The organism is Picosynechococcus sp. PCC 11901 (assembly GCF_005577135.1).
In the GTDB taxonomy this organism is placed as follows: Bacteria; Cyanobacteriota; Cyanobacteriia; order Cyanobacteriales; family MRBY01; genus MRBY01.
Window position 1 is genome coordinate 1 of record NZ_CP040358.1, and the last position, 56150, is coordinate 56150.

Genomic DNA, 56150 nt, shown 5'->3' on the forward strand with positions numbered 1-56150 from the left:
GTTGAATTAGTCGTTGAAATCTTAGCTAATGCTTGGTTTCCCCATACTTATTTTAAATTATCCTTTGGAACCCAAGATAAAATCACTGAAAAGCTTGATTCTCTGGATTTGGTGATTAGCGAACCTATTTTAAAATTTAATGATCCAGATAAAAAGCTACTCAGAAAAACCATCCAAAATCAGACCTATGATGATTTGATTGGCTATTTGTTGAAATATGTTCCATTTCGCCTGATTCGTCCATTTTTTACCGCAGAAACTAAAGGTTTAAAAGATACTGAAGTCAACCAAGCCGTTTTAGATCTGGCAAATAATCCAGAAAATCAGAATCCTTTATATAGCTTTGATGCCGACTTAGTGAAAGATTGTAAGGGCTTGATGTTCTCTCAAGAATGGGCGGAATACATCGAGGAGAATTTTGCAGTGGTGAAGGGTTGGGCCTCTTGGGAATGGTTGCAGTATATGCAATCGAGGAACCCCACAACGCCGAATATTATGAATAAGCTTTTCATGCCCCAACAGCGTGGGTCGCTCTCTAAGCAAACAAGATTTTGGAAGTCTGTTTTCGAGCATCAATCAATAAAATGTATTTATTCTGGTCAAGTTCTTGATCCAAATCAAATATCTTTAGATCACTATTTACCTTGGTCTTTTGTTGCCCATGATCAACTTTGGAATTTAGTTCCTGTCACTCAATCAGTTAATTCTTCAAAGTCTAACAACTTGCCATCAGATAAATATTTTCCTGAGTTTGTCCGCCTACAGCATTTAGCATTAATCACTAACCACGAGTATTTATCAAAGCAAGTATGGAATAAAGCTATTGATCCATATATTGCCGATTTGAATATGTCTAATGATGATGTATTAGATCAGGAAAAGCTTTTTAATGCTTATGACTCGACAATTAAGCCTTTGATAACATTGGCAGAAAAGCAAGGATTTTCTAGTAATTGGGTTTATGTTCCGTGATTTACCTCGACTATCACGCCAAACCCCGGTTGATCCTAGAGTTGCCGAAACAGTCATGGCAGCGATGATGACCCAATTTGGCAATGCCAGCAGTGTGGATCATGTCGTAGGCGATCGCAGTCGAGAAGCCGTAGCCCAAGCCAAACAAGAGATTGCGGATCTGGTTAATTGCCGACCCAAGGAAATCATCTTCACCTCGGCGCAACGGAGAGCATTAATCTCGCCATCCAAGGCACGGTCTTACACCACGAAAAAAAGACAAAATTCCCTGCATTGCCATTTCTGCCGTTGAACATAAAGCTGTTCTCGACACCTGTCATGCCCTAGAAAAACAGGGACGCATTGAACTGATCAGTCTGCCCGTTGATGCCCAAGCAAACCTCAATCTCAATGACATTGAAAGGGTTTGTCGTCAAGGTTTAGACCTGCTCTGTATCATGGCAGCCAATAACGAAGTTGGAACCATTTACCCCATCGAACTCATCGGGGCGATCGCCAAACGATATTCTGTACCTTTTTTCTGTGATGCATCCCAAGCCATAGGCAAAATTCCCATGAACTTTGCTGATTGGGGCATTACTTTGTTAGCCATGTCTGGTCATAAACTCTACGCCCCTCAAGGCATCGGTGCACTCATCCGCAAAACCGATCACCCCCTTGAACTCATTCTGTTTGGTGGAGGACAGCAGCAAGGATTACGCCCCGGCACATTGAATCTCCCTGGGATTGTCGACTTGGAGAAGCTTGCCATTTACGACAGTTAGAAATGGAAGCAGACGAAAAGGCGATCGCCGCCAAACGAGATTATCTCCAAACCCAACTCATCCAAGCTATTCCTGAAATTGTTGTTAATGGTAACCAGCACCAACGTCTTGCCGGAAACTTGCATCTCTCTCTTCCAGGGATTCCCAATAGCACCATCATTGCCCGTATCCGTCAGCAGTTAGCTATATCAACCGGATCAGCCTGTTCCAGTGGCACAGTCACCCCATCCCATGTTTTGAGAGCAATGAATCTATCAAATGACTTTATTGATGGAGCCTTACGTCTTGGACTTGGTAAATTTACAACCAAGCAAGAAATTGACAAAGCTGCTGAGATTTTAATTGAGGTGATTAAAACCACAAACAATGTTGGCGATGGCCTAATCAATTATCCTTTTCTTTCTGTCGTTGCCGTTGTCGAGAGCGAATCCGAGACCTGACAATCTTCTGTTGATAAGCGTCAGCATCCTGCCGCCATTGCAACCGAGAACCCTTAAACTCAACACCCGTTTCCCGTAATACCTTCTGCCAACCTGACCAAAGCTGAATCTCTGACCAATTCTCCAGTAAGCCCCAATCCTCCTCCTGTTGTGAGAGCTTCGCAAACTTTTCATAGCGCGGATAATCTTGACCCACTAAGCGATCTTTACGTTGCACCACCGGGGCAAAATCAGGGTCATATTCCTTATAGCGTACTTTCAGATCCTGTAACCCCAATCTGCATCGCCATCTGCCAACGCGGATGAGGATCATCATCAAAATCAGCACAGGAAATATAAGCAATTTTTGGCTCATGGAGATAAAATCGCACCAAACTCACATTTTCTAACGTCCCACCGTTCGACTCGCACATCCTCATAAAGCCTCAGTAACGGGTCAAGCTGTTCGAGGCACTGATATGCACCACCAATGCCTTATTCGAGCAAATACCGATTTTACTTTCCTGGGCAATATCCGCTAGGTTTTGCAAATCTCCCAAACTAAACAGCATCATGTCTGAAAGTAGACAGGCTTGCTTATACGTCCCAAACAAAACCTTGATATCGGTCTGTAGAGTAGGGTCTAAATGACTAAACTTGGGCCGCTTGGCAAATTTCGAGAGAGCTAGATAAATCTGAATATCAGACTTGCGCTGTTCGGCAATTCGCTGCCATTCTTCTGCATCCGTCGCCTGTTCAATCACCTTAAAGGCACGGATTAGGGTTCTAAACTCTGCACAGATAGCTGTTTCTTCTGGCAGTTCTCCTTTTTGGGTAAGCGCCCCCGTTCGGTGATGAAGGTCATCAGGGGCTGTAGGAGTGATTGATAATCCTCAAACCGTTTAACGGAAAGACGAATCCGAGGAGTTGTTGCCCGTGATCGAAAGCGCGAAGCCCGAAAGGTTTCTGCCTGGGCTTCATCCCGGAAGATAAAGTAAATGCCCAGGGCCACCGGGATGGCATCAACCCCCAACACTTGGTCAATGTAGAGCTTTAATTCTTCTTGTCATAATATTTCTGAAATGTATTGCGACTGGTGATTACACCATCACCATAGGCCACCTGACCATAGCCGCCATCGGCAATTAGTACCTGGGCGGAAACCACTAGGATTCTTTGGGTTAATAACCAGGCTTTCACCAATGCCTCCCGGCGTTCTGCGGGATTTTCAATCACATTGATCACATAGCCGAGATTGACGACATCTGCTGGACTTTTCTCGTTATCAGGCTTGTAAAAGGGATCCCAGCCCTGAGCCGAAAAGCCTTTCTCTGCAACAAACTTTAGGTCTTCTCCATGGCCACAGCCATAGTCAAAGAAAGTCATACCTCGGTAAGGAGGTTCGCTTCAAGGAGTGATCGCACCGGGCGGGACATCTGCCGCCGGATAATCGCCGCTTTGTGACGGTCAATTTTGGGGAATTGGCGTTCGGGATCCTTAATCTCAATCAGTCGATGGTCTTCGATGCGTACCCGAAAGTGTTGAAGCTTTTTCTCCCACTGGTGCTGATAACCAATATTACGGGAGTCAGCCAGTAAACCGAGTTTTCTTCGGCTTGGGTCAATTGAGCAAAAGTTGCATAGTGGGGATAAGTGGGATAAACAAAGGTTTCCTTTCTGTGCAAAATTGGGGATTGTCGCCATAGTTTCGGAGTTGATAATTCTCCAGTTCTAGGTTGACTTGAATGCTTTGGCGTAAAGCTGGATGAGGGTCTTCGTCAAAATCGGGATAGTCCAAATAGGAAACTTTCGGTTCGCTGGTATTGAACTTGATCAAGGCAAAGGAAAACTTGCCCTTGGGGTAATTTACGGGCGATCGCCTCGTAGTCTTGTAATTCAGGAGGTAAATGCTTGAGGGCAGAAATGTGGAGATAGAGGGCTGTAGGTAATTTTTTCCCGAAGGATAGCTGCTGCAACAGGGATTGAACCGTGGCGAAGTGAAAAGTCCCGCGAATCATGGCGCGCAAAATTGGATTACAGCATACTCATCATAGACGGTAGGCTTAATTTACCAGTAGTTCACGATACCAGATCCTCTGAAAAGCGTATGGGGCAATGATCCCCGGCGATAGAATGAATTTAAAAGTAGACAAAAAATAGCCTAAGCTTACGATAACTTGTAGCTGCTTTCAGTGAAACTTAGATATAGCAATAGTTTCAGCTATTTCAGTAAGCTTACGATAATCCGGCTTAAAGCACGCTTCACCGCCTAAAATTCTACATGCGATTATTCACTTAAACAATGCTTTTTTTCCATTAAGAGTAACGAGTAGGCGCACCGCAAAGCGGCTCTCTTTGAGATCGCCTATCACCATCATTTTTGTAAACCAAAATTCAGGCCACTCCACTGCTCTACTTCATGGACAGTGGTTTTACCCTGGCGAAAGTCAGTGCCGCTGGGGGTGTTCTGGGGAAAGAGATAGGCTTCGGTCTGGCCGTTGTATTGAATAATGCGCCAAAAGTAATCGGGGATATCGGTGGGTTCGTCGGCATTGATCAAGCTGAGAGGTTGGTTGTCATAGGCAGTGCCAACAATCACATAGACTTCGCCATAGTCCCGTACTAAATCCCGCTCATAGTCTTCTAATTCTTTCCAAGCGCCACGGTTTAGACTGGCTTTCTGAGGAGTAATGTTGCTGAGATAGTTCACTTGCTGCCAGTTCTTCCCTCGGAAACTTGCTAAGGGGCAAGGTGGCCTCGGTCATAGTTTCCCCATTTGTAGGCTCCGCGAAAGTCTTCGGGTTCGAGGTTTCTTCCCTGGCGATCGCCGGATCAGCTTCCCATTCCCGGTCTTGGTCAGAACTGCCTGTGATGGTGGCTCGGTCTAAACGGAAGGCAACCCAATCGGCAAACTTAGTATCATCATTGGAACTGAGGCAGTAGATATCCCTCACCACTAGGTCATTAGTGGCTGGCGTTCCGGTGGGTAAACCATTGGGGAGATGGATAGGGCAAGGGTTATTGCTGGCAATCGCCGCTTGGGGGGGAGCTGCACCCTGGGAGTCTGTCGTTTGGGATTGAGTTGGAGCAGAGTTTTGCGCCCCATTGGGTTCCGTGGGGGTTCGTAATTTTGTGCGCCAAAAAAGACTAGGCCGATGCCAATCAATAAAGGGATAGCTCGGATGGGATGCTTGATGATTGATTTGGCTAAGGCGATCGCCCACTTGATGTCTCTCATGGATGCTGCAATATTGACTCTCTCCATTATCTAGGGAGACTACCAAAAAAAAGGGGGCAAAGCCCCAGCAGAACAACTAGCGAGAAACAGGCACCGAAACAACCCAGACCGGGCCAGCAGAAGAACAGACCCCAGGGCGCACCCAGACCGGAACCCCGACCAAGCGGGAAGCCCGGAACCCGAACCGAGCCGCAGCACCAGGGGAAGCGAACTCAGCCCAGACCGAGCCAGAGAAAGCCCGGAACGAGCCGCGCACCGACCAACCGACACAACCGCAGGACAACGCCAAACCAGAAACCCGACGGAAGGGGACAAGAACACGAGAGCCAGAACGACCGACAGAAAAAGAACGACGAATCACGACAAAACCTCAGACGAAAAGAACAACAAAGGGGGACAAGCCCCAGAACGACGGCTCGACTGAGCTCGCCGAAGTCAACTAGACAAGAACACCGGAGCGACGCAGCCGACCGACCCGGGCCGACAACGCCCCACCAGAGAGCGGACGACCAGACCGAGAAAGCAGCAAGCAACAGGACGAGGGGACGACAGCCGCCCGCACCGCCAGGGAACAAGCAGGGCCGGAAACAACCACGGGCACCGAACGAGAAACACCAGAAGCCGAGCCAGCCGAACCGGAACGACCAAAGACAACGAGAAACAAGACAGAAACGAGAAACCAACAGAACAAAAACACGGGCAAAACCCCAAAAACAACAACGCGGCCACACCGCAAGAGGGTTTTCTGCCCCGCTGAGTAACCTGTGGCAATTCAGTAACGACCAGCGGAAAGCCCGGAGTGCGCGAGAAAAATGCACCCTGGCCGCGCGGAAAATAACCTTGTCAAATCACCAGTAACGATGCCTCTGGAAGTCGCATTAGGCCAGACCTCAATCAATATCAGCGCCGCAGCTCGGTATAGGCTTTGTAGCGGGTATTTGGCGGGGAAAATAGAAAACCTGTGTGGCCTCAATAACCTGTGGCGAGGCAGTGAACCTTTTGGGAATATTCAAGTTCGCCAGCATAAAGCCCCCTTGGGGCACGTGCCCTTCGCGGCGTAGAGCGATGCGTTTATAAACCGCGCTTTGCGCACGATATTTTAAGGACTAGGGGAAAAATGAAAAATCCTTGGGCTGTTGGATACCCAAGGAAGTCTGTCAGTGTTTTTGTTCTACTGGTTATCTTCGCAGATGTCGTTAATCGTCGCGGCTAATTTCTCTTTTTCTGCGGTTAGCTGGGCCAAACGATTTTGAAAGTTGAGATATTCGGCAGGGCTGCCCTGACCCCGTTGGAAGTAAATTTCAAAAAGTTGAAGGCGTTTTTGCTCGGCCATTAATTCTGCTTCTAGGTCGGCCAGTTGATCAAGGTCGGCTTGGATTTCAGCGGCGATCGCCTTTTTCCTCATCTCAGTTCTAATGTCAGCTTCGATTAGATTGAGGCGGCTGGCATCAGCTTGGGCTTCCGTGGTGCGGATTTGTAACTCAGCCCGTTGGCGATCGCCACCCCCAAAGAGATTTTGCAGGATGCCAATGGGGTTAGGAGTTAACCAAGTCGTCCAGCGGCGATCTCGTTGGTAGTCAACAGAAGCTTCAAGATTTTCAAGACGAGACACTTCTACATTTTTAGCTTGGGCAATCAGTTGTAGGTCGGGGTCATTCTCGATCTGGCACTGGGTCAGGGTCGCCAAGTCGTAGGGTAATTTCGGCGTTGATTGTGCCTCGCTCTGCTCCAGCCATCTGATGCGGCGGACAGTGCCAGCATAAGGGCTACGGACGGTAGAAACTTGAGCAAGGCGACTTTCCACATCGGCAAGCTTGGTATTGAGGTCACTGAGTTGGTAGGCACGGCTGCGCTGTTGGTTCTCGAACTCCTGAAGTTGTTGCTGGTAGGCGAGGGCGTTGGCATTGGCTCGTTCGATGCGTTCGGCGATCGCCAGGGAGGAGAGATATTCCTGGTGTTGCCGCTGGGCCTGGGCATCCTTGAGGGCGGCGATCGCCTTGTTGAGTTCTAATTCAGCGGTTTGTTGGTCAATCTTAAGGGTTTCGAGTTTGGCTTTCTCGTGGGTGACAAGCAAAGGCTCATTGAGCTGGGCAATTTCTTCAATGAGGGATTTCTGGTCGGCAACTGCTAATTTGGCTAATTCTAATTTGGTGGTGGCCTGGGCGATGTCGGCTTTGTGAGTTTCGTAACTCACCGGAGGTAGTTCCGGGTAATGGGAACAGCACGGGGGGCCAAAGGTGGTGTGACTTTAAGGGTTTCGAGGCGGGCGATCGCCAATTCTAATCGCTGTTTTTCTACCAGAAGGCGATCTCGATCCTTGGGCGATCGGCAATGACCTGGTTAATTCCCACGGTATCTCCTTCCTTTACTTTGAGGTCATCGAGTTCAGTGAGCTTGACCTTGAATGTATAGCGACTGGGGCTATTGACGATTTCTTCAGTGACCTCCAGCTCGTCATTCTGTTGTTGGGCAATCCCCCCAGGGGCAACAGAAAGACCCCGAAACTCATAAAAATCACTGCCACCGAAAACAGATAGCGGACGGGTTCACTGGGTTTGAGTTTTTGTACAAAATTCAAAATTTTTGTTATGAACGGGCTAAATAATTAGTTTAAATATACTATTTACTGTAGAATAGTTATAATCTGTTACTTTGTAGATCAGAATTGTCAATAAAAATCAACATAATGCCTCCTAAAAGTTAGCAACTCACCCTATGTAGTAGAACATTACCACAATTAGATTCTGGTTTCCCCGTATGAAGTATCTACTTCAATCAATGTCAATGTAGTAGTAATTCCTGGCGGTTGATATTAATGTAATAGATGATGGTCTAGTGATCAGTAACTCATTCCATTAGGTAATGACCATACTATTAATAGTGAAAGGTAAATTTCATCTATAGATTTTTTTACTATGGACTATAGGGGATCTCGAAAAATAGCTTGAAGCGAAGCAAGAATATGAGATCATAGATACCAAAGTATCGCCAAAGCAGTGTCTCAAGATGAGTCAATTAGGATTCTGGGATTGGGAAAAACGACATCAGTATTTGGAGGAGAAACAAGATATCCTCGTCAAGCTCAATGAATGGATTCCTTGGGAAGAATTTAGAGAGATTCTCAATCAGGTTCAACCAAAAAGAGAAAAAGTAAGGCGGGCAGGAAAGCAATAGATCCCGTACGAATGTTCAAATTGCTGATACTGCAAAGGCTCTACGGTATTAGTGATGAAGCTCTAGAATATCAAGTCAATGACAGGCTATCATTCATGAAGTTTGTCGGTTTGGGCATCGAAGATAAAGTACCAGATGCGACAACAGTCTGGCTATTTAGACAAAAGCTAGTAGAGCAAAAGCTAGCGGCAGCACTGTTTGAGAAATTTGAAGGCTATTTGCAAAAACAAGGATATCAAGCAGAAGAAGGACAAATAATTGATGCAACACTCATCCCAGTACCGAGACAGCGCAATCGTCGGGAAGAGAATGAAGTAGTGAAATCAGGCAAAATTCCCGACTGGAAAGATAAGCCCAGGAAAAAGCGACAGAAGGATTGTGATGCTCGCTGGACAAAGAAAAATCAGGAGAATCACTTTGGCTACAAGAACCACATCAATGTCGATGTGAAATATAAACTCATCAGAAAATATGCAGTGACAGCAGCTTCAGTGCATGACAGTCAAATGTTTGCGGCAGTCTTGGATGGCAGTAATAGAGGGGATGGCATCTGGGCAGACAGTGCTTACCAAATCCAAGTACGGGAAAGAGTATTAGCACTGATGGGTATGGACAGTCATATTCATGAGAAGGGGAACCGTAATCATCCCCTAAGTGAGACACAAAAAGCCAGAAATAAAGAACGCTCTCATGTCCGTTCGAGAGTGGAGCATATCTTTGGTACTTTTGTGACCTCTATGGGGGGCAAGATGGAAAGGGTGATTGGTCATGCTCGTATTGAGACACAAATTGCCCTGAAGAACTTAGCCTACAACTTCCGACGGTACGTCTACTTGCAGCAATCTTGTGCCTAAAATCAAAAAAAATGGAGGCAAATAGGGTGAATTGACAAATCATATGAGCAAATATTTTTGCTTTTATGCTGTGACTGATAGTTTTTCTCAAAGCCTATCCATTTTTTGAAAATTTCGAGGTTCCCTATAGATTATGAGATGTGAACGATGCAATTCTGAAAATGTTATTACACTAGTTAGTGGCACCCAATTTTGTCGAGACTGTCAAAATGTTAAAGATCAAAAGAAGGTAACACAAAAGTCTGGTCTTGGTGCTGCTGGATGGGTAATTGTCGCGTTAGTTTGATCCCTTTATTGATTGTTCCTTTAACTGCTAGCATATTCATTGAGGCACAAAAACAAGCTGATTATCAGCAACAATTACAAGAACAGAAAGAACAGCGAAGGCTAACTCAAAAGAGAGAGCAGCAACAAGCTTATATCAGGCAGCAACAGCAACTAGAACAACAGCGAAAGGAAGCTGAAGCGTATGCTGCCGCAGAGATTATTGCACGTATTAGATTGCAACAAGAGCAACAATTACAGCAACAACAACGATTACAGCAATCGCTGGATATGCAAACGGCAATGAAATCACTAAATCAAATGAATCAAGTGCAGTCTCAATTTTTTGCTGACCTTTATGGTCTGAATGACTTTGGATATTCTGGACATCTCGGATATACTATGACTCCTATACGTTCTCCATATTCTGGCCAATGTAATTGTCCATACGATACGTTTTATTACAATGGTCAACAAAGAATTTGCGGAGATAATTCCGCTTATGTTCGTACAGGTGGTAGGGAACCCGTTTGTTTTGTAGGTGAATGATAAAGGTCAGTATTTATGGTTTTTAAAATTTTATTTCGCTTCTTCACCTTATTCTTCTTGGGGTTATGCCGAGATACGTGCAGAAAAGTGTAAGTAGATTCTGTAAGCCTTGCTAAACAAGCATTTGAGCTGCATAGTAAAATTTTGATTTTTTGCTCATATAATCATACAAAGTTGCCTTAATCTTTTTAAGATATTTATCGAAAACAAATGCCTGAAACCCTTTTATAAAAAGCAACATAGGTCACTCAGTGAGGTTTAGAGTTTCATCTCATAATTCTACGGATTAGCTACTCGCACTTTTTCACATATATCTCGGCATGACCCCCACTTCGGTCTTTCGTAAGACAAAAAATACCTGAGCAGCATCATTGGGAAAAAGTAGGCGCTGGGGTAAATACTTTGAAGTCGAGCTGACCGACGATCCACTGGTCGGCCAGGGTAGGGACAACGGCTTTGATGTCGGCGTAGGTGAGGGCAAGTTGGGAACCGTAAACCCGCATGGTTTCGGGAATGGTACTGGGCAGCTCATCGGGAAAGTCGATGGTGATATTCCCGGAAACGAGGATTAGGCTGTTGGGGTGCTGCCTTTGGATTTCCCCCAGGGCATCGGCTAAGGGCTCGTCGTTGAAGTTGCGGCTAAAGGTTTCGGTGGTTTGTTCGTCCCTAATATCTAGGCGCACAAGGGTGGGGAGAATGTCGCCGTTCTCAGCGACTTTATAAATGCCTTGGCCGTCGGTGACGAGATAGCCATTATCCTCAGCGACGATGAAAAATTCTTGGTTGACGGGGCGGCGATCGCCTGCCAGACTCCTTATATATGGAGCCAAGTGGCATACTGGGCGGTTGGCATTGTAGGCTTTGATGCTGTGGTCTTTTAGGTTCAGGGTGCGACTAGCCACATCCCTAAATCCACCGTTATTTAGAAGGTTTAGATTTAAGAACAAAATTAGTACAGCAATTCCCAAGACCCAATATTCAGCCTTGCCCCCGGTCTTCATGCGCCGCTTGGGATTCATGCCGCAGACACACCACGCCTGCAAGGGATAAAACAACTGTACGCCCTGCTTGGTGAAGGTATCTGAGAAGATGGCGAGAAAGTGACCCAGGGGTAAGGCGATCGCCCAGGGGTCGGGACTTTAAGGAAATACCAAAGTGCTCCGGCGATCGCACTGAGGACGGCATTGAATAGAAGACAGTGGGTAATCGTCCGGTGGGGGTAACGGTCTTCAAGCCAGTGGGAAACAGGAAAAAAGACCTGACCCACCAGGCTATGGGAGCTGTCGAGGTCAGGAATTTGTGAGCCAATAATTGCCAAGCCTAGCACTACTGGGTCAGCGGTTTGCAAGAGTAGGGTGGTGCCACAAACGCCAATAATGGCATGGGTCACACTCATCATGATTCATTCCTCCCGTGTGGTGTAAGACAAAAAATACCCCCTCTGCCTATCGGCATCTCCCAGAGGGGAGAACACCCTCTAGCTCCCCTCTAGGGGAGAAGTTTATTGACCATACTTCCGCCTCGCGCCTCGAATTTTGCCGATCTGCCGGAGCATCACCCCCAGCACCAGGGCGATCCCACCGATGACATAGAGACCGCGATCGCCAGTGCCCAAACCAATGAATCGAACAATAGAAAAGGCCATCAGAGCAGAGATGATGATCGGACTAATGTCGAGATAGAGACTATGCTCCGGTTCTGGATTTAGGCCCAGCTTCTCATTCCTAACTGCTTTACGGGCTAACAAGGGATTCCGGCCAGCAACGGTTAATAGTTTGGCGATTTGGTGGTCACTGAGAGATAAGTCATTTTTTTCAGCTTCTTCCAGAATGACGCCTCGAATCGCCTCAATGGAGGGCCGCTCTAATTCCACCTCCAGCATTTGCAGGTAAATGTCCCGCTTAATCACTGCGGGCGATCGCCACGACAATCACCTTACCCATGCGCATGAGGGTTTCCAGCCAGTAACGGATAGAAGCATGTAGGCGCTTCGCCTCCGGGATAATCAGCAGGCTGCCCTTCTCAATTTCCTGGGCTAACTTTTCTTTGATTTCATCCGCCGTCAACTGGCGATCGCCTATTACCTCTCCCTCTTTGTTGTACTTGGGTTCAACGGTGTCCACCCGAAATTGTTTGGCCAGCTCCATGAGAAGGTCTTGGTGCTGCCCTGGTAAGCAACAATCGCCCATGGTTCAATGTCTACCGCAGCGGCGATCGCCTCCGGTAGACCCTCGAATAAACCCGCTTCCCCAGACAAGACAATGGTGGCCCTCCTGGATGATGGAGATGATTGGCTTAGGTTTTCTGGATTGACCCGCTGCGATATTTGGTAAGGATCTGGCTGGCGATTCGCGCGGGATTGGCTAAAGGGTCACGGATCGCCCTCCGGGTTGCTCAATCTTGCGGCGTAAATCTTCCGGTAGATCATCCTCCGTCATCTGCTCGACAAGGTGGGCCATCACCAATTCCGGCTGGAGAATCTGCTTCGCTTTCTTGGCCTGGGCAATGCGAATGAGAGCATCAAGATCGGACTCATCGAAAGGTCGAGGTTATCCATGGAGGTGGTTGAAATATTCAGAGATTATCTCCTCCTCATAGAGCACCGGAAACTCATCGCCGGAATCTGTTGAAAGTTCCCACCCTGGGCGACCGGAATATCTGGAATAGCTGATTTCTTCAACCGACTATCAGTAACAGCCTCATCAGAAGTGACTAGAATGTCATCATACTGCTGGTCTGGAATAGCACCGGAATTTGGAGGAGGTGGAGAATTAAATCAACTTTCCGGTTGAGATGCCAGCGATTTACAGAAGGAGAATCTTCTTTTTCGGTGGCATTGGGGCTATAGATTCCGGTTGGGATTCCGGTAAATCCTTAGTAGTTTCCGGCGTAGATTCCGATGGGCACTCAGAGATTCCTTGTAGGCTAAGAGAATGTCCAGTTCCGCCTGGGTAATGGTTGTCCGGCCATCACGACTTCCGTTGATTCCGTGCCTTGAGGTAGGCATAATATTGGGACTTTCCGATGCGAGTTTCCGCTGGGCTTGATTCCGTCGTACATGAAAATTTTTTTATTTTCTATAGATCCATAATATGGCCGCATTTTCCGGTGGACTTTCCGGTCAGAATTCCGGTAAACATTCCGGTGCTGATTCCGGCCATATTTAAGCATAACCGGAAACTAAAGCGTTGATCCCCTCCTAGTCAGACCGGAAGCTTAATAGCGACCGGAAAAATAATCATCAGCGGAATATTCACTTTCCGCGTGACCAATGGCGAAAGAGAGTGAGTTGAGAATTGCGGCGATTGCCTCATTGCATTTGAAAAAGATGGAGATATTTAGCACTGAGAAAAAAGCGGTAGTAAAGCCCCGGTAATATGCCTCATCAGCACCCAGCAATTTTTCCGTACAAAAGTAAGCATAAAGTACGATGTAATCATCAAGTCTGAAGGAACGAGAGATGAAAAATCGGTATCCTGAGAACTGGCCTGACATTGCCCTCAAAGTAAAACAAGCGGCCCGATGCGATGCCAGGAATGCGGCTTGAAGTGTATTGAACCGGGCAAAAAACTAAAGGACTGAGCCGTAGTGAATCGCTAAACATCGCCTCGCTGTCCACCACCAGAATTACAAACCCGAAGACAATCGCCCCGAAAACCTGATCGCCCTTTGTAGTGCCTGCCACTGCGCCAAGCATCAGGGAAGACGCGGTTCCATTACCATGGTCAACTAGAATGATTTCATAGGACGGCTGAGGACATTGGAAAAAGCCCTTACTCAAAATATTCCTTGGTGATGTCATAACCAGGCTGATTTCCCTGCTCAAGCATTGCCCTGGCTTCTGAATTGATTGGGAAACAGCATTGATCAGCTTCTCCACAAGACTCCGCACCATGAGGCCACTTTCACCACGAATCCAGTGTTGTGCTGTCTGGAGATAGGCAACAAGCACGAATATCTCAAAAGCACTTAGGGAAAGGGGATTTTAGAGTCGTGGTTGATTAGGGATTGAAGAATGTCGTTGTTGTTCATTTGTCTGCACGATTATTTTTTGTCTTACACCAAATCCGGAACCGGACGGACTTTGGCAATTGAGGCGGGAATTTTTGTCTTACACCAGATTATTCAAGTCTGCCTGTCTCAATAAAGTTCAAGATACGAACCACATTTTGATTGCTTGGATCAATTGATGTACCGCTGTGACTTGGTGAAACTTGATGCGTTTTGACCTCGTTAACCATCGTTGCTGATTCTCCTGCCACTCTCTCCATTGATAAAACCAGCGTAGTGATGGGATAATCGAGGCAATATCTTTGGATACCCGTTCCCTTGAATGATGGGATAGGTTTGCCACGGCGGGCTTCAGTGAAGGGACTAAACAGCCAGAGGCTTTCCCACTACTGCCCCGTGGTCTACCGCGTCTTTTGTTGGTGGTGCCAGTCAACGAAGTAGAGGCGATCGCCGCTTGGCTGGGTGACAGTTTTCCCGGCAAGTCTGCGGACATCGTTACGTCCTTTGAGGCCGCTGGGAACGAGGTAGGCAGTTGGGTGAAGCGTTGTCCGGTGATTGAGCTGAAGAGATTCCACGGAAAACCCATATACATCGCCATCGCCTCGGGCTGAATTGATAGCCAGGGGAATAATGCTTAATTGCTTCAGCCTTTGTTCTAACTTCGTCTGACCAGCATTGCGCTTCGTGCCGCTGCCCGTGTCAAGGTAGGCAATAACAAATGTTCTTTCCCGTCGGTGGATGCGCCGAGTTCACTAGCGGCGATTGTAAAACCCGTTGTTTGATAGCCAGCCATTCGGCATCCCCAAGAATTGCTCGTAAACCTCTAGTGGCAATGCCACAGGTTGTTCCCAGATGAAATATTGGGTCGGACTTGGCAGAGGATACGCAGTCCTTCGCGCCATAATTGTGATTCGGGGTGATGGAGTCCAGTTTTGCTGCCTGCGTGGAGGTTCCGGTGCAGGGAAGCCGCAGGTGATGAGGTCGAATTCTTTTTGTTGGGGTGGTAGGTGCGGATATCTTTGTGAATGGTGACTTTGGGGAAGAATTCCGAGTAAACGGCGCTCCCTCCGGGACAGCGAAGCTGCGCGCCTGTTCGTCACCATACATCAAATTGAAGTTCTGCCAGTCATCTCCCCTCCAGCACCGGATTTGTCTTGTTTTGACCGATTTGCTTGGCTTATTGAATCCTCTAGGCTTGGGCTTGTTTTTGCTTGAGAATTTCCTTGATGCTCTGGAAACCCTTGGCGATCGCCCCTGATTCACGGCTTTGATACCAAGAAAGCGCCCGATGGAGTTCCTGCACAGAGTTATCTTCCAAAGACATACCAACCATGGTGTGACACCGAATAGTACACTTTTACTATCTCGCCCGGGCCAATAGATCTCTAACGATACTGTCTTGTTCTTGGGTTAGATTGGTTTTTGCTGTGCTTCAGCCTGTGCTCTACTACCTTTTTAGCAGTGTCTTGTAGAACTGGTTTTTCAGCCAATCGAAGTTAGCAGCAATCCACTTGTCGATCATTTGAACAGGTCGGGGGAGTGCAGATGCTTTCTTTTCACAAAATTTGAGAAATTTCTCTCTCTCTTTTTCTGGAAGAGTCTGAATAAGGTCTATATAGTCTGAATAAGTCTTAGGAGTTCAGAAGTATTGCTATCATTGGGTTTTAGCGATTGATTGTTGTGTGGAGACTTTGCTTGTTGTCCTGAGACTTCATTTGTCGTCTGTACGCGACAGTTGTTGTCCTGAGACTTCGTTTGTCGCGTGGGAATTTGCGTAAAATTTTTGGTCTTCTGGGGGATCTGTTTTTAGATTGGGGGTTGGGGTGATGGCCTCTTGCACTGATTGAACGGCTTCGGCGATCGCCTCTTTGGTTTTGAGGGCGATCGTCCTGACGGTTTTGAAGCCATGTTCTAACCAGCCTTGTTTCTGAGGACGTTGAGGGCGCTGTTAATTGTGGCGCGGTGTCGGCCTAATGCTTCGGCAATTTCAGCAACGTTGATTTCAAGGCCATCGCCAAAGGGATCACGAACGCGGAGATAAAAGAGTAAATCGCGTTCGCGGGCTTGAGTTGGAGAGCTGCTAGATACTCAGCTTCAGTGAGTTTATAAAATTTTTCAGACGTGGGGGATGCACAAGCAATATTGTTCATGTTAGTATCGATATAACAAGATAAGTTTTTATTGCCCTTGTCTCGATGCTGCGAAACATTCAGAGACGAGGGCCTTTTAATATTTATACTCAAAGCTAGTGTAAGTTTGCAACTACTAGCGACGAATATTGCAATTCATTACTTCGTTTCAAGCTTGGCGACTTTCGCTTGGATCGCCGCAAAGAGCTCTGGTTGATTGCGAATGACTTCAATGAGGATGCTCCTGAGTAAGGAGTATTTTGCTGCCATCTTCTTTCAGTAGTTTTTCAGCAATGTCCACGGGCAATCTGACGCCAAAAACAGAAGGGTGCATTTCTTCGTTTTTTTTGAGGTCGCCATATTTTGCACGGGCTACTTCCTGAAATTTTTTAGGGAGAGTGTTTAGTTTTGACATGGCCTTTCCTCTAGTTAACAAGTTTATTCTACTGTTTAGCAGACTGAGCAACCTACTCAAAAAGGGCTAAATGCTGCTATGGGATCAGACATCGCAAACATCCCTATCTTCTGCTAATGCGATTTCAAGCATTGCTTCGAGAATGCCTTCCTTGAATGCTTGTTTGATTGGGGGTGGGGCGTTACGAATTTGGGGGGTTGCTTAGTGGCCAAGGATGAACCGCTTAAATGCTGTGGGTCATCGTCTGGGTTGAGTTCAGTGAGGGCGGTGTGGGTGAACTCATAACCAAGGGCTTTAGCTGTGTTCGTATCCATATCGTTTACACCAATGGGAAACTGGGCACTTTAGCAAAAGGTTGTGCCCAGGGCGAATTTTATCGTTATTGGTAGAGATATAGTCCTAAGCCAAACTTGGCACAGGCTCGTCGGAAAGCCATACTCTCGGCATTACTGGATGGATCGCCATAGGGATGCTCGACCACTTCTCCGCTGCGCTTGACTAATTTGAGAGTTTCGTGCCAGTGGCTTCTCGGTAGACTCGTCCCTCGGCAACGGCGAGGGTTAATCGTCCGGTCAAAAATAGGCGATCGCCTGTGGTTTCCATCTTCACAATTTCCCAAGTCCAGGCAGGGCAATATTTATCCAGAATCTTCACGGCATTGTGCCAGGGTAAGTAAGTGATATTCCGGTCTTTGATGCCTAGGAGGCATCAGGGATAGGTCGGGATAAAGTCTCAATGGTTTGCTTCAATGTCCATTCGCCAATGCTGCTGGGGCGTTGGGTTTGAGGGTTGTGGTGGTAGTCATAGTATTTAGTCTTCCAATAGAATTTCTTCTGCTTGTTCAAAAGTTTGTAGAGTCGGGTGGTGCCAGGTTTACCAAGGGCTTGTTCTACATTCCAGGTGCGGGAATAGTGCTGCTCGATGTAGTTGCGGAGTTTGATAAGCTCCTGGGCCATGGCTTTAGCGTTGGGTTTGTTCATGGTTCGTTTGTGGGTCTGACTAACTCCTCCTCACCTGCTAGGGCAGGCTAAGGATTAATAGGAGGGCATGGGTGTTACTCATAAGCCATCAGATAGGCTTCATCACAGGCGCGGTTCGGTTCATCTTCGGCATGGAGTTCGTTCAGGTGTGCTTGAGTTTGTTCCCGTGGGAGTGCGCCATACTCCATCCAGTCCCAAATGATTGTGAATAGATTCCCGTTGGCGACTTCTTGGGTGATCGCCACAGCTTCACAGGCTGGGAAGTAATCTGTCTGGCGTTTTCCGTTGGGGGCTGTAAAAATCACTTTTACAATGTCGCTGTCGATAGTTGCTTCAATATCTAGGGTCAAGGGATACAGATGCTTGTTGGCGGTTTCAAGGGTTGTCAATAAATTAAGCCAGTCTTGATATTTCATCGTTGTGATTCCTGAGAAGTGAATATGACCCTCCCAACCCTCCCCAAGGAGGCTAGGTTTTGGGGGTGATGGTTATAGGTAGGCGAAAACGTAAACTTGACCTTTGGATGTCGGTTCTGAGAAGTAGTCACAAATGAACCAGTCACGGGCGATCGCCTTAAAGTCGATGTAGCAGGTCATCATGCCTGCCTTTTCCCAAGCATCGAGGGTGCCAAGGTCTTCAAGCTGGGAATAAACAAAGTCTTCTTTGTCTTCGTAAATACCCTGGTAAGCATCCTCGAAAGCTTCAACCGTTGAGGCAACGTCACCATACTGATTGTCGCTATAAAAAGCAGCAAAGGCAGGGCCATGGTTGGCGATCGCCTCTCCTAAAGCGGCCACAGTCTCGAAATCTTCCCATTCGCTGATCTGGATGTCGCCAAATCCTTCATAGTCGTGGATCGCCCATTCCTCGCAAATGTCGCCAAGCTTCCAGGCTGGGGAAGTCTTGAGCATTTCTTCTACTGCCTCTTGGATATCATCAGCATCTTGGTCAGCATCAATCCAAGTCCCATGTAAAAAACCGTTATTGTAGGCCGCAAGGCAAGCGACATAAATCCGAGGGGTATCGGTTAGAGTCAACATAATTTTTAAATTCCTGAAAAGATTAAACAAGGTGGGGGAAACTCTCCCAACCCTCCAAAAGAGGGCTAGGCAGTAGAGTTAGGCGCTAATGATTCCGCGTCCCTTGGGCAAGCTCAATAAGTGCTCTTGCGCTTCCTGCAAGGTGGGATAACTAGCGATCACCTGCCACCCATCAGCCACCTGTTCCGCAAGCCAATAGGCCGATAAGCGAGAAACAAAACAAGTGCCTGAGTAGGGAGACTTGAGAATGTAGTAATAAAGCGGTGGATAAAACGTTCTCATCATGAATCTCTCCCTAGTAAGGCAACCAAGAGGGAAGAAGTCACAGCAGGGATATTTAATTTCCAAACTGTGTGCCTCAAAATAAACGGCATCCCAGGCTAATTTTTCCCACTGCTGATCGATGTCTGCGTTGGTTAAAGGTTGGGTAAATTCCATATCAGACTCAGCGCAAATCTCGCCTAAGCCAGGAACAACAGCCGTAAAGCTGAAACGATAACGGGTGTTCCAACAAACCCAAGCACCATAGGGCACTTCTAAATCTTGAGTCTCGAACTGGTAGCGGCCAATTGTAGTGCTATAGGCCGTCCGGTCAGCCATCTCCGATAGCTGCCGTAAAATATCTAAAGCGGTCATAACTAAATGTCCTTAGTTGTGGTTGTTAGGGCGAGGTTGGAAACTGGTACTTTCCTCCTTGCCTGCTCCTATTATAGCCGCAAATTACCTTGTTAACAAGCCAAAATACCCGAACAACCCATAAGAAAAGCTAATATATAAAGCAGTCAATATACCTAGTTAACAAGGTAAAATATAGAGGTAGCTAGTAAAGAGAGAGAACAAGCTATGCTCGCATTCAGCGGCCCTAGAAAACTCACACCGCAAGAAATCAAACAAGTGCTAAACCTCCTCCCGCAAACCCTCCAGCGGTCGGAGTAGGAGACGCTAAAGGACTAGACGCCCTAGTAGCAGAACACTACGCAGAAAAAACAGATCTCACCATCTACCATGTGGAAGGCCGGAAAAGATGGCAGTTCGCCGCCAGAAGTCAGCGGATGATCAACGATGCAACTGAGCTGATCGCCTTCCCTAACAAACCCTGCCCGGAAACCTGCACCCCTACAAAACCCTTCAGCGGGCACGGGTCGGGAACCTGGGGAACGATCGCCTATGCAATCAAAAAAGGGCTAAAGGTGACAATCTACCCTCTCGACGGTAGCCAAGTGCCGAGCTGGGCAGAACAAAGACAGCTAACTCTGATCTAAACCCGCAGGGCCGCAAGGCCCACGAGCGGCAGGGGCAACGGCACAAACCAATAGCCCCCAGGCGAAAAAAGCAGCCAGACAGGAACGGCTCGACTGAGCTCGCCGAAGTCCACAGACAACCCGCACCTAGACAACACACAAAAGGACAAAAAAACACGCTGCACCGAACACCCCTACCCCCTCCAACCCACCTCTTTCTCTCTCCACTAGCGACGTGCCGCCCAAGAAACAAAAAAAGCACGCCACAAACGCCGGGTTAGGGACGTAGCTTGCTTAGGCCCCAACGTATAAAAACTGCCCGACAGCCAATGATCGCCGACGTAGGAGGCCAACGTAAGAAGACACGGGCTAACCGACTCCGGCGGACTGGTGTTGCTAAAATGCCTTTTCGCGGCTAAGGAAGCGTAGTTACGGAGCGATCAGCGACATCCTTATTTCTAGCCTGTCGCTCCGCCTACACCGACAAGTGGTTGTTTGGGGTTTGACAAGTAACTGTTTCGTTGGCGGCAAGTAACCTTTGGGAACAGGGCTCTCTGGGACAGCAGGATAAGGTTTGTTGGGCAGTGGGCGATCGCAAGGCAATAACCTGAATGGGGACAGGTAAAGCGGCAGTATGCGGCTTTTCAATAACGAAAGACAACCGTCATCGGCGATCGCGCGGACGACACGATATTTCCTGTCCCCTGAACTTAAACCAGAGGACTATGGCTGATTCTGATGGTTTTTGTGCAGCAGAAACACTGGGGCGGCGATCGCCTCCATGAATAATTTTCAAGACTCTTGATTCAAGATTATTGAATTCTTTCTGGCTTTAGCATCTGTCCTTCCAGAAATCTATGGGTTATCTTGAGAGAACACCGCTGGAACGCCTAAATGTTATGCAAATCACCCTCAGTACACAGCAAAGTAGAATTCTGGAATCTTTAGCTCGTCAAGGTCAATATACTTCCCTTGAGGAAACCATTGATGCGGCATTAGTTTTGTTGGCAGAGCAGGTCACTGAGCAAAATTCAGACCTTGATCCAGATTATTTGGCATGGCTGGAGGAGACTCGCCTCAAAGTTGATGAAGGGCTTCAGGATATTGAGGTTGGTCAGGTCATTGGTTTTGATATGGTCATGGCACAGCTCCAAAATAAAGTTGATCTGGCTCGGGCTGAGTCTGCATGAGACAACTGCGTATTACGCTATCTGCTAGCAAGGATCTTCAAGAGATTTCGGATTATTTCCTTGGCCAAAGTATCGAGGCAGGCGATCGCTGGGCTATTGTCAAATCTGGTGTATGAGAAAGAATTAAGCGGCATCCTGTTGTTGAGATGATGGGGGTGTTTTTTGAACTTTCAATCCATCTTTAAATGGAACTCCTTCAATGACATCGGCAAGATATTTGAAGCCTCGAATGCGCAACCACCGTTTCTGAGCACTCTGCATTAGTTTGAATACCAAGGCCAGAATCGTTGCCTTGGAAACACATCCTCTGGTTTTATCGGTTCTCAATCTCACGGTCGCAAAAGTCGATTCAATGGGATTGGTACTGCGAATATGCTGCCAATGGGGTGCTGGAAAATCAAAGAAGGTAAACAGACTATCGCGGTCTTTTTCCAGACATTTTGTCGCTTCTGGATATTTGGCTTCATAGGTTTGGATAAAACGCTCATAGGCTTGTAGAGCATCGGCTTTAGTCCCAGCGCGATAAATCTGCCAAATGCCCTCCTTCGCTTCCATTTGTTGTTTCTTGGGTAATTTATCGAGGATATTTGCCGTTTTGTGTACCCAACATCGTTGTTTGCGGGTCTCGGGATAAACCTGAGCCAAGGCATTCCAGAATCCCAGAGAACCATCGCCAATGGCCAGTTCTGGAGCGATGGCCAAGCCGCGCTGTTTGAGGCTCAGCAGCAGGGGTTTCCAGCTCAATGCCGATTCACGATATCCTGCCGCTAGGGCTAGCAATTCTTTCTCGCCGTTTTCCGTCACACCGATGAGCACCAGAATGCATTGTCTTTCTTCGGCGCGGATGTTGAAATAAATCCCATCTGCCCACACATACACATAGCGCTTTTGTTGCAAGGAACGCTGTTGCCAGGCTTGATGCTCCCCGACCCATTTCTGCTTCAGGCGACTAATCGTTGCTGGAGACAATCCACTTGCTTCCTCTCCCAGTAATGACCCTAGGGCTTCTTGGAAATCTCCTGTTGAGATGCCCTTTAGATATAGCCATGGCAGTAACTCCTCTGTGCTCTTGCTGCGTTTTAGGTAGGGTGGCAGCAGCAAGGAATTGAATTTTATGCCGCTGCCGCTGCGGTCTCGTACCTTTGGTACTTTTACCTGGACTTCTCCGATACCTGTGATGACTGAGCGTTCTGGCAAATAGCCATTGCGTACCACCATTTTTCGTCCCTGTTTGTCTCGTTGGTCTTTGTACTGAGCTAGAAAATTTTGTAACTCTTCTTCTACTGCTTGGGCGATGAGTTGACAGGCACCTTTACGTAGGATTTCCGTTAATGTGTCTTGGAAAGTTCCTGTTGCTTCTGGTGATGGTAACGAAATCAGACTATCTTTATCCATGGGTGTATCCTTGTTGGTTTTTGCTTAATTCAGCAGGATACGCTTTTTCTTTCCTCTCCTCCATACACCAGAAATAAACATAACTCGCGATCGCTTCGTAAAAACCTTTGGTCAGAAATGTCAGTATTTGGCACGGTTTCCCTACATCGGCAAATCCTATGATTACCTTCGGCCTAATCTTCGGGGTTTATTGGTGATGGGCTATGTCGTTTTTTATCAAGTGAGTGACGACAGTATCAAGATTGTGCGGGTGGTTAGTGGCTATCGGAATTTAGAGAATATATTTTCGGAAGAATAGGCGATCGCTTGAATTTATGACTTATGGAAACTTAGAAATCGCCCTCATGAATAATTTTCAAGATTCTTGATTCTTTAATCTTGATTCAATATTATTGAATGAATAATCTTGCTTTTATGGCTATGACCATTAAATTGTCTATTTTCAATATGAAGGGAGGAGTCGGCAAATCAACCACAACTTATAATTTGGCGGTTGGCTTAGCTCGATTCCATAAGCAACGGGTTTTATTAATTGATATTGATCCTCAAGGGAATGCATCGGCTTCCCTCGGTGTTGAGATTTGGGAATTGGATCAGCAGCTTAAGGATGTGCTCCGGCGTAATGCGACTATTCCTGATGTGGCGATCGCCATTGAAGAAAATTTAGATGTGGTTCCCTCCAATATCCTCATGGCAGAAGAGGAGATTCCGATCTCTGGGTTGCCGGGTCGTGAGCTGTTATTACGGAAGGCGATCACCCAAATTGAGGATGATTATGACTATGTGCTGATTGATTGTCCGCCGAATATTGGGGTCTTCTCGATTAATGCACTGATGGCGAGTGAGGGTGTGATTATTCCGGTGGATATGAGCTATCTGGGTTTGTTGGGGATTAGTGCCATTGAGAGAGCCTTAGAACTGATCCGTTCTGCATTGGATCATCCTATTCAAGTGACTGGAGTCTTAGCGACTCGTTTTGATGCTCGCAATAACCTCAGCAAGGAAGTTTTGGCTTCTCTTTCAGAGCATTTTGGTGATGCAGTCTTTAAAACGTTAATTCCAGAGACGGTTAAACTGCGGGAAGCACCCAGCCACTCCCAATCAATTTTTGATTATGACCCCACAGGAAAAGGGGCGATCGCCTATCAAGATTTCACCAAGGAGGTTAAGCAATGGCACTAGGTAAAAAGGGTTCTGCCCTCGGTAAAAATCCCCTCTCCCCCAGTACCTCTTCCCAAAGCATTTTCACTAAGACAACTGAGGATACTCCAGAGGTAAAACCAACTCCCCGCAAGGCTTCTAGTAAGTCAAGAATCAAGAATCAAGAATCAAGATTCTTGGAAAGTGAGGAAAAAGAGAAGGTTAATTTGCGCCTGCCGATTGAGGTGAATGATTGGCTGGATGATCTAGTCAAACAAGGTAAACGACTTCACGGGAGCAAAATTCCTAAGGAAATTTGGGTACAGGCAGCATTGGAATTGTTTAAGGCGATGCCTTTAGACTGGCAGGATATTGATTCTCCTGAAACACTCCAGGCTCAACTCAAGAATCTTGAATCAAGATTAAAGAATCAAGATTCTTGAAAATTGTAGGAGTATAATCAATGCCTGAGTCCTAGTCAAACTGGAAGTAACCATTTCCCTGGGAATTTCCATCAGAAGGGTATGATAAACGCATTCATTCTAAAAACCTTATGGCGCTACAAATAAGCTTGGGCATTGTCCAACAGCCTCAGAAACTAATCTTTGCAAGACATGAAACTTTTCATCCTCGTTTTGGTTGGCTTAAGAAAGGTTTTGATCGGGCAAAACAAAATTCCCATATTTTCCTTGATGAGGATGCTCCGGTGCAGTTGGGGGTGGGGAAAAATATGGTGCGCTCCATCCGTTATTGGTGCAGTGCTTTCAAACTTCTGGAGGATGATCAACCGACTACATTTGGTGAAAAACTACTTGGCGATCGCGGTTGGGATACCTATCTAGAAGATCCTGCATCCCTATGGCTGCTCCACTGGAAGCTGCTTGAGGCTCCCTGTGAAGCAACGACTTGGTATTTTGTGTTTAATGTTCTCAACCGGGCGGAATTTACGGATCGGGAACTATTAGAGGAGTTAGAAGACTTCGGCGATCGTCTATCTAGTAAAACAGCGTTATCTTCCCTCAAAAAAGATGCGAGTTGTTTACTCAGAATGTATGCCAAACAATCAAGTCATAAAATATCTGTCGCAGAAGACTCTTTAGATTGTCCCTTTGTTGAACTCGGCTTAATTTATCCCACAGGAGATAATCGCCACTACACTTTTCGCGTTGGCTATAAACCCTCTTTAGTGCCTGAAATAATCCTCTATGCAGCGTTACATTTTGCTTACCAAGTGAATGAGTCAGCACGAACGATTCCTCTCGGCAGTTTGTTATATGATCAAGGCAGTCCAGGTAAAGTATTTAAATTAACTGAGAGTGCGCTCTGTGCTGCCATTGAAATATTAGCCAAAAAATATGACATGCTGAAATTAGAGGATGCTGCTGGCAAGTTACAGCTTAGCTTTAATACAGACGAACCTTTAGTTTTAGCTGAAAACATTTTAGAAAATTATTACACTGCTCAATAATTTAGTTTTTATCCTTGAGAAATTGTCGTGACTGTAACTCTAACTCAATATTTTGAAATTCACCGTCGTTATCATCGTTCTGTCAATTTAGAGCGTGATTTACATCGGGCTGACGCTGTAGAGGGCTATGTTTTAACGGAACGGTCGGCGGCAACTTTAGCTAGGATTTTGCCTGCTTTTTCTGAAACTAAGACAAATCGGGCATGGACATTAACCGGGGTGTATGGCACAGGAAAATCTGCGTTTGTTCATTACTTAACGAGTTTATGTTCTGGTCAAAAAAACAAGGCTCATCAAGTAGCATTGGATATTGCCCGTTATTTTTTGCCTGAGAATAGTCCTGAATTAGAGGCGATTGCGAACCTTCCAGAAAAGGGTTTACTAAATGCAGTGGCAACAGGGCAACAGGAATCCTTAACATTGACTTTAGCCCGTGCTTTGACGGATGGGGCAGAACGTTTCCTATCAAAAAAACAACGTAAATCTGACTTTTTTATGCGCTTGGTAGATGAGCGTTATGAAGCAGAATATAGTGGTGTTAAAATTAAAACCAAAACCATTTTAGATGCTCTAAAAGAACTAACACAATTAGCTAAGACGCATATTTTATTAGTTGTTGATGAGTTGGGCAAAAATCTAGAATATGCAGCACGTCACCAAGGGCAAGAAGATTTATATTTACTGCAACAAATTGCCGAGCTTGAATTAAAAGGGGAGCATCAGGTTTATTTTATTGGGTTACTCCATCAATCTTTTGGAGGCTATAGCGATCGCCTCTCGGTGACAGAACAGAATGAATGGAATAAAATCCAAGGTCGTTTTGAAGATATTCCTTTCTCCGAATCCCCAAACCAGATGACTCGCTTAATTGGTCAGGTGATTGACCGGACAAAAGCTGAACCAATCGAGGCTTGTGTCAATAGTTTTGCGGGGGAATGGTACGAAGCTCTGGGGAAACGGTTTCGGAACAGGAAATCACGGCGGATCTCTTGGCAAATGTTTATCCTTTACATCCATTAACTGCCCTGGTTTTGCCGATGCTTTGCACTCGCTATGCCCAGAATGATCGGTCTTTGTTTACGTTTTTAACCAGTGATGAGCCAAATTCTTTTAAGCATTTTCTGGAAGGAACAAACATTGAATCTCAAACTTTACCCACTCTCAAGCTACACCAACTCTATGACTATTTTGTAGAGACGGTTACGGGGTTGGCATCGCGGTTAAATTTACAGCGATGGGTAGAAATTCAAGGACTGATTGAGGATGCGAAGGATCGCTCATTGGATACGATTAAACTCCTCAAAACTATCGGTGTCTTAAATCTGGTAACGGCAACGGGTAAACTCCGGGCAACATCGGATCTGGTGGCTTGGGCATTATGTGATATTCCAGATGCAACGGAAAAACAAGTCTGGTTAGAGGCAGTTGAGAAACTCAAAAAGAAAGGCTTAATTACCCACCGTAAGCAATTGGATGAACTGCGCATTTGGCAGGGATCTGATTTTAATGTGGAGGCGGCGATCACCGAACTGGTGGAGCAACAACGCACTGCTTTAACGCAACTATTGACGGAAGTTTCGCCGCTTAAACCTTTGGTTGCGCAACGGCATTACAACCAAACGGGGACTCTCAGGTATTTTGAACAGCGTTATGGGGACGGCACAACGGCATGGGAAAAGTTAACTTGCTCTGACCCCAGCTTTGATGGGTTGATTCTCTATTGGTTGGATGTGGAACCACTGGATAATCTTCCGGAAACAACAGCGGAAGGTAAACCGTTAATCATCATTAAAATCCATGATTTTGAGGTGTTGCAGAAGCGGGGACGGGAATATCGCGCCCTAAAAACGATTTATGGGAACCTCGAAAAATTCAAAATTTCGCCAGATCGGCAACGTATCCTCGTTGTTTCAGGCTCAAAAAATCGTCAAAAAAGCAATTAATCGAGGTTCCCTTATAAGAAGGAACCGAAATTACAAACGGATGGGGTAGCTCGACGGGAAGTGTTGCACCGTCTCACGGAAGCGGGTCGGATACTTGATGAGGCGATTGCCCAAGCATTGAGTTGGTCACAGGGGCAAAATAGCTGCTGGATTATGACTGAACCCGTCGAGATTCAGCGGGTAAGAACGTTTCAATCGAAGTTATCGGATCTCTGCGATCGCATTTATGACCGGAGCATGATCCTTGATAACGAGTTGATTAATCGTCGGGAACTGACTTCTCAAGGGGTAAAGGCACGGCGGGAATTAATCACTGCCATGATCGAAAAAGGCGATCGCCCTCGTTTGGGTTTAGAGGGCTATAGGCCAGAAGTGGCGATGTATGCTTCTGTTCTGGAAAATAGTGGTATTCATCAACCAATTGATGATGACCATTGGGAATTTGTCGCTCCCCGTGAAAATTCTGGCTTAGAGACAGTGTGGCAGATGATTGAAGAATTTTGTGACCAGTCCACAGAAAAAGCCCGTTCCCTTGACCAGCTTTATGTCCTCCTCGAACAGCCTCCCTATGGGGTGAAACAAGGGGTTGTTCCGGTGCTGTTAGCAGCGGTTTTATTGCGTCACATGGATGATGTGGGGGTTTACCAAGATGGAACGTTTATCCCAGTTTTGGGGGTGGAGCATTTCGAGTTACTGATTCGTTATCCTGAGCGGTTTGCGGTGAAATCCTTTGCGATCGCCGGACTGCGGTCTGAGGTATTTAAGGAGCTAGAAAGTGTTCTGAAATCTCCTAATGCTAAGACCTCTGGTGATGTGCGGAATAGTACTTTGTTAACGGTAGTGACTCCCCTCTATCAATTTGTCAAAAAGCTTCCCCGTTATACGAAACAAACGAAGCGGATTAGTGATGAGGGAATCGCCGTTCTGAAAATTTTGCAACAAACAGTAGAGCCGGATGAATTGTTATTTAGAGACTTACCACAAGCTTTGGGCTTAGAACCCATCACCACAAAACGCAGTGAGAAACAATTGAACAATGCCAAAGAATTAAAAGGACGTTTGGTGCAGGTGCTACGGGAAATTTACGGAGCCTATGATGCATTGTTGACGGAAAGTCGCCAACTCATTTTTAAAGCCTTTGGGGTGCGCAGTGAGGAAGCCAAACTTAGAGAAGATCTTCAAGTACGTTGCCGCTATCTCGTGAACCAATGCATTGAACCGACCCTGAAACGCTTTATGAAGGCGGTTCTCGATAGTGAGGTCGGCGATCGCCAATGGTTAGAGTCTTTGGTGATGATTGTTGCCGATAAACCCGCAGAATCATGGACAGATCAGGATCTGTTTTGTGTTCATGATGTTATCGTATGTGATAACGGTTTGCGGTTGGTTTAAATGTCTCAGAAAGTGCGTCACGTTCTCGGTTTATCTGGGGGCAAGGATTCATCAGCTTTAGCGGTACTGCTTCACAAGGAAATCCCCGATATGGAGTATTTCTTTTGTGATACCCATAAGGAACTTCAGGAAACTTACGATTACCTTGACCGGATTAAGGCGCGGTTAGGCATCAAAATTCACTACCTGAGTGCGAATCGGGGTTTTGACCATTGGCTCAATCTTCATGGTGGGATGTTGCCGTCACCGCAAATGCGCTGGTGTACCATCATGATGAAAATCAAGCCTTTTGAGCAGTTTGTCGGTGAAGATCCTGCGGTCAGTTATATCGGCATTCGCGCTGATGAAAATCGTGATGGCTACATTTCTACAAAGCCAAACATTACGCCCGTCTATCCTTTTAAAGAACGGGGCTTGGTGAAGGCTGATATTATCCGCATCCTTGAGGAAAGTGGGATCGGAATGCCGGACCATTACCGTTGGCGGAGTCGGTCGGGCTGTTTTTTCTGCTTCTTCCAACGTAAATACGAGTGGGTCATGCTTGCCCAAGAACATCCGGATCTCTTTGAACAGGCGATCGCCTATGAGGAAAACCATAGTGATGGGCGTACCTATACATGGACTCAAGGAGAGACACTTCGGGAACTGCTAGCCCGTAAGGATGAAATTATCGCCAAGCATGAAAAAGCAATGCAGCGAGAAACGAAAGCTGCCCCTAATCGACCTCTAGCAGAGTCTTTAGAGGCAGTATTAGAGGAAGAAGATGCAGAATTGCCTTGTTTAGCTTGCCATCTGTAATAACTTTTGTCGCTTATATTCCATCCCTGTTATAGGGTATTGATCGAGAATCATAAATAAAGTTTTTCTCGAATAATTACTAATGCGAATCAAACATTGATCGTTCTTATTTTTGAGAACAGAGTTTTTCAATTTGAACCGTGATTGAATAATTTCAGAAATGAAAACAGCATCACTTTCTGGGAAATCGTTCAGATATAAAAATGTTCCACTGCTTGCACAGCCATCATCATAAAACCAAACACTTAATGCAAATTCAGTTAGATATTGCTCAATCATTTCTCTGCATATATGCTTGTCTGGCAAATACCATTGTGAATGTAACTCCGTTAAGACTGGATGAACTTTAGTTCTTAACCACCAAGCGTTATGAGACTTGCCCGTTTTACTATGAGGTGATGAAAGACGCTCTTGAAAAGTACATGAAAAATAGTCTTTCAAAAAATCATATTTCCACTGCATATACTGCTTATTTGAACCACCTTCTGCATAGCGAGCATTCTTTTTTCCTTTCGCTTTTTCCAAAGAACCATCACCTAAAAGCGTAGCTGTAAAAAACTCATATAATCTAGCATCAGCTTTTTTTCCTTTATAGGATAGATACTGAGATCTCCCCCTTGCTGTCTTCGCTTTAATATTCCTAATTCGTGAATTCAAAATAGGAGCATCAGGAAATTTTTCTCTATAATTTGCCACTGTCAAGCCATGTGTTTTTAAATGACCATGATGAATCATTTCAAATTCTTCTTGGCAAATTTGACAAGTCACCAAATCGATCCCCTGCTGTTTTAAGCTCTGGATTTTTTGCCTTTGTTTACGTTGATCTACCTGCTTAATGTGTTCAGAATAAAGTTTTGCTTGGCATTCTGGAGAGCCGCAAGTTTTACGACAAGCAACATGGCTATTCTCTGGAAGCACCAATATTTTACAGAATGGACAGGTAAATGATTGACGCATGATAATCTCCCAAAATGTTTGCATATATGATAACACTAGACTTTTGGGTTTTCTGTGATAATTAGGTCATGGGAAAAGCAGGACAGGCATTAAAACAGACTTTAGAGTTACACGACATCAGCCAAAACCGTTTGGCGATCGCCTTGGGTGTAGAGCGTCCGATTGTCTTCCGGTGGTTCCACGAGAAGATCGATCCCACTGGCGAGACGATCCACCAAATCACCACGGCATTACAGCAACTTGATCCCGATGCTGCCAGCAGCTTTGTTAATTTCTACTTGGGGGGTTTTACGCGAAATCGACCCTTAATGAATTCCGCCCAAAGTCTGCCCACATCTGAACGGGTGAATGTTTCGATCCTTGCGCAACTTTTCAACAACACGACAAACTCTTATAAATATCTCTTTTTCCTATCACTGCTAGATATTTTAAAGCGCAGGAAATTTGATGTTTTATCGCCAATTAGTTTTGTTGAATTAGTCGTTGAAATCTTAGCTAATGCTTGGTTTCCCCATACTTATTTTAAATTATCCTTTGGAACCCAAGATAAAATCACTGAAAAGCTTGATTCTCTGGATTTGGTGATTAGCGAACCTATTTTAAAATTTAATGATCCAGATAAAAAGCTACTCAGAAAAACCATCCAAAATCAGACCTATGATGATTTGATTGGCTATTTGTTGAAATATGTTCCATTTCGCCTGATTCGTCCATTTTTTACCGCAGAAACTAAAGGTTTAAAAGATACTGAAGTCAACCAAGCCGTTTTAGATCTGGCAAATAATCCAGAAAATCAGAATCCTTTATATAGCTTTGATGCCGACTTAGTGAAAGATTGTAAGGGCTTGATGTTCTCTCAAGAATGGGCGGAATACATCGAGGAGAATTTTGCAGTGGTGAAGGGTTGGGCCTCTTGGGAATGGTTGCAGTATATGCAATCGAGGAACCCCACAACGCCGAATATTATGAATAAGCTTTTCATGCCCCAACAGCGTGGGTCGCTCTCTAAGCAAACAAGATTTTGGAAGTCTGTTTTCGAGCATCAATCAATAAAATGTATTTATTCTGGTCAAGTTCTTGATCCAAATCAAATATCTTTAGATCACTATTTACCTTGGTCTTTTGTTGCCCATGATCAACTTTGGAATTTAGTTCCTGTCACTCAATCAGTTAATTCTTCAAAGTCTAACAACTTGCCATCAGATAAATATTTTCCTGAGTTTGTCCGCCTACAGCATTTAGCATTAATCACTAACCACGAGTATTTATCAAAGCAAGTATGGAATAAAGCTATTGATCCATATATTGCCGATTTGAATATGTCTAATGATGATGTATTAGATCAGGAAAAGCTTTTTAATGCTTATGACTCGACAATTAAGCCTTTGATAACATTGGCAGAAAAGCAAGGATTTTCTAGTAATTGGGTTTATGTTCCGTGATTTACCTCGACTATCACGCCACAACCCCGGTTGATCCTAGAGTTGCCGAAACAGTCATGGCAGCGATGATGACCCAATTTGGCAATGCCAGCAGTGTGGATCATGTCGTAGGCGATCGCAGTCGAGAAGCCGTAGCCCAAGCCAAACAAGAGATTGCGGATCTGGTTAATTGCCGACCCAAGGAAATCATCTTCACCTCCGGCGCAACGGAGAGCATTAATCTCGCCATCCAAGGCACGGTCTTACACCACGAAAAAAAAGACAAAATTCCCTGCATTGCCATTTCTGCCGTTGAACATAAAGCTGTTCTCGACACCTGTCATGCCCTAGAAAAACAGGGACGCATTGAACTGATCAGTCTGCCCGTTGATGCCCAAGCAAACCTCAATCTCAATGACATTGAAAGGGTTTGTCGTCAAGGTTTAGACCTGCTCTGTATCATGGCAGCCAATAACGAAGTTGGAACCATTTACCCCATCGAACTCATCGGGGCGATCGCCAAACGATATTCTGTACCTTTTTTCTGTGATGCATCCCAAGCCATAGGCAAAATTCCCATGAACTTTGCTGATTGGGGCATTACTTTGTTAGCCATGTCTGGTCATAAACTCTACGCCCCTCAAGGCATCGGTGCACTCATCCGCAAAACCGATCACCCCTTGAACTCATTCTGTTTGGTGGAGGACAGCAGCAAGGATTACGCCCCGGCACATTGAATCTCCCTGGGATTGTCGGACTTGGAGAAGCTTGCCATTTACGACAGTTAGAAATGGAAGCAGACGAAAAGGCGATCGCCGCCAAACGAGATTATCTCCAAACCCAACTCATCCAAGCTATTCCTGAAATTGTTGTTAATGGTAACCAGCACCAACGTCTTGCCGGAAACTTGCATCTCTCTCTTCCAGGGATTCCCAATAGCACCATCATTGCCCGTATCCGTCAGCAGTTAGCTATATCAACCGGATCAGCCTGTTCCAGTGGCACAGTCACCCCATCCCATGTTTTGAGAGCAATGAATCTATCAAATGACTTTATTGATGGAGCCTTACGTCTTGGACTTGGTAAATTTACAACCAAGCAAGAAATTGACAAAGCTGCTGAGATTTTAATTGAGGTGATTAAAACCACCCAAACAATGTTGGCGATGGCCTAATCAATTATCCTTTTCTTTCTGTCGTTGCCGTTGTCGAGAGCGAATCCGAGACCTGACAATCTTCTGTTGATAAGCGTCAGCATCCTGCCGCCATTGCAACCGAGAACCCTTAAACTCAACACCCGTTTCCCGTAATACCTTCTGCCAACCTGACCAAAGCTGAATCTCTGACCAATTCTCCAGTAAGCCCCAATCCTCCTCCTGTTGTGAGAGCTTCGCAAACTTTTCATAGCGCGGATAATCTTGACCCACTAAGCGATCTTTACGTTGCACCACCGGGGCAAAATCAGGGTCATATTCCTTATAGCGTACTTTCAGATCCTGTAACCCAATCTGCATCGCCATCTGCCAACGCGGATGAGGATCATCATCAAAATCAGCACAGGAAATATAAGCAATTTTTGGCTCATGGAGATAAAATCGCACCAAACTCACATTTTCTAACCGTCCCACCGTTCGACTCGCACATCCCTCATAAAGCCTCAGTAACGGGTCAAGCTGTTCGAGGGCACTGATATGCACCACCAATGCCTTATTCGAGCAAATACCGATTTTACTTTCCTGGGCAATATCCGCTAGGTTTTGCAAATCTCCCAAACTAAACAGCATCATGTCTGAAAGTAGACAGGCTTGCTTATACGTCCCAAACAAAACCTTGATATCGGTCTGTAGAGTAGGGTCTAAATGACTAAACTTGGGCCGCTTGGCAAATTTCGAGAGAGCTAGATAAATCTGAATATCAGACTTGCGCTGTTCGGCAATTCGCTGCCATTCTTCTGCATCCGTCGCCTGTTCAATCACCTTAAAGGCACGGATTAGGGTTCTAAACTCTGCACAGATAGCTGTTTCTTCTGGCAGTTCTCCTTTTTTGGGTAAGCGCCCCCGTTCGGTGATGAAGGTCATCAGGGGCTGTAGGAGTGATTGATAATCCTCAAACCGTTTAACGGAAAGACGAATCCGAGGAGTTGTTGCCCGTGATCGAAAGCGCGAAGCCCGAAAGGTTTCTGCCTGGGCTTCATCCCGGAAGATAAAGTAAATGCCCAGGGCCACCGGGATGGCATCAACCCCCAACACTTGGTCAATGTAGAGCTTTAATTCTTCTTGGTCATAATATTTCTGAAATGTATTGCGACTGGTGATTACACCATCACCATAGGCCACCTGACCATAGCCGCCATCGGCAATTAGTACCTGGGCGGAAACCACTAGGATTCTTTGGGTTAATAACCAGGCTTTCACCAATGCCTCCCGGCGTTCTGCGGGATTTTCAATCACATTGATCACATAGCCGAGATTGACGACATCTGCTGGACTTTTCTCGTTATCAGGCTTGTAAAAGGGATCCCAGCCCTGAGCCGAAAAGCCTTTCTCTGCAACAAACTTTAGGTCTTCTCCATGGCCACAGCCATAGTCAAAGAAAGTCATACCCTCGGTAAGGAGGTTCGCTTCAAGGAGTGATCGCACCGGGCGGGACATCTGCCGCCGGATAATCGCCGCTTTGTGACGGTCAATTTTGGGGAATTGGCGTTCGGGATCCTTAATCTCAATCAGTCGATGGTCTTCGATGCGTACCCGAAAGTGTTGAAGCTTTTTCTCCCACTGGTGCTGATAACCAATATTACGGGAGTCAGCCAGTAAACCGAGTTTTTCTTCGGCTTGGGTCAATTGAGCAAAAGTTGCATAGTGGGGATAAGTGGGATAAACAAAGGTTTCCTTTCTGTGCAAAATTGGGGGATTGTCGCCATAGTTTCGGAGTTGATAATTCTCCAGTTCTAGGTTGACTTGAATGCTTTGGCGTAAAGCTGGATGAGGGTCTTCGTCAAAATCGGGATAGTCCAAATAGGAAACTTTCGGTTCGCTGGTATTGAACTTGATCAAGGCAAAGGAAAACTTGCCCTTGGGGAGTAATTTACGGGCGATCGCCTCGTAGTCTTGTAATTCAGGAGGTAAATGCTTGAGGGCAGAAATGTGGAGATAGAGGGCTGTAGGTAATTTTTTCCCGAAGGATAGCTGCTGCAACAGGGATTGAACCGTGGCGAAGTGAAAAGTCCCGCGAATCATGGCGCGCAAAATTGGATTACAGCATACTCATCATAGACGGTAGGCTTAATTTACCAGTAGTTCACGATACCAGATCCTCTGAAAAGCGTATGGGGCAATGATCCCCGGCGATAGAATGAATTTAAAAGTAGACAAAAAATAGCCTAAGCTTACGATAACTTGTAGCTGCTTTCAGTGAAACTTAGATATAGCAATAGTTTCAGCTATTTCAGTAAGCTTACGATAATCCGGCTTAAAGCACGCTTCACCGCCTAAAATTCTACATGCGATTATTCACTTAAACAATGCTTTTTTTCCATTAAGAGTAACGAGTAGGCGCACCGCAAAGCGGCTCTCTTTGAGATCGCCTATCACCATCATTTTTGTAAACCAAAATTCAGGCCACTCCACTGCTCTACTTCATGGACAGTGGTTTTACCCTGGCGAAAGTCAGTGCCGCTGGGGGTGTTCTGGGGAAAGAGATAGGCTTCGGTCTGGCCGTTGTATTGAATAATGCGCCAAAAGTAATCGGGGATATCGGTGGGTTCGTCGGCATTGATCAAGCTGAGAGGTTGGTTGTCATAGGCAGTGCCAACAATCACATAGACTTCGCCATAGTCCCGTACTAAATCCCGCTCATAGTCTTCTAATTCTTTCCAAGCGCCACGGTTTAGACTGGCTTTCTGAGGAGTAATGTTGCTGAGATAGTTCACTTGCTGCCAGTTCTTCCCTCGGAAACTTGCTAAGGGGCAAGGTGGCCTCGGTCATAGTTTCCCCATTTGTAGGCTCCGCGAAAGTCTTCGGGTTCGAGGGTTTCTTCCCTGGCGATCGCCGGATCAGCTTCCCATTCCCGGTCTTGGTCAGAACTGCCTGTGATGGTGGCTCGGTCTAAACGGAAGGCAACCCAATCGGCAAACTTAGTATCATCATTGGAACTGAGGCAGTAGATATCCCTCACCACTAGGTCATTAGTGGCTGGCGTTCCGGTGGGTAAACCATTGGGGAGATGGATAGGGCAAGGGTTATTGCTGGCAATCGCCGCTTGGGGGGAGCTGCACCCTGGGAGTCTGTCGTTTGGGATTGAGTTGGAGCAGAGTTTTGCGCCCCATTGGGTTCCGTGGGGGGTTCGTAATTTTGTGCGCCAAAAAAGACTAGGCCGATGCCAATCAATAAAGGGATAGCTCGGATGGGATGCTTGATGATTGATTTGGCTAAGGCGATCGCCCACTTGATGTCTCTCATGGATGCTGCAATATTGACTCTCTCCATTATCTAGGGAGACTACCAAAAAAAAGGGGGCAAAGCCCCCAGCAGAACAACTAGCGAGAAACAGGCACCGAAACAACCCAGACCGGGCCAGCAGAAGAACAGACCCCAGGCGCACCCAGACCGGAACCCCGACCAAGCGGGAAGCCCGGAACCCGAACCGAGCCGCAGCACCAGGGGAAGCGAACTCAGCCCAGACCACCGAGCCAGAGAAAGCCCGGAACGAGCCGCGCACCGACCAACCGACACAACCGCAGGACAACGCCAAACCAGAAACCCGACGGAAGGGGACAAGAACACGAGAGCCAGAACGACCGACAGAAAAAGAACGACGAATCACGACAAAAACCTCAGACGAAAAGAACAACAAAGGGGGACAAGCCCCCAGAACGACGGCTCGACTGAGCTCGCCGAAGTCAACTAGACAAGAACACCGGAGCGACGCAGCCGACCGACCCGGGCCGACAACGCCCCACCAGAGAGCGGACGACCAGACCGAGAAAGCAGCAAGCAACAGGACGAGGGGACGACAGCCGCCCGCACCGCCAGGGAACAAGCAGGGCCGGAAACAACCACGGGCACCGAACGAGAAACACCAGAAGCCGAGCCAGCCGAACCGGAACGACCAAAGACAACGAGAAACAAGACAGAAACGAGAAACCAACAGAACAAAAACACGGGCAAAACCCCCAAAAAACAACAACGCGGCCACACCGCAAGAGGGTTTTCTGCCCCGCTGAGTAACCTGTGGCAATTCAGTAACGACCAGCGGAAAGCCCGGAGTGCGCGAGAAAAATGCACCCTGGCCGCGCGGAAAATAACCTTGTCAAATCACCAGTAACGATGCCTCTGGAAGTCGCGCATTAGGCCAGACCTCAATCAATATCAGCGCCGCAGCTCGGTATAGGCTTTGTAGCGGGTATTTGGCGGGGAAAATAGAAAACCTGTGTGGCCTCAATAACCTGTGGCGAGGCAGTGAACCTTTTGGGAATATTCAAGTTCGCCAGCATAAAGCCCCCTTGGGGGCACGTGCCCTTCGCGGCGTAGAGCGATGCGTTTATAAACCGCGCTTTGCGCACGATATTTTAAGGACTAGGGGAAAAATGAAAAATCCTTGGGCTGTTGGATACCCAAGGAAGTCTGTCAGTGTTTTTGTTCTACTGGTTATCTTCGCAGATGTCGTTAATCGTCGCGGCTAATTTCTCTTTTTCTGCGGTTAGCTGGGCCAAACGATTTTGAAAGTTGAGATATTCGGCAGGGCTGCCCTGACCCCGTTGGAAGTAAATTTCAAAAAGTTGAAGGCGTTTTTGCTCGGCCATTAATTCTGCTTCTAGGTCGGCCAGTTGATCAAGGTCGGCTTGGATTTCAGCGGCGATCGCCTTTTTCCTCATCTCAGTTCTAATGTCAGCTTCGATTAGATTGAGGCGGCTGGCATCAGCTTGGGCTTCCGTGGTGCGGATTTGTAACTCAGCCCGTTGGCGATCGCCACCCCCAAAGAGATTTTGCAGGATGCCAATGGGGTTAGGAGTTAACCAAGTCGTCCAGCGGCGATCTCGTTGGTAGTCAACAGAAGCTTCAAGATTTTCAAGACGAGACACTTCTACATTTTTAGCTTGGGCAATCAGTTGTAGGTCGGGGTCATTCTCGATCTGGCACTGGGTCAGGGTCGCCAAGTCGTAGGGTAATTTCGGCGTTGATTGTGCCTTCGCTCTGCTCCAGCCATCTGATGCGGCGGACAGTGCCAGCATAAGGGCTACGGACGGTAGAAACTTGAGCAAGGCGACTTTCCACATCGGCAAGCTTGGTATTGAGGTCACTGAGTTGGTAGGCACGGCTGCGCTGTTGGTTCTCGAACTCCTGAAGTTGTTGCTGGTAGGCGAGGGCGTTGGCATTGGCTCGTTCGATGCGTTCGGCGATCGCCAGGGAGGAGAGATATTCCTGGTGTTGCCGCTGGGCCTGGGCATCCTTGAGGGCGGCGATCGCCTTGTTGAGTTCTAATTCAGCGGTTTGTTGGTCAATCTTAAGGGTTTCGAGTTTGGCTTTCTCGTGGGTGACAAGCAAAGGCTCATTGAGCTGGGCAATTTCTTCAATGAGGGATTTCTGGTCGGCAACTGCTAATTTGGCTAATTCTAATTTGGTGGTGGCCTGGGCGATGTCGGCTTTGTGAGTTTCGTAACTCACCGGAGGTAGTTCCGGGGTAATGGGAACAGCACGGGGGGCCAAAGGTGGTGTGACTTTAAGGGTTTCGAGGCGGGCGATCGCCAATTCTAATCGCTGTTTTTCTACCAGAAGGCGATCTCGATCCTTGGGGCGATCGGCAATGACCTGGTTAATTCCCACGGTATCTCCTTCCTTTACTTTGAGGTCATCGAGTTCAGTGAGCTTGACCTTGAATGTATAGCGACTGGGGCTATTGACGATTTCTTCAGTGACCTCCAGCTCGTCATTCTGTTGTTGGGCAATCCCCCCAGGGGCAACAGAAAGACCCCGAAACTCATAAAAATCACTGCCACCGAAAACAGATAGCGGACGGGTTCACTGGGTTTGAGTTTTTGTACAAAATTCAAAATTTTTGTTATGAACGGGCTAAATAATTAGTTTAAATATACTATTTACTGTAGAATAGTTATAATCTGTTACTTTGTAGATCAGAATTGTCAATAAAAATCAACATAATGCCTCCTAAAAGTTAGCAACTCACCCTATGTAGTAGAACATTACCACAATTAGATTCTGGTTTCCCCGTATGAAGTATCTACTTCAATCAATGTCAATGTAGTAGTAATTCCTGGCGGTTGATATTAATGTAATAGATGATGGTCTAGTGATCAGTAACTCATTCCATTAGGTAATGACCATACTATTAATAGTGAAAGGTAAATTTCATCTATAGATTTTTTTACTATGGACTATAGGGGATCTCGAAAAATAGCTTGAAGCGAAGCAAGAATATGAGATCATAGATACCAAAGTATCGCCAAAGCAGTGTCTCAAGATGAGTCAATTAGGATTCTGGGATTGGGAAAAACGACATCAGTATTTGGAGGAGAAACAAGATATCCTCGTCAAGCTCAATGAATGGATTCCTTGGGAAGAATTTAGAGAGATTCTCAATCAGGTTCAACCAAAAGAGAGAAAAAGTAAGGCGGGCAGGAAAGCAATAGATCCCGTACGAATGTTCAAATTGCTGATACTGCAAAGGCTCTACGGTATTAGTGATGAAGCTCTAGAATATCAAGTCAATGACAGGCTATCATTCATGAAGTTTGTCGGTTTGGGCATCGAAGATAAAGTACCAGATGCGACAACAGTCTGGCTATTTAGACAAAAGCTAGTAGAGCAAAAGCTAGCGGCAGCACTGTTTGAGAAATTTGAAGGCTATTTGCAAAAACAAGGATATCAAGCAGAAGAAGGACAAATAATTGATGCAACACTCATCCCAGTACCGAGACAGCGCAATCGTCGGGAAGAGAATGAAGTAGTGAAATCAGGCAAAATTCCCGAAGACTGGAAAGATAAGCCCAGGAAAAAGCGACAGAAGGATTGTGATGCTCGCTGGACAAAGAAAAATCAGGAGAATCACTTTGGCTACAAGAACCACATCAATGTCGATGTGAAATATAAACTCATCAGAAAATATGCAGTGACAGCAGCTTCAGTGCATGACAGTCAAATGTTTGCGGCAGTCTTGGATGGCAGTAATAGAGGGGATGGCATCTGGGCAGACAGTGCTTACCAAATCCAAGTACGGGAAAGAGTATTAGCACTGATGGGTATGGACAGTCATATTCATGAGAAGGGGAACCGTAATCATCCCCTAAGTGAGACACAAAAAGCCAGAAATAAAGAACGCTCTCATGTCCGTTCGAGAGTGGAGCATATCTTTGGTACTTTTGTGACCTCTATGGGGGGCAAGATGGAAAGGGTGATTGGTCATGCTCGTATTGAGACACAAATTGCCCTGAAGAACTTAGCCTACAACTTCCGACGGTACGTCTACTTGCAGCAATCTTGTGCCTAAAATCAAAAAAAATGGAGGCAAATAGGGTGAATTGACAACATCATATGAGCAAATATTTTTGCTTTTATGCTGTGACTGATAGTTTTTCTCAAAGCCTATCCATTTTTTGAAAATTTCGAGGTTCCCTATAGATTATGAGATGTGAACGATGCAATTCTGAAAATGTTATTACACTAGTTAGTGGCACCCAATTTTGTCGAGACTGTCAAAATGTTAAAGATCAAAAGAAGGTAACACAAAAGTCTGGTCTTGGTGCTGCTGGATGGGTAATTGTCGCCGTTAGTTTGATCCCTTTATTGATTGTTCCTTTAACTGCTAGCATATTCATTGAGGCACAAAAACAAGCTGATTATCAGCAACAATTACAAGAACAGAAAGAACAGCGAAGGCTAACTCAAAAGAGAGAGCAGCAACAAGCTTATATCAGGCAGCAACAGCAACTAGAACAACAGCGAAAGGAAGCTGAAGCGTATGCTGCCGCAGAGATTATTGCACGTATTAGATTGCAACAAGAGCAACAATTACAGCAACAACAACGATTACAGCAATCGCTGGATATGCAAACGGCAATGAAATCACTAAATCAAATGAATCAAGTGCAGTCTCAATTTTTTGCTGACCTTTATGGTCTGAATGACTTTGGATATTCTGGACATCTCGGATATACTATGACTCCTATACGTTCTCCATATTCTGGCCAATGTAATTGTCCATACGATACGTTTTATTACAATGGTCAACAAAGAATTTGCGGAGATAATTCCGCTTATGTTCGTACAGGTGGTAGGGAACCCGTTTGTTTTGTAGGTGAATGATAAAGGTCAGTATTTATGGTTTTTAAAATTTATTTCGCTTCTTCACCTTATTCTTCTTGGGGTTATGCCGAGATACGTGCAGAAAAGTGTAAGTAGATTCTGTAAGCCTTGCTAAACAAGCATTTGAGCTGCATAGTAAAATTTTGATTTTTTGCTCATATAATCATACAAAGTTGCCTTAATCTTTTTAAGATATTTATCGAAAACAAATGCCTGAAACCCTTTTATAAAAAGCAACATAGGTCACTCAGTGAGGTTTAGAGTTTCATCTCATAATTCTACGGATTAGCTACTCGCACTTTTTCACATATATCTCGGCATGACCCCCACTTCGGTCTTTCGTAAGACAAAAAATACCTGAGCAGCATCATTGGGAAAAAGTAGGCGCTGGGGTAAATACTTTGAAGTCGAGCTGACCGACGATCCACTGGTCGGCCAGGGTAGGGACAACGGCTTTGATGTCGGCGTAGGTGAGGGCAAGTTGGGAACCGTAAACCCGCATGGTTTCGGGAATGGTACTGGGCAGCTCATCGGGAAAGTCGATGGTGATATTCCCGGAAACGAGGATTAGGCTGTTGGGGTGCTGCCTTTGGATTTCCCCCAGGGCATCGGCTAAGGGCTCGTCGTTGAAGTTGCGGCTAAAGGTTTCGGTGGTTTGTTCGTCCCTAATATCTAGGCGCACAAGGGTGGGGAGAATGTCGCCGTTCTCAGCGACTTTATAAATGCCTTGGCCGTCGGTGACGAGATAGCCATTATCCTCAGCGACGATGAAAAATTCTTGGTTGACGGGGCGGCGATCGCCTGCCCAGACTCCTTCTATATGGAGCCAAGTGGCATACTGGGCGGCGTTGGCATTGTAGGCTTTGATGCTGTGGTCTTTTAGGTTCAGGGTGCGACTAGCCACATCCCTAAATCCACCGTTATTTAGAAGGTTTAGATTTAAGAACAAAATTAGTACAGCAATTCCCAAGACCCAATATTCAGCCTTGCCCCCGGTCTTCATGCGCCGCTTGGGATTCATGCCGCAGACACACCACGCCTGCAAGGGATAAAACAACTGTACGCCCTGCTTGGTGAAGGTATCTGAGAAGATGGCGAGAAAGTGACCCAGGGGTAAGGCGATCGCCCAGGGGTCGGGACTTTAAGGAAATACCAAAGTGCTCCGGCGATCGCACTGAGGACGGCATTGAATAGAAGACAGTGGGTAATCGTCCGGTGGGGGTAACGGTCTTCAAGCCAGTGGGAAACAGGAAAAAAGACCTGACCCACCAGGCTATGGGAGCTGTCGAGGTCAGGAATTTGTGAGCCAATAATTGCCAAGCCTAGCACTACTGGGTCAGCGGTTTGCAAGAGTAGGGTGGTGCCACAAACGCCAATAATGGCATGGGTCACACTCATCATGATTCATTCCTCCCGTGTGGTGTAAGACAAAAAATACCCCCTCTGCCTATCGGCATCTCCCAGAGGGGAGAACACCCCTCTAGCTCCCCTCTAGGGGAGAAGTTTATTGACCATACTTCCGCCTCGCGCCTCGAATTTTGCCGATCTGCCGGAGCATCACCCCCAGCACCAGGGCGATCCCACCGATGACATAGAGACCGCGATCGCCAGTGCCCAAACCAATGAATCGAACAATAGAAAAGGCCATCAGAGCAGAGATGATGATCGGACTAATGTCGAGATAGAGACTATGCTCCGGTTCTGGATTTAGGCCCAGCTTCTCATTCCTAACTGCTTTACGGGCTAACAAGGGATTCCGGCCAGCAACGGTTAATAGTTTGGCGATTTGGTGGTCACTGAGAGATAAGTCATTTTTTTCAGCTTCTTCCAGAATGACGCCTCGAATCGCCTCAATGGAGGGCCGCTCTAATTCCACCTCCAGCATTTGCAGGTAAATGTCCCGCTTAATCACTGCGACGGCGATCGCCACGACAATCACCTTACCCATGCGCATGAGGGTTTCCAGCCAGTAACGGATAGAAGCATGTAGGCGCTTCGCCTCCGGGATAATCAGCAGGCTGCCCTTCTCAATTTCCTGGGCTAACTTTTCTTTGATTTCATCCGCCGTCAACTGGCGATCGCCTATTACCTCTCCCTCTTTGTTGTACTTGGGTTCAACGGTGTCCACCCGAAATTGTTTGGCCAGCTCCATGAGGAAGGTCTTGGTGCTGCCCTGGTAAGCAACAATCGCCCATGGTTCAATGTCTACCGCAGCGGCGATCGCCTCCGGTAGACCCTCGAATAAACCCGCTTCCCCCAGGACAAGACAATGGTGGCCCTCCTGGATGATGGAGATGATTTGGCTTAGGTTTTCTGGATTGACCCGCTGCGATATTTGGTAAGGATCTGGCTGGCGATCGCGGCGGGATTGGCTAAAGGGTCACGGATCGCCCTCCGGGTTTGCTCAATCTTGCGGCGTAAATCTTCCGGTAGATCATCCTCCGTCATCTGCTCGACAAGGTGGGCCATCACCAATTCCGGCTGGAGAATCTGCTTCGCTTTCTTGGCCTGGGCAATGCGAATGAGAGCATCAAGATCGGACTCATCGGAAAGGTCGAGGTTATCCATGGAGGTGGTTGGAAATTCAGAGATTATCTCCTCCTCATAGAGCACCGGAAACTCATCGCCGGAATCTGTTGAAAGTTCCCCACCCTGGGCGACCGGAATATCTGGAATAGCTTGATTTTCTTCAACCGGACTATCAGTAACAGCCTCATCAGAAGTGACTAGAATGTCATCATACTGCTGGTCTGGAATAGCACCGGAATTTGGAGGAGGTGGAGGAATTAAATCAGACTTTTCCGGTTGAGATGCCAGCGGATTTACAGAAGGAGAATCTTCTTTTTTCGGTGGCATTGGGGCTATAGATTCCGGTTGGGATTCCGGTAAATCCTTAGTAGTTTCCGGCGTAGATTCCGATGGGGCACTCAGAGATTCCTTGTAGGCTAAGAGAATGTCCAGTTCCGCCTGGGTAATGGTTGTCCGGCCATCACGACGTTCCGGTTTGATTCCGGTGGCCTTGAGGTAGGCATAATATTGGGACTTTCCGATGCCGAGTTTCCGCTGGGCTTGATTCCGGTCGTACATGAAAATTTTTTTATTTTCTATAGATCCATAATATGGCCGCATTTTCCGGTGGACTTTCCGGTCAGAATTCCGGTAAACATTCCGGTGCTGATTCCGGCCATATTTAAGCATAACCGGAAACTAAAGCGTTGATCCCCTCCTAGTCAGACCGGAAGCTTAATAGCGACCGGAAAAATAATCATCAGCGGAATATTCACTTTCCGGCGTGACCAATGGCGAAAGAGAGTGAGTTGAGAATTGCGGCGATTGCCTCATTGCCATTTGAAAAAGATGGAGATATTTAGCACTGAGAAAAAAGCGGTAGTAAAGCCCCGGTAATATGCCTCATCAGCACCCAGCAATTTTTCCGTACAAAAGTAAGCATAAAGTACGATGGTAATCATCAAGTCTGAAGGAACGAGAGATGAAAAATCGGTATCCTGAGAACTGGCCTGACATTGCCCTCAAAGTAAAACAAGCGGCCCGATGGCGATGCCAGGAATGCGGCTTGAAGTGTATTGAACCCGGGCAAAAAACTAAAGGACTGAGCCGTAGTGAGATCGCTAAACATCGCCTCGCTGTCCACCACCAGAATTACAAACCCGAAGACAATCGCCCCGAAAACCTGATCGCCCTTTGTAGTGCCTGCCACTGCGCCAAGCATCAGGGAAGACGCGGTTCCATTACCATTGGTCAACTAGAACTGATTTCATAGGGACGGGCTGAGGGACATTGAAAAAGCCCTTACTCAAAATATTCCTTGGTGATGTCATAACCAGGCTGATTTCCCTGCTCAAGCATTGCCCTGGCTTCTGGAATTGATTGGGAAACAGCATTGATCAGCTTCTCCACAAGACTCCGCACCATGAGGCCACTTTCACCACGAATCCAGTGTTGTGCTGTCTGGAGATAGGCAACAAGCACGAATATCTCAAAAGCACTTAGGGAAAGGGGGATTTTAGAGTCGTGGTTGATTAGGGATTGAAGAATGTCGTTGTTGTTCATTTGTCTGCACGATTATTTTTTGTCTTACACCAAATCCGGAACCGGACGGACTTTGGCAATTGAGGCGGGAATTTTTGTCTTACACCAGATTATTCAAGTCTGCCTGTCTCAATAAAGTTCAAGATACGAACCACATTTTGATTGGCTTGGATCAATTGATGTACCGCTGTGACTTGGTGAAACTTGATGCGTTTTGACCTCGTTAACCATCGTTGCTGATTCTCCTGCCACTCTCTCCATTGATAAAACCAGCGGTAGTGATGGGGATAATCGAGGGCAATATCTTTGGATACCCGTTCCCCTTGAATGATGGATAGGTTTTGCCACGGCGGGCTTCAGTGAAGGGGACTAAACAGCCAGAGGCTTTCCCACTACTGCCCCGTGGTCTACCGCGTCTTTTGTTGGTGGTGCCAGTCAACGAAGTAGAGGGCGATCGCCGCTTGGGCTGGGGTGACAGTTTTCCCGGCAAGTCTGCGGACATCGTTACGTCCTTTGAGGCCGCTGGGAACGAGGTAGGCAGTTGGGTGAAGCGTTGTCCGGTGATTGAGCTGAAGAGATTCCACGGAAAACCCATATACATCGCCATCGCCTCGGGGCTGAATTGATAGCCAGGGGGAATAATGCTTAATTGCTTCAGCCTTTGTTCTAACTTCGTCTGACCAGCATTGCGCTTCGTGCCGCTGCCCGTGGTCAAGGTAGGCAATAACAAATGTTCTTTCCCGTCGGTGGGATGCGCCGAGTTCACTAGCGGCGATTGTAAAACCCGTTGTTTGATAGCCAGCCATTCGGCATCCCCCAAGAATTGCTCGTAAACCTCTAGTGGCAATGCCCACAGGTTGTTCCCAGATGAAATATTGGGGTCGGACTTGGCAGAGGATACGCAGTCCTTCGCGCCATAATTGTGATTCGGGGTGATGGAGTCCAGTTTTGCTGCCTGCGTGGGAGGTTCCGGTGCAGGGGAAGCCGCAGGTGATGAGGTCGAATTCTTTTTGTTGGGGGTGGTAGGTGCGGATATCTTTGTGAATGGTGACTTTGGGAAGAATTCCGAGTAAACGGCGCTCCCTCCGGGGACAGCGAAGCTGCGCGCCTGTTCGTCACCCATACATCAAAATTGAAGTTCTGGCCAGTCATCTCCCCCTCCAGCACCGGATTTGTCTTGTTTTGACCGATTTGGCTTGGCTTTATTGAATCCCTCTAGGGCTTGGGCTTGTTTTTGCTTGAGAATTTCCTTGATGCTCTGGAAACCCTTGGCGATCGCCCCTGATTCACGGCTTTGATACCAAGAAAGCGCCCGATGGAGTTCCTGCACAGAGTTATCTTTCCAAAGGACATACCAACCATGGTGTGACACCGAATAGTACACTTTTACTATCTCGCCCCGGCCAATAGATCTCTAACGATACTGTCTTGTTCTTGGGTTAGATTTGGTTTTTGCTGTGCTTCAGCCTGTGGCTCTACTACCTTTTTAGCAGTGGTCTTGTAGAACTGGTTTTTCAGCCAATCGAAGTTAGCAGCAATCCACTTGTCGATCATTTGAACAGGTCGGGGGAGTGCAGATGCTTTCTTTTCACAAAATTTGAGAAATTTCTCTCTCTCTTTTTCTGGAAGAGTCTGAATAAGGTCTATATAGTCTGAATAAGTCTTAGGAGGTTCAGAAGTATTGCTATCATTGGGTTTTAGCGATTGATTGTTGTGTGGAGACTTTGCTTGTTGTCCTGAGACTTCATTTGTCGTCTGTACGCGACAGTTGTTGTCCTGAGACTTCGTTTGTCGCGTGGGAATTTGCGTAAAATTTTTTGGGTCTTCTGGGGATCTGTTTTTAGATTGGGGGTTGGGGTGATGGCCTCTTGCACTGATTGAACGGCTTCGGCGATCGCCTCTTTGGTTTTGAGGGCGATCGTCCTGACGGTTTTGAAGCCATGTTCTAACCAGCCTTGTTTTCTGAGGACGTTGAGGGCGCTGTTAATTGTGGCGCGGTGTCGGCCTAATGCTTCGGCAATTTCAGCAACGTTGATTTCAAGGCCATCGCCAAAGGGATCACGAACGCGGAGATAAAAGAGTAAATCGCGTTCGGCGGGCTTGAGTTGGAGAGCTGCTAGATACTCAGCTTCAGTGAGTTTATAAAATTTTTCAGACGTGGGGGATGCACAAGCAATATTGTTCATGTTAGTATCGATATAACAAGATAAGTTTTATTGCCCTTGTCTCGATGCTGCGAAACATTCAGAGACGAGGGCCTTTTAATATTTATACTCAAAGCTAGTGTAAGTTTGCAACTACTAGCGACGAATATTGCAATTCATTACTTCGTTTCAAGCTTGGCGACTTTCGCTTGGATCGCCGCAAAGAGCTCTGGTTGATTGCGAATGACTTCAATGAGGATGCTCCTGAGTAAGGGAGTATTTTTGCTGCCATCTTCTTTCAGTAGTTTTTCAGCAATGTCCACGGGCAATCTGACGCCAAAAACAGAAGGGTGCATTTCTTCGTTTTTTTTGAGGTCGCCATATTTTGCACGGGCTACTTCCTGAAATTTTTTAGGGAGAGTGTTTAGTTTTGACATGGCCTTTCCTCTAGTTAACAAGTTTATTCTACTGTTTAGCAGACTGAGCAACCTACTCAAAAAGGGCTAAATGCTGCTATGGGGATCAGACATCGCAAACATCCCTATCTTCTGCTAATGCGATTTCAAGCATTGCTTCGAGAATGCCTTCCTTGAATGCTTGTTTGATTGGGGGTGGGGCGTTACGAATTTGGGGGGTTGCTTAGTGGCCAAGGATGAACCGCTTAAATGCTGTGGGGTCATCGTCTGGGTTGAGTTCAGTGAGGGCGGTGTGGGTGAACTCATAACCAAGGGCTTTAGCTGTGTTCGTATCCATATCGTTTACACCAATGGGAAACTGGGCACTTTAGCAAAAGGTTGTGCCCAGGGCGAATTTTATCGTTATTGGTAGAGATATAGTCCTAAGCCAAACTTGGCACAGGCTCGTCGGAAAGCCATACTCTCGGCATTACTGGATGGATCGCCATAGGGATGCTCGACCACTTCTCCGCTGCGCTTGACTAATTTGAGAGTTTCGGTGCCAGTGGCTTCTCGGTAGACTCGTCCCTCGGCAACGGCGAGGGTTAATCGTCCGGTCAAAAATAGGCGATCGCCTGTGGTTTCCATCTTCACAATTTCCCAAGTCCAGGCAGGGCAATATTTATCCAGAATCTTCACGGCATTGTGCCAGGGTAAGTAAGTGATATTCCGGTCTTTGATGCCTAGGAGGGCATCAGGGATAGGTCGGGATAAAGTCTCAATGGTTTGCTTCAATGTCCATTCGCCAATGCTGCTGGGGCGTTGGGTTTGAGGGGTTGTGGTGGTAGTCATAGTATTTAGTCTTCCAATAGAATTTCTTCTGCTTGTTCAAAAAGTTTGTAGAGTCGGGTGGTGCCAGGTTTACCAAGGGCTTGTTCTACATTCCAGGTGCGGGAATAGTGCTGCTCGATGTAGTTGCGGAGTTTGATAAGCTCCTGGGCCATGGCTTTAGCGTTGGGTTTGTTCATGGTTCGTTTGTGGGTCTGACTAACTCCTCCTCACCTGCTAGGGCAGGCTAAGGATTAATAGGAGGGCATGGGTGTTACTCATAAGCCATCAGATAGGCTTCATCACAGGCGCGGTTCGGTTCATCTTCGGCATGGAGTTCGTTCAGGTGTGCTTGAGTTTGTTCCCGTGGGAGTGCGCCATACTCCATCCAGTCCCAAATGATTGTGAATAGATTCCCGTTGGCGACTTCTTGGGTGATCGCCACAGCTTCACAGGCTGGGAAGTAATCTGTCTGGCGTTTTCCGTTGGGGCTGTAAAAATCACTTTTACAATGTCGCTGTCGATAGTTGCTTCAATATCTAGGGTCAAGGGATACAGATGCTTGTTGGCGGTTTCAAGGGTTGTCAATAAATTAAGCCAGTCTTGATATTTCATCGTTGTGATTCCTGAGAAGTGAATATGACCCCTCCCAACCCTCCCCAAGGAGGGCTAGGTTTTGGGGGTGATGGTTATAGGTAGGCGAAAACGTAAACTTGACCTTTGGATGTCGGTTCTGAGAAGTAGTCACAAATGAACCAGTCACGGGCGATCGCCTTAAAGTCGATGTAGCAGGTCATCATGCCTGCCTTTTCCAAGCATCGAGGGTGCCAAGGTCTTCAAGCTGGGAATAAACAAAGTCTTCTTTGTCTTCGTAAATACCCTGGTAAGCATCCTCGAAAGCTTCAACCGTTGAGGCAACGTCACCATACTGATTGTCGCTATAAAAAGCAGCAAAGGCAGGGCCATGGTTGGCGATCGCCTCTCCTAAAGCGGCCACAGTCTCGAAATCTTCCCATTCGCTGATCTGGATGTCGCCAAATCCTTCATAGTCGTGGATCGCCCATTCCTCGCAAATGTCGCCAAGCTTCCAGGCTGGGGAAGTCTTGAGCATTTCTTCTACTGCCTCTTGGATATCATCAGCATCTTGGTCAGCATCAATCCAAGTCCCATGTAAAAAACCGTTATTGTAGGCCGCAAGGCAAGCGACATAAATCCGAGGGGTATCGGTTAGAGTCAACATAATTTTTAAATTCCTGAAAAGATTAAACAAGGTGGGGGAAACTCTCCCAACCCTCCAAAAGAGGGCTAGGCAGTAGAGTTAGGCGCTAATGATTCCGCGTCCCTTGGGCAAGCTCAATAAGTGCTCTTGCGCTTCCTGCAAGGTGGGATAACTAGCGATCACCTGCCACCCATCAGCCACCTGTTCCGCAAGCCAATAGGCCGATAAGCGAGAAACAAAACAAGTGCCTGAGTAGGGAGACTTGAGAATGTAGTAATAAAGCGGTGGATAAAACGTTCTCATCATGAATCTCTCCCCTAGTAAGGCAACCAAGAGGGAAGAAGTCACAGCAGGGATATTTAATTTCCAAACTGTGTGCCTCAAAATAAACGGCATCCCAGGCTAATTTTTCCCACTGCTGATCGATGTCTGCGTTGGTTAAAGGTTGGGTAAATTCCATATCAGACTCAGCGCAAATCTCGCCTAAGCCAGGAACAACAGCCGTAAAGCTGAAACGATAACGGGTGTTCCAACAAACCCAAGCACCATAGGGCACTTCTAAATCTTGAGTCTCGAACTGGTAGCGGCCAATTGTAGTGCTATAGGCCGTCCGGTCAGCCATCTCCGATAGCTGCCGTAAAATATCTAAAGCGGTCATAACTAAATGTCCTTAGTTGTGGTTGTTAGGGCGAGGTTGGAAACTGGTACTTTCCTCCTTGCCTGCTCCTATTATAGCCGCAAATTACCTTGTTAACAAGCCAAAATACCCGAACAACCCATAAGAAAAGCTAATATATAAAGCAGTCAATATACCTAGTTAACAAGGTAAAATATAGAGGTAGCTAGTAAAGAGAGAGAACAAGCTATGCTCGCATTCAGCGGCCTAGAAAACTCACACCGCAAGAAATCAAACAAGTGCTAAACCTCCTCCCCGCAAACCCTCCAGCGGTCGGAGTAGGAGACGCTAAAGGACTAGACGCCCTAGTAGCAGAACACTACGCAGAAAAAACAGATCTCACCATCTACCATGTGGAAGGCCGGAAAAGATGGCAGTTCGCCGCCAGAAGTCAGCGGATGATCAACGATGCAACTGAGCTGATCGCCTTCCCTAACAAACCCTGCCCGGAAACCTGCACCCCTACAAAACCCTTCAGCGGGCACGGTCGGGAACCTGGGAACGATCGCCTATGCAATCAAAAAAGGGCTAAAGGTGACAATCTACCCTCTCGACGGTAGCCAAGTGCCGAGCTGGGCAGAACAAAGACAGCTAACTCTGATCTAAACCCGCAGGGCCGCAAGGCCCACGAGCGGCAGGGGGCAACGGCACAAACCAATAGCCCCCAGGCGAAAAAAGCAGCCAGACAGGAACGGCTCGACTGAGCTCGCCGAAGTCCACAGACAACCCGCACCTAGACAACACACAAAAGGACAAAAAAACACGCTGCACCGAACACCCCTACCCCCTCCAACCCACCTCTTTCTCTCTCCACTAGCGACGTGCCGCCCAAGAAACAAAAAAAGCACGCCACAAACGCCGGGTTAGGGACGTAGCTTGCTTAGGCCCCAACGTATAAAAACTGCCCGACAGCCAATGATCGCCGACGTAGGAGGCCAACGTAAGAAGACACGGGCTAACCGACTCCGGCGGACTGGTGTTGCTAAAATGCCTTTTCGCGGCTAAGGAAGCGTAGTTACGGAGCGATCAGCGACATCCTTATTTCTAGCCTGTCGCTCCGCCTACACCGACAAGTGGTTGTTTGGGGTTTGACAAGTAACTGTTTCGTTGGCGGCAAGTAACCTTTGGGAACAGGGCTCTCTGGGACAGCAGGATAAGGTTTGTTGGGCAGTGGGCGATCGCAAGGCAATAACCTGAATGGGGACAGGTAAAGCGGCAGTATGCGGCTTTTCAATAACGAAAGACAACCGTCATCGGCGATCGCGCGGACGACACGATATTTCCTGTCCCCTGAACTTAAACCAGAGGACTATGGCTGATTCTGATGGTTTTTGTGCAGCAGAAACACTGGGCGGCGATCGCCTCCATGAATAATTTTCAAGACTCTTGATTCAAGATTATTGAATTCTTTCTGGCTTTAGCATCTGTCCTTCCAGAAATCTATGGGTTATCTTGAGAGAACACCGCTGGAACGCCTAAATGTTATGCAAATCACCCTCAGTACACAGCAAAGTAGAATTCTGGAATCTTTAGCTCGTCAAGGTCAATATACTTCCCTTGAGGAAACCATTGATGCGGCATTAGTTTTGTTGGCAGAGCAGGTCACTGAGCAAAATTCAGACCTTGATCCAGATTATTTGGCATGGCTGGAGGAGACTCGCCTCAAAGTTGATGAAGGGCTTCAGGATATTGAGGTTGGTCAGGTCATTGGTTTTGATATGGTCATGGCACAGCTCCAAAATAAAGTTGATCTGGCTCGGGCTGAGTCTGCATGAGACAACTGCGTATTACGCTATCTGCTAGCAAGGATCTTCAAGAGATTTCGGATTATTTCCTTGGCCAAAGTATCGAGGCAGGCGATCGCTGGCTATTGTCAAATCTGGTGTATGAGAAAGAATTAAGCGGCATCCTGTTGTTGAGATGATGGGGTGTTTTTTGAACTTTCAATCCATCTTTAAATGGAACTCCTTCAATGACATCGGCAAGATATTTGAAGCCTCGAATGCGCAACCACCGTTTCTGAGCACTCTGCATTAGTTTGAATACCAAGGCCAGAATCGTTGCCTTGGAAACACATCCTCTGGTTTTATCGGTTCTCAATCTCACGGTCGCAAAAGTCGATTCAATGGGATTGGTACTGCGAATATGCTGCCAATGGGTGCTGGAAAATCAAAGAAGGTAAACAGACTATCGCGGTCTTTTTCCAGACATTTTGTCGCTTCTGGATATTTGGCTTCATAGGTTTGGATAAAACGCTCATAGGCTTGTAGAGCATCGGCTTTAGTCCCAGCGCGATAAATCTGCCAAATGCCCTCCTTCGCTTCCATTTGTTGTTTCTTGGGTAATTTATCGAGGATATTTGCCGTTTTGTGTACCCAACATCGTTGTTTGCGGGTCTCGGGATAAACCTGAGCCAAGGCATTCCAGAATCCCAGAGAACCATCGCCAATGGCCAGTTCTGGAGCGATGGCCAAGCCGCGCTGTTTGAGGCTCAGCAGCAGGGTTTCCAGCTCAATGCCGATTCACGATATCCTGCCGCTAGGGCTAGCAATTCTTTCTCGCCGTTTTCCGTCACACCGATGAGCACCAGAATGCATTGTCTTTCTTCGGCGCGGATGTTGAAATAAATCCCATCTGCCCACACATACACATAGCGCTTTTGTTGCAAGGAACGCTGTTGCCAGGCTTGATGCTCCCGACCCATTTCTGCTTCAGGCGACTAATCGTTGCTGGAGACAATCCACTTGCTTCCTCTCCCAGTAATGACCCTAGGGCTTCTTGGAAATCTCCTGTTGAGATGCCCTTTAGATATAGCCATGCAGTAACTCCTCTGTGCTCTTGCTGCGTTTTAGGTAGGGTGGCAGCAGCAAGGAATTGAATTTTATGCCGCTGCCGCTGCGGTCTCGTACCTTTGGTACTTTTACTGGACTTCTCCGATACCTGTGATGACTGAGCGTTCTGGCAAATAGCATTGCGTACCACCATTTTTCGTCCCTGTTTGTCTCGTTGGTCTTTGTACTGAGCTAGAAAATTTTGTAACTCTTCTTCTACTGCTTGGGCGATGAGTTGACAGGCACCTTTACGTAGGATTTCCGTTAATGTGTCTTGGAAAGTTCCTGTTGCTTCTGGTGATGGTAACGAAATCAGACTATCTTTATCCATGGGTGTATCCTTGTTGGTTTTTGCTTAATTCAGCAGGATACGCTTTTTCTTTCCTCTCCTCCATACACCAGAAATAAACATAACTCGCGATCGCTTCGTAAAAACTTTGGTCAGAAATGTCAGTATTTGGCACGGTTTCCCTACATCGGCAAATCCTATGATTACCTTCGGCCTAATCTTCGGGGTTTATTGGTGATGGGCTATGTCGTTTTTTATCAAGTGAGTGACGACAGTATCAAGATTGTGCGGGTGTTAGTGGCTATCGGAATTTAGAGAATATATTTTCGGAAGAATAGGCGATCGCTTGAATTTATGACTTATGGAAACTTAGAAATCGCCCTCATGAATAATTTTCAAGATTCTTGATTCTTTAATCTTGATTCAATATTATTGAATGAATAATCTTGCTTTTATGGCTATGACCATTAAATTGTCTATTTCAATATGAAGGGAGGAGTCGGCAAATCAACCACAACTTATAATTTGGCGTTGGCTTAGCTCGATTCCATAAGCAACGGTTTTATTAATTGATATTGATCCTCAAGGGAATGCATCGGCTTCCCTCGGTGTTGAGATTTGGAATTGGATCAGCAGCTTAAGGATGTGCTCCGGCGTAATGCGACTATTCCTGATGTGGCGATCGCCATTGAAGAAAATTTAGATGTGGTTCCCTCCAATATCCTCATGGCAGAAGAGGAGATTCGATCTCTGGGTTGCCGGGTCGTGAGCTGTATTACGGAAGGCGATCACCCAAATTGAGGATGATTATGACTATGTGCTGATTGATTGTCCGCCGAATATTGGGGTCTTCTCGATTAATGCACTGATGGCGAGTGAGGGTGTGATTATTCCGGTGGATATGAGCTATCTGGGTTTGTTGGGGATTAGTGCCATTGAGAGAGCCTTAGAACTGATCCGTTCTGCATTGGATCATCTATTCAAGTGACTGGAGTCTTAGCGACTCGTTTGATGCTCGCAATAACCTCAGCAAGGAAGTTTTGGCTTCTCTTTCAGAGCATTTTGGTGATGCAGTCTTTAAAACGTTAATTCCAGAGACGGTTAAACTGCGGGAAGCACCCAGCCACTCCCAATCAATTTTTGATTATGACCCCACAGGAAAAGGGCGATCGCCTATCAAGATTTCACCAAGAGGTTAAGCAATGGCACTAGGTAAAAAGGGTTCTGCCTCGGTAAAAATCCCCTCTCCCCAGTACCTCTTCCCAAAGCATTTTCACTAAGACAACTGAGGATACTCCAGAGGTAAAACCAACTCCCCGCAAGCTTCTAGTAAGTCAAATCAAGATCAAGAATCAAGATTCTTGGAAGTGAGGAAAAAGAGAAGGTTAATTTGCGCCTGCCGATTGAGGTGAATGATTGCTGGATGATCTAGTCAAACAAGGTAAACGACTTCACGGGAGCAAAATTCCTAAGAAATTTGGTACAGCAGCATTGGAATGTTTAAGGCGATGCCTTTAGACTGGCAGGATATTGATTCTCCTGAAACATCCAGGCTCAACTCAGAATCTTGAATCAAGATTAAAGAATCAAGATTCTTGAAATTGTAGGAGTATAATCAATGCCTGAGTCCTAGTCAAACTGGAAGTAACATTTCCTGGAATTTCCATCAGAAGGGTATGATAAACGCATTCATTCTAAAAACCTTATGGCGCTACAAATAAGCTTGGGCATTGTCCACAGCCTCAGAAACTAATCTTTGCAAGACATGAAACTTTTCATCCTCGTTTTGGTTGGCTTAAGAAAGGTTTTGATCGGCAAAACAAAATTCCCATATTTTCTTGATGAGGATGCTCCGGTGCATTGGGTGGGGAAAATATGTGCGCTCCATCCGTTATTGGTGCAGTGCTTTCAAACTTCTGGAGGATGATTCAACCGACTACATTTGGTGAAAAACTACTTGGCGATCGCGGTTGGGATACCTATCTAGAAATCCTGCATCCCTATGGCTGCTCCACTGGAAGCTGCTTGAGGCTCCCTGTGAAGCAACGACTTGGTATTTTGTGTTTAATGTTCTCAACCGGGCGGAATTTACGGATCGGAAACTATTAGAGGAGTTAGAAGACTTCGGCGATCTCTATCTAGTAAAACAGCGTTATCTTCCTCAAAAAAGATGCGAGTTGTTTACTCAGAATGTATGCCAAACAATCAAGTCATAAAATATCTGTCGCAGAAGACTCTTTAGATTGTCCTTTGTTGAACTCGGCTAATTATCCCACAGGAGATAATCGCCACTACACTTTCGCGTTGGCTATAAACCCTCTTTAGTGCCTGAAATAATCCTCTATGCAGCGTTACATTTTTGCTTACCAAGTGAAGAGTCAGCACGAACGATTCCTCTCGGCAGTTTGTTATATGATCAAGGCAGTCCAGGTAAAGTATTTAAATTAACTGAGAGTGCGCTCTGTGCTGCCATTGAAAATATTAGCCAAAAAATATGACATGCTGAAATTAGAGGATGCTGCTGGCAAGTTACAGCTTAGCTTTAATACAGACGAACCTTTAGTTTTAGCTGAAACATTTTAGAAAATTATTACACTGCTCAATAATTTAGTTTTTATCCTTGAGAAATTGTCGTGACTGTAACTCTAA

68 protein-coding genes and 5 pseudogenes (1 of these 73 running past the window's edge) are annotated in these 56150 nt (G+C 46.4%); 29 read left to right on the forward strand and 44 right to left on the reverse strand.

What is annotated here, in order from left to right; translation table 11 throughout:
- Together FEK30_RS00765 and FEK30_RS00770 are read left to right on the forward strand one after the other, a co-directional pair.
- A partial coding sequence (locus tag FEK30_RS00765) for an HNH endonuclease domain-containing protein (protein ID WP_138071175.1) occupies positions 1-972 on the forward strand: 972 nt, incomplete at its 5' end.
- Positions 969-2176: pseudogene (locus FEK30_RS00770) on the forward strand (cysteine desulfurase family protein). The gene FEK30_RS00765 and the pseudogene FEK30_RS00770, both read left to right, overlap by 4 nt.
- On the opposite strand, the pseudogene FEK30_RS17285 reads toward FEK30_RS00770, so the two are convergent.
- The 6 genes and pseudogenes from FEK30_RS17285 to FEK30_RS16990 form a co-directional block, all read right to left on the reverse strand.
- A pseudogene (locus FEK30_RS17285) lies at positions 2121-4172 on the reverse strand (DNA phosphorothioation-associated putative methyltransferase). The pseudogenes FEK30_RS00770 and FEK30_RS17285 sit on opposite strands and share 56 nt — an antisense overlap.
- Positions 4173-4528: 356 nt before the next feature.
- A complete protein-coding gene (locus FEK30_RS00780) occupies positions 4529-4864 on the reverse strand; it encodes a DNA/RNA non-specific endonuclease (RefSeq protein ID WP_138071177.1) in 336 nt (111 codons plus the stop codon).
- Positions 4788-5438: a hypothetical protein gene (locus tag FEK30_RS00785; RefSeq protein ID WP_138071179.1), complete on the reverse strand. Its 651-nt coding sequence runs from the start codon at positions 5436-5438 to the stop codon at positions 4788-4790. The genes FEK30_RS00780 and FEK30_RS00785 overlap by 77 nt, the downstream gene beginning before the upstream one ends.
- Before the next feature lie 30 nt (positions 5439-5468).
- Positions 5469-5753 carry a hypothetical protein gene (locus tag FEK30_RS00790; protein ID WP_138071181.1) on the reverse strand — a complete coding sequence of 95 codons (285 nt, stop codon included), beginning with the start codon at positions 5751-5753 and terminating at the stop codon, positions 5469-5471.
- 78 nt (positions 5754-5831) lie between these two features.
- Positions 5832-6089, reverse strand: coding sequence for a hypothetical protein (locus FEK30_RS00795; protein WP_138071183.1), 258 nt, complete (start codon positions 6087-6089; stop codon positions 5832-5834).
- 474 nt (positions 6090-6563) lie between these two features.
- A complete protein-coding gene (locus FEK30_RS16990) occupies positions 6564-7586 on the reverse strand; it encodes a coiled-coil domain-containing protein (RefSeq protein ID WP_255447819.1) in 1023 nt (340 codons plus the stop codon).
- Positions 7587-8398: 812 nt separating this feature from the next.
- Between FEK30_RS16990 and FEK30_RS00805 the strand changes: the two are divergent.
- A pseudogene (locus FEK30_RS00805) lies at positions 8399-9420 on the forward strand (IS5 family transposase).
- Between the two features lie 261 nt (positions 9421-9681).
- Positions 9682-10233, forward strand: coding sequence for a hypothetical protein (locus tag FEK30_RS00810; protein WP_138071185.1), 552 nt, complete (start codon positions 9682-9684; stop codon positions 10231-10233).
- Positions 10234-10601: 368 nt separating this feature from the next.
- Here FEK30_RS00810 and FEK30_RS00815 read toward each other — a convergent pair whose 3' ends face one another.
- The 4 genes from FEK30_RS00815 to FEK30_RS00830 form a co-directional block, all read right to left on the reverse strand.
- Positions 10602-11135 (reverse strand): hypothetical protein, encoded by a 534-nt coding sequence (locus FEK30_RS00815; protein ID WP_138071187.1) that lies wholly within the window; start codon positions 11133-11135, stop codon positions 10602-10604.
- A gap of 113 nt (positions 11136-11248) precedes the next feature.
- Positions 11249-11632: a metal-dependent hydrolase gene (locus FEK30_RS00820; protein ID WP_138071189.1), complete on the reverse strand. Its 384-nt coding sequence runs from the start codon at positions 11630-11632 to the stop codon at positions 11249-11251.
- Positions 11633-11734: 102 nt separating this feature from the next.
- Positions 11735-12163 (reverse strand): hypothetical protein, encoded by a 429-nt coding sequence (locus FEK30_RS00825; protein WP_168191092.1) that lies wholly within the window; start codon positions 12161-12163, stop codon positions 11735-11737.
- Positions 12135-12422, reverse strand: coding sequence for a hypothetical protein (locus FEK30_RS00830; RefSeq protein WP_138071193.1), 288 nt, complete (start codon positions 12420-12422; stop codon positions 12135-12137). The genes FEK30_RS00825 and FEK30_RS00830 overlap by 29 nt, the downstream gene beginning before the upstream one ends.
- 6 nt (positions 12423-12428) lie before the next feature.
- Here FEK30_RS00830 and FEK30_RS16630 point away from each other — a divergent pair, with 6 nt between their 5' ends.
- Positions 12429-12566, forward strand: coding sequence for a hypothetical protein (locus FEK30_RS16630; protein ID WP_168191093.1), 138 nt, complete (start codon positions 12429-12431; stop codon positions 12564-12566).
- A 509-nt stretch (positions 12567-13075) separates the two neighbouring features.
- Here FEK30_RS16630 and FEK30_RS16635 read toward each other — a convergent pair.
- The 10 genes from FEK30_RS16635 to FEK30_RS00870 all read right to left on the reverse strand — a co-directional run bounded on the left by FEK30_RS16635 (position 13076) and on the right by FEK30_RS00870 (position 19444).
- The gene (locus FEK30_RS16635) at positions 13076-13240 is read right to left on the reverse strand and encodes a hypothetical protein (protein ID WP_168191094.1); all 165 of its coding nucleotides are present in this window, start codon (positions 13238-13240) and stop codon (positions 13076-13078) included.
- 432 nt (positions 13241-13672) lie between these two features.
- Positions 13673-14185 carry a hypothetical protein gene (locus tag FEK30_RS16640; protein WP_168191095.1) on the reverse strand — a complete coding sequence of 171 codons (513 nt, stop codon included), beginning with the start codon at positions 14183-14185 and terminating at the stop codon, positions 13673-13675.
- Positions 14186-14383: 198 nt separating this feature from the next.
- Entirely contained in the window at positions 14384-14842 is a 459-nt protein-coding gene (locus FEK30_RS00840; protein ID WP_138071195.1) for a hypothetical protein, read from the reverse strand.
- A gap of 591 nt (positions 14843-15433) precedes the next feature.
- Positions 15434-15577 carry a hypothetical protein gene (locus FEK30_RS16645; RefSeq protein WP_168191096.1) on the reverse strand — a complete coding sequence of 48 codons (144 nt, stop codon included), beginning with the start codon at positions 15575-15577 and terminating at the stop codon, positions 15434-15436.
- A 1025-nt stretch (positions 15578-16602) separates the two neighbouring features.
- Complete coding sequence (locus tag FEK30_RS00845) at positions 16603-16788, reverse strand: hypothetical protein (RefSeq protein WP_138071197.1); 186 nt, start codon at positions 16786-16788, stop codon at positions 16603-16605.
- Between the two features lie 498 nt (positions 16789-17286).
- Positions 17287-17442, reverse strand: coding sequence for a hypothetical protein (locus FEK30_RS16995; protein WP_255447820.1), 156 nt, complete (start codon positions 17440-17442; stop codon positions 17287-17289).
- A 44-nt stretch (positions 17443-17486) separates the two neighbouring features.
- Positions 17487-17768, reverse strand: coding sequence for a hypothetical protein (locus FEK30_RS17000; protein ID WP_138071199.1), 282 nt, complete (start codon positions 17766-17768; stop codon positions 17487-17489).
- A gap of 74 nt (positions 17769-17842) precedes the next feature.
- Positions 17843-18184: a hypothetical protein gene (locus tag FEK30_RS00860; RefSeq protein WP_012308512.1), complete on the reverse strand. Its 342-nt coding sequence runs from the start codon at positions 18182-18184 to the stop codon at positions 17843-17845.
- 72 nt (positions 18185-18256) lie between these two features.
- Complete coding sequence (locus FEK30_RS00865) at positions 18257-18808, reverse strand: antirestriction protein ArdA (protein ID WP_138071201.1); 552 nt, start codon at positions 18806-18808, stop codon at positions 18257-18259.
- A 78-nt stretch (positions 18809-18886) separates the two neighbouring features.
- Positions 18887-19444 carry a hypothetical protein gene (locus tag FEK30_RS00870; RefSeq protein WP_138071203.1) on the reverse strand — a complete coding sequence of 186 codons (558 nt, stop codon included), beginning with the start codon at positions 19442-19444 and terminating at the stop codon, positions 18887-18889.
- A gap of 1462 nt (positions 19445-20906) precedes the next feature.
- On the opposite strand from FEK30_RS00870, the gene FEK30_RS00875 reads away from it, so the two are divergent.
- Positions 20907-21239, forward strand: a complete 333-nt coding sequence (locus FEK30_RS00875) for a hypothetical protein (protein WP_138071205.1) — start codon at positions 20907-20909, stop codon at positions 21237-21239.
- A 123-nt stretch (positions 21240-21362) separates the two neighbouring features.
- Here the strand turns inward: FEK30_RS00875 and FEK30_RS00880 are convergent, their stop codons facing one another.
- Complete coding sequence (locus FEK30_RS00880; RefSeq protein WP_138071019.1) at positions 21363-22634, reverse strand: IS256 family transposase; 1272 nt, start codon at positions 22632-22634, stop codon at positions 21363-21365.
- A gap of 79 nt (positions 22635-22713) precedes the next feature.
- Between FEK30_RS00880 and FEK30_RS00885 the strand changes: the two genes are divergently transcribed.
- The 8 genes from FEK30_RS00885 (at position 22714) to FEK30_RS00915 (ending at position 29375) form a co-directional block, all read left to right on the forward strand.
- The gene (locus FEK30_RS00885; RefSeq protein ID WP_255447830.1) at positions 22714-22932 is read left to right on the forward strand and encodes a type II toxin-antitoxin system RelE/ParE family toxin; all 219 of its coding nucleotides are present in this window, start codon (positions 22714-22716) and stop codon (positions 22930-22932) included.
- 116 nt (positions 22933-23048) lie between these two features.
- Positions 23049-23816 (forward strand): ParA family protein, encoded by a 768-nt coding sequence (locus FEK30_RS00890; protein WP_255447821.1) that lies wholly within the window; start codon positions 23049-23051, stop codon positions 23814-23816.
- Positions 23807-24217, forward strand: coding sequence for a hypothetical protein (locus FEK30_RS00895; protein WP_138071208.1), 411 nt, complete (start codon positions 23807-23809; stop codon positions 24215-24217). The genes FEK30_RS00890 and FEK30_RS00895 overlap by 10 nt, the downstream gene beginning before the upstream one ends.
- Positions 24218-24327: 110 nt before the next feature.
- The gene (locus FEK30_RS00900) at positions 24328-25242 is read left to right on the forward strand and encodes a DUF4007 family protein (RefSeq protein ID WP_138071210.1); all 915 of its coding nucleotides are present in this window, start codon (positions 24328-24330) and stop codon (positions 25240-25242) included.
- A 27-nt stretch (positions 25243-25269) separates the two neighbouring features.
- Positions 25270-26262 (forward strand): DUF6079 family protein, encoded by a 993-nt coding sequence (locus FEK30_RS16840; RefSeq protein WP_181445650.1) that lies wholly within the window; start codon positions 25270-25272, stop codon positions 26260-26262.
- Positions 26178-27185 (forward strand): hypothetical protein, encoded by a 1008-nt coding sequence (locus FEK30_RS16845; protein WP_181445651.1) that lies wholly within the window; start codon positions 26178-26180, stop codon positions 27183-27185. The genes FEK30_RS16840 and FEK30_RS16845 overlap by 85 nt, the downstream gene beginning before the upstream one ends.
- A 60-nt stretch (positions 27186-27245) precedes the next feature.
- A complete protein-coding gene (locus FEK30_RS00910; RefSeq protein WP_138071212.1) occupies positions 27246-28577 on the forward strand; it encodes a hypothetical protein in 1332 nt (443 codons plus the stop codon).
- Positions 28578-29375, forward strand: coding sequence for a phosphoadenosine phosphosulfate reductase family protein (locus FEK30_RS00915; RefSeq protein WP_138071214.1), 798 nt, complete (start codon positions 28578-28580; stop codon positions 29373-29375). It begins immediately after the preceding gene.
- Here the strand turns inward: FEK30_RS00915 and FEK30_RS00920 are convergent.
- On the reverse strand, positions 29358-30332 hold the full coding sequence (locus FEK30_RS00920; protein ID WP_138071216.1) for a DNA endonuclease: 975 nt from the start codon (positions 30330-30332) through the stop codon (positions 29358-29360). The genes FEK30_RS00915 and FEK30_RS00920 overlap by 18 nt on opposite strands.
- Before the next feature lie 68 nt (positions 30333-30400).
- Between FEK30_RS00920 and FEK30_RS00925 the strand changes: the two genes are divergently transcribed.
- Both FEK30_RS00925 and FEK30_RS00930 read left to right on the forward strand, forming a co-directional pair.
- Positions 30401-31774, forward strand: a complete 1374-nt coding sequence (locus tag FEK30_RS00925) for an HNH endonuclease domain-containing protein (protein ID WP_030007972.1) — start codon at positions 30401-30403, stop codon at positions 31772-31774.
- Positions 31771-32927 (forward strand): annotated as a pseudogene (locus FEK30_RS00930) (cysteine desulfurase family protein). Before FEK30_RS00925 ends, FEK30_RS00930 begins: the two are co-directional and overlap by 4 nt.
- Here the strand turns inward: FEK30_RS00930 and FEK30_RS00935 are convergent.
- From FEK30_RS00935 to FEK30_RS00955, 6 genes are all read right to left on the reverse strand, one after another.
- A complete protein-coding gene (locus FEK30_RS00935; protein WP_138071218.1) occupies positions 32928-34988 on the reverse strand; it encodes a DNA phosphorothioation-associated putative methyltransferase in 2061 nt (686 codons plus the stop codon).
- A 356-nt stretch (positions 34989-35344) separates the two neighbouring features.
- A complete protein-coding gene (locus FEK30_RS00940) occupies positions 35345-35680 on the reverse strand; it encodes a DNA/RNA non-specific endonuclease (RefSeq protein WP_138071177.1) in 336 nt (111 codons plus the stop codon).
- A 29-nt stretch (positions 35681-35709) separates the two neighbouring features.
- Positions 35710-36573 (reverse strand): DNA/RNA non-specific endonuclease, encoded by an 864-nt coding sequence (locus tag FEK30_RS00945; protein WP_168191097.1) that lies wholly within the window; start codon positions 36571-36573, stop codon positions 35710-35712.
- An 80-nt stretch (positions 36574-36653) separates the two neighbouring features.
- Positions 36654-36911 (reverse strand): hypothetical protein, encoded by a 258-nt coding sequence (locus tag FEK30_RS16655; RefSeq protein WP_138071183.1) that lies wholly within the window; start codon positions 36909-36911, stop codon positions 36654-36656.
- Positions 36912-37390: 479 nt separating this feature from the next.
- Positions 37391-37906: a hypothetical protein gene (locus FEK30_RS00950; protein WP_255447822.1), complete on the reverse strand. Its 516-nt coding sequence runs from the start codon at positions 37904-37906 to the stop codon at positions 37391-37393.
- Complete coding sequence (locus FEK30_RS00955; RefSeq protein ID WP_138071222.1) at positions 37872-38573, reverse strand: HlyD family secretion protein; 702 nt, start codon at positions 38571-38573, stop codon at positions 37872-37874. The genes FEK30_RS00950 and FEK30_RS00955 overlap by 35 nt, the downstream gene beginning before the upstream one ends.
- A 655-nt stretch (positions 38574-39228) precedes the next feature.
- On the opposite strand from FEK30_RS00955, the gene FEK30_RS00960 reads away from it, so the two are divergent.
- Positions 39229-40254 carry an IS5 family transposase gene (locus FEK30_RS00960; protein WP_138071033.1) on the forward strand — a complete coding sequence of 342 codons (1026 nt, stop codon included), beginning with the start codon at positions 39229-39231 and terminating at the stop codon, positions 40252-40254.
- A 134-nt stretch (positions 40255-40388) separates the two neighbouring features.
- Positions 40389-41069, forward strand: coding sequence for a hypothetical protein (locus tag FEK30_RS00965; protein WP_138071224.1), 681 nt, complete (start codon positions 40389-40391; stop codon positions 41067-41069).
- 367 nt (positions 41070-41436) lie between these two features.
- On the opposite strand, the gene FEK30_RS00970 is transcribed toward FEK30_RS00965, so the two are convergent.
- From FEK30_RS00970 to FEK30_RS00985, 4 genes are all read right to left on the reverse strand, one after another.
- A complete protein-coding gene (locus FEK30_RS00970) occupies positions 41437-41973 on the reverse strand; it encodes a hypothetical protein (protein ID WP_138071226.1) in 537 nt (178 codons plus the stop codon).
- A gap of 113 nt (positions 41974-42086) precedes the next feature.
- Complete coding sequence (locus tag FEK30_RS00975) at positions 42087-42470, reverse strand: metal-dependent hydrolase (RefSeq protein ID WP_138071189.1); 384 nt, start codon at positions 42468-42470, stop codon at positions 42087-42089.
- Between the two features lie 103 nt (positions 42471-42573).
- Entirely contained in the window at positions 42574-43221 is a 648-nt protein-coding gene (locus FEK30_RS00980) for a hypothetical protein (protein ID WP_138071228.1), read from the reverse strand.
- 152 nt (positions 43222-43373) lie between these two features.
- On the reverse strand, positions 43374-44156 hold the full coding sequence (locus FEK30_RS00985; protein ID WP_255447823.1) for a superantigen-like protein SSL4: 783 nt from the start codon (positions 44154-44156) through the stop codon (positions 43374-43376).
- A 403-nt stretch (positions 44157-44559) separates the two neighbouring features.
- Here FEK30_RS00985 and FEK30_RS00990 point away from each other — a divergent pair, with 403 nt between their 5' ends.
- On the forward strand, positions 44560-44850 hold the full coding sequence (locus FEK30_RS00990) for an HNH endonuclease (RefSeq protein WP_072007999.1): 291 nt from the start codon (positions 44560-44562) through the stop codon (positions 44848-44850).
- A gap of 29 nt (positions 44851-44879) precedes the next feature.
- Here FEK30_RS00990 and FEK30_RS00995 read toward each other — a convergent pair whose 3' ends face one another.
- From FEK30_RS00995 to FEK30_RS01030, 11 genes are all read right to left on the reverse strand, one after another.
- Positions 44880-45140, reverse strand: a complete 261-nt coding sequence (locus tag FEK30_RS00995; RefSeq protein WP_138071230.1) for a hypothetical protein — start codon at positions 45138-45140, stop codon at positions 44880-44882.
- Positions 45141-45526: 386 nt separating this feature from the next.
- A complete protein-coding gene (locus FEK30_RS01000; RefSeq protein ID WP_138071232.1) occupies positions 45527-46183 on the reverse strand; it encodes a DNA cytosine methyltransferase in 657 nt (218 codons plus the stop codon).
- A gap of 62 nt (positions 46184-46245) precedes the next feature.
- The gene (locus FEK30_RS01005; protein ID WP_138071234.1) at positions 46246-46503 is read right to left on the reverse strand and encodes a hypothetical protein; all 258 of its coding nucleotides are present in this window, start codon (positions 46501-46503) and stop codon (positions 46246-46248) included.
- 5 nt (positions 46504-46508) lie between these two features.
- Positions 46509-46673: a hypothetical protein gene (locus tag FEK30_RS16660; RefSeq protein WP_168191098.1), complete on the reverse strand. Its 165-nt coding sequence runs from the start codon at positions 46671-46673 to the stop codon at positions 46509-46511.
- Between the two features lie 143 nt (positions 46674-46816).
- Positions 46817-47305, reverse strand: a complete 489-nt coding sequence (locus FEK30_RS01010; RefSeq protein WP_138071236.1) for a MarR family transcriptional regulator — start codon at positions 47303-47305, stop codon at positions 46817-46819.
- Positions 47306-47442: 137 nt separating this feature from the next.
- Positions 47443-47700 carry a hypothetical protein gene (locus FEK30_RS01015; protein WP_065717491.1) on the reverse strand — a complete coding sequence of 86 codons (258 nt, stop codon included), beginning with the start codon at positions 47698-47700 and terminating at the stop codon, positions 47443-47445.
- Between the two features lie 381 nt (positions 47701-48081).
- Entirely contained in the window at positions 48082-48510 is a 429-nt protein-coding gene (locus FEK30_RS01020; RefSeq protein ID WP_062436934.1) for a DUF1071 domain-containing protein, read from the reverse strand.
- Between the two features lie 5 nt (positions 48511-48515).
- Positions 48516-48686, reverse strand: coding sequence for a hypothetical protein (locus FEK30_RS16665; protein WP_168191085.1), 171 nt, complete (start codon positions 48684-48686; stop codon positions 48516-48518).
- A gap of 74 nt (positions 48687-48760) precedes the next feature.
- Entirely contained in the window at positions 48761-48931 is a 171-nt protein-coding gene (locus FEK30_RS16670) for a hypothetical protein (RefSeq protein WP_168191099.1), read from the reverse strand.
- Positions 48932-49282: 351 nt separating this feature from the next.
- Positions 49283-49726 carry an antirestriction protein ArdA gene (locus tag FEK30_RS01025; protein WP_255447824.1) on the reverse strand — a complete coding sequence of 148 codons (444 nt, stop codon included), beginning with the start codon at positions 49724-49726 and terminating at the stop codon, positions 49283-49285.
- Between the two features lie 172 nt (positions 49727-49898).
- Positions 49899-50363: a hypothetical protein gene (locus tag FEK30_RS01030; RefSeq protein WP_138071238.1), complete on the reverse strand. Its 465-nt coding sequence runs from the start codon at positions 50361-50363 to the stop codon at positions 49899-49901.
- Positions 50364-51823: 1460 nt separating this feature from the next.
- Here FEK30_RS01030 and FEK30_RS01035 point away from each other — a divergent pair.
- Both FEK30_RS01035 and FEK30_RS16675 read left to right on the forward strand, forming a co-directional pair.
- Positions 51824-52156: a hypothetical protein gene (locus FEK30_RS01035; protein WP_138071205.1), complete on the forward strand. Its 333-nt coding sequence runs from the start codon at positions 51824-51826 to the stop codon at positions 52154-52156.
- Positions 52153-52305 carry a hypothetical protein gene (locus tag FEK30_RS16675; RefSeq protein ID WP_168191090.1) on the forward strand — a complete coding sequence of 51 codons (153 nt, stop codon included), beginning with the start codon at positions 52153-52155 and terminating at the stop codon, positions 52303-52305. The genes FEK30_RS01035 and FEK30_RS16675 overlap by 4 nt, the downstream gene beginning before the upstream one ends.
- 14 nt (positions 52306-52319) lie before the next feature.
- Here the strand turns inward: FEK30_RS16675 and FEK30_RS01040 are convergent.
- Positions 52320-53543: pseudogene (locus FEK30_RS01040) on the reverse strand (IS256 family transposase); the annotation flags it as partial.
- Positions 53544-53570: 27 nt separating this feature from the next.
- Between FEK30_RS01040 and FEK30_RS01045 the strand changes: the two are divergent.
- The 8 genes from FEK30_RS01045 to FEK30_RS16850 all read left to right on the forward strand — a co-directional run.
- Entirely contained in the window at positions 53571-53816 is a 246-nt protein-coding gene (locus tag FEK30_RS01045; protein WP_255447832.1) for a type II toxin-antitoxin system RelE/ParE family toxin, read from the forward strand.
- 309 nt (positions 53817-54125) lie between these two features.
- Positions 54126-54302 (forward strand): hypothetical protein, encoded by a 177-nt coding sequence (locus tag FEK30_RS17005; protein ID WP_255447825.1) that lies wholly within the window; start codon positions 54126-54128, stop codon positions 54300-54302.
- A gap of 16 nt (positions 54303-54318) precedes the next feature.
- On the forward strand, positions 54319-54489 hold the full coding sequence (locus tag FEK30_RS17010; protein ID WP_255447826.1) for a ParA family protein: 171 nt from the start codon (positions 54319-54321) through the stop codon (positions 54487-54489).
- A gap of 52 nt (positions 54490-54541) precedes the next feature.
- A complete protein-coding gene (locus FEK30_RS17015) occupies positions 54542-54700 on the forward strand; it encodes a ParA family protein (RefSeq protein WP_255447827.1) in 159 nt (52 codons plus the stop codon).
- Between the two features lie 553 nt (positions 54701-55253).
- Positions 55254-55343 (forward strand): DUF4007 family protein, encoded by a 90-nt coding sequence (locus tag FEK30_RS17020; protein ID WP_255447833.1) that lies wholly within the window; start codon positions 55254-55256, stop codon positions 55341-55343.
- Positions 55344-55471: 128 nt separating this feature from the next.
- Positions 55472-55717, forward strand: a complete 246-nt coding sequence (locus FEK30_RS01060; protein WP_138071242.1) for a DUF4007 family protein — start codon at positions 55472-55474, stop codon at positions 55715-55717.
- A 108-nt stretch (positions 55718-55825) separates the two neighbouring features.
- Positions 55826-55999, forward strand: coding sequence for a DUF4007 family protein (locus tag FEK30_RS01065; RefSeq protein ID WP_138071244.1), 174 nt, complete (start codon positions 55826-55828; stop codon positions 55997-55999).
- Between the two features lie 135 nt (positions 56000-56134).
- Positions 56135-56150, forward strand: the start of a protein-coding gene (locus FEK30_RS16850; RefSeq protein ID WP_181445652.1) for a hypothetical protein. The gene runs 281 nt beyond the window's last position; only the first 16 of its 297 coding nucleotides appear in the window; it begins with the start codon at positions 56135-56137; the stop codon falls past the right edge of the window.

Bases quoted from the DNA above. Each gene is read 5' to 3' on its own strand.
- FEK30_RS00810 (WP_138071185.1), top strand. From the start codon at position 9,682: ATGGGTAATTGTCGCGTTAGTTTGATCCCTTTATTGATTGTTCCTTTA.
- FEK30_RS00820 (WP_138071189.1), bottom strand. From the start codon at position 11,632: ATGATGAGTGTGACCCATGCCATTATTGGCGTTTGTGGCACCACCCTA.
- FEK30_RS00830 (WP_138071193.1), bottom strand. From the start codon at position 12,422: ATGGGCGATTGTTGCTTACCAGGGCAGCACCAAGACCTTCTCATGGAG.
- FEK30_RS16630 (WP_168191093.1), top strand. From the start codon at position 12,429: ATGTCTACCGCAGCGGCGATCGCCTCCGGTAGACCCTCGAATAAACCC.
- FEK30_RS16635 (WP_168191094.1), bottom strand. From the start codon at position 13,240: ATGCCTACCTCAAGGCACGGAATCAACGGAAGTCGTGATGGCCGGACA.
- FEK30_RS00840 (WP_138071195.1), bottom strand. From the start codon at position 14,842: ATGGCGATGTATATGGGTTTTCCGTGGAATCTCTTCAGCTCAATCACC.
- FEK30_RS16645 (WP_168191096.1), bottom strand. From the start codon at position 15,577: ATGGTTGGTATGTCTTTGGAAGATAACTCTGTGCAGGAACTCCATCGG.
- FEK30_RS00845 (WP_138071197.1), bottom strand. From the start codon at position 16,788: ATGTCAAAACTAAACACTCTCCCTAAAAAATTTCAGGAAGTAGCCCGT.
- FEK30_RS17000 (WP_138071199.1), bottom strand. From the start codon at position 17,768: ATGAACAAACCCAACGCTAAAGCCATGGCCCAGGAGCTTATCAAACTC.
- FEK30_RS00860 (WP_012308512.1), bottom strand. From the start codon at position 18,184: ATGAAATATCAAGACTGGCTTAATTTATTGACAACCCTTGAAACCGCC.
- FEK30_RS00865 (WP_138071201.1), bottom strand. From the start codon at position 18,808: ATGTTGACTCTAACCGATACCCCTCGGATTTATGTCGCTTGCCTTGCG.
- FEK30_RS00870 (WP_138071203.1), bottom strand. From the start codon at position 19,444: ATGACCGCTTTAGATATTTTACGGCAGCTATCGGAGATGGCTGACCGG.
- FEK30_RS00875 (WP_138071205.1), top strand. From the start codon at position 20,907: ATGGGTTATCTTGAGAGAACACCGCTGGAACGCCTAAATGTTATGCAA.
- FEK30_RS00880 (WP_138071019.1), bottom strand. From the start codon at position 22,634: ATGGATAAAGATAGTCTGATTTCGTTACCATCACCAGAAGCAACAGGA.
- FEK30_RS00890 (WP_255447821.1), top strand. From the start codon at position 23,049: ATGGCTATGACCATTAAATTGTCTATTTTCAATATGAAGGGAGGAGTC.
- FEK30_RS00895 (WP_138071208.1), top strand. From the start codon at position 23,807: ATGGCACTAGGTAAAAAGGGTTCTGCCCTCGGTAAAAATCCCCTCTCC.
- FEK30_RS00900 (WP_138071210.1), top strand. From the start codon at position 24,328: ATGGCGCTACAAATAAGCTTGGGCATTGTCCAACAGCCTCAGAAACTA.
- FEK30_RS16845 (WP_181445651.1), top strand. From the start codon at position 26,178: ATGGTACGAAGCTCTGGGGAAACGGTTTCGGAACAGGAAATCACGGCG.
- FEK30_RS00915 (WP_138071214.1), top strand. From the start codon at position 28,578: ATGTCTCAGAAAGTGCGTCACGTTCTCGGTTTATCTGGGGGCAAGGAT.
- FEK30_RS00920 (WP_138071216.1), bottom strand. From the start codon at position 30,332: ATGCGTCAATCATTTACCTGTCCATTCTGTAAAATATTGGTGCTTCCA.
- FEK30_RS00925 (WP_030007972.1), top strand. From the start codon at position 30,401: ATGGGAAAAGCAGGACAGGCATTAAAACAGACTTTAGAGTTACACGAC.
- FEK30_RS00935 (WP_138071218.1), bottom strand. From the start codon at position 34,988: ATGATTCGCGGGACTTTTCACTTCGCCACGGTTCAATCCCTGTTGCAG.
- FEK30_RS00960 (WP_138071033.1), top strand. From the start codon at position 39,229: ATGAGTCAATTAGGATTCTGGGATTGGGAAAAACGACATCAGTATTTG.
- FEK30_RS00965 (WP_138071224.1), top strand. From the start codon at position 40,389: ATGAGATGTGAACGATGCAATTCTGAAAATGTTATTACACTAGTTAGT.
- FEK30_RS00975 (WP_138071189.1), bottom strand. From the start codon at position 42,470: ATGATGAGTGTGACCCATGCCATTATTGGCGTTTGTGGCACCACCCTA.
- FEK30_RS00980 (WP_138071228.1), bottom strand. From the start codon at position 43,221: ATGGAGCTGGCCAAACAATTTCGGGTGGACACCGTTGAACCCAAGTAC.
- FEK30_RS00985 (WP_255447823.1), bottom strand. From the start codon at position 44,156: ATGTACGACCGGAATCAAGCCCAGCGGAAACTCGGCATCGGAAAGTCC.
- FEK30_RS00990 (WP_072007999.1), top strand. From the start codon at position 44,560: ATGAAAAATCGGTATCCTGAGAACTGGCCTGACATTGCCCTCAAAGTA.
- FEK30_RS00995 (WP_138071230.1), bottom strand. From the start codon at position 45,140: ATGAACAACAACGACATTCTTCAATCCCTAATCAACCACGACTCTAAA.
- FEK30_RS16660 (WP_168191098.1), bottom strand. From the start codon at position 46,673: ATGATCGACAAGTGGATTGCTGCTAACTTCGATTGGCTGAAAAACCAG.
- FEK30_RS01010 (WP_138071236.1), bottom strand. From the start codon at position 47,305: ATGAACAATATTGCTTGTGCATCCCCCACGTCTGAAAAATTTTATAAA.
- FEK30_RS01015 (WP_065717491.1), bottom strand. From the start codon at position 47,700: ATGTCAAAACTAAACACTCTCCCTAAAAAATTTCAGGAAGTAGCCCGT.
- FEK30_RS01020 (WP_062436934.1), bottom strand. From the start codon at position 48,510: ATGACTACCACCACAACCCCTCAAACCCAACGCCCCAGCAGCATTGGC.
- FEK30_RS16665 (WP_168191085.1), bottom strand. From the start codon at position 48,686: ATGAACAAACCCAACGCTAAAGCCATGGCCCAGGAGCTTATCAAACTC.
- FEK30_RS01025 (WP_255447824.1), bottom strand. From the start codon at position 49,726: ATGTTGACTCTAACCGATACCCCTCGGATTTATGTCGCTTGCCTTGCG.
- FEK30_RS01030 (WP_138071238.1), bottom strand. From the start codon at position 50,363: ATGACCGCTTTAGATATTTTACGGCAGCTATCGGAGATGGCTGACCGG.
- FEK30_RS01035 (WP_138071205.1), top strand. From the start codon at position 51,824: ATGGGTTATCTTGAGAGAACACCGCTGGAACGCCTAAATGTTATGCAA.
- FEK30_RS16675 (WP_168191090.1), top strand. From the start codon at position 52,153: ATGAGACAACTGCGTATTACGCTATCTGCTAGCAAGGATCTTCAAGAG.